At 64.5% G+C, this 57671-nt stretch carries 50 protein-coding genes (2 of these 50 cut by a window edge); 12 read left to right on the top strand and 38 right to left on the bottom strand.

Features of this window, described 5'->3' with window-relative positions; genetic code table 11:
• From FHW92_RS16450 to FHW92_RS16410, 9 genes are all read right to left on the bottom strand, one after another.
• A protein-coding gene (locus FHW92_RS16450) for an SDR family NAD(P)-dependent oxidoreductase (RefSeq protein ID WP_168604355.1) crosses the window boundary here: on the bottom strand, positions 1-451 show its 5' portion. 263 nt of this gene lie to the left of the window's left edge; 451 of the gene's 714 nt are visible here — the first part of the coding sequence; it begins with the start codon at positions 449-451; its stop codon lies beyond the left edge, outside the window.
• Positions 444-1664: an MFS transporter gene (locus tag FHW92_RS16445; RefSeq protein WP_168604354.1), complete on the bottom strand. Its 1221-nt coding sequence runs from the start codon at positions 1662-1664 to the stop codon at positions 444-446. The genes FHW92_RS16450 and FHW92_RS16445 overlap by 8 nt, the downstream gene beginning before the upstream one ends.
• Positions 1665-1792: 128 nt before the next feature.
• Entirely contained in the window at positions 1793-3010 is a 1218-nt protein-coding gene (locus tag FHW92_RS16440; RefSeq protein WP_168604353.1) for an MFS transporter, read from the bottom strand.
• Positions 3011-3031: 21 nt separating this feature from the next.
• The gene (locus FHW92_RS16435; RefSeq protein WP_168604352.1) at positions 3032-4906 is read right to left on the bottom strand and encodes a sugar phosphate isomerase/epimerase and 4-hydroxyphenylpyruvate domain-containing protein; all 1875 of its coding nucleotides are present in this window, start codon (positions 4904-4906) and stop codon (positions 3032-3034) included.
• Positions 4903-5784 (bottom strand): shikimate dehydrogenase, encoded by an 882-nt coding sequence (locus FHW92_RS16430; RefSeq protein ID WP_168604351.1) that lies wholly within the window; start codon positions 5782-5784, stop codon positions 4903-4905. The genes FHW92_RS16435 and FHW92_RS16430 overlap by 4 nt, the downstream gene beginning before the upstream one ends.
• A 148-nt stretch (positions 5785-5932) precedes the next feature.
• A complete protein-coding gene (gene speB, locus FHW92_RS16425) occupies positions 5933-6970 on the bottom strand; it encodes an agmatinase (protein ID WP_210428543.1) in 1038 nt (345 codons plus the stop codon).
• 102 nt (positions 6971-7072) lie between these two features.
• Positions 7073-7597: a helix-turn-helix domain-containing protein gene (locus tag FHW92_RS16420; protein WP_168604350.1), complete on the bottom strand. Its 525-nt coding sequence runs from the start codon at positions 7595-7597 to the stop codon at positions 7073-7075.
• 216 nt (positions 7598-7813) lie between these two features.
• The gene (locus FHW92_RS16415; RefSeq protein ID WP_349237698.1) at positions 7814-9334 is read right to left on the bottom strand and encodes a hypothetical protein; all 1521 of its coding nucleotides are present in this window, start codon (positions 9332-9334) and stop codon (positions 7814-7816) included.
• A 2-nt stretch (positions 9335-9336) separates the two neighbouring features.
• A complete protein-coding gene (locus tag FHW92_RS16410) occupies positions 9337-10776 on the bottom strand; it encodes a DUF4139 domain-containing protein (RefSeq protein WP_246870206.1) in 1440 nt (479 codons plus the stop codon).
• A 124-nt stretch (positions 10777-10900) separates the two neighbouring features.
• Here FHW92_RS16410 and FHW92_RS16405 point away from each other — a divergent pair, with 124 nt between their 5' ends.
• Together FHW92_RS16405 and FHW92_RS16400 are read left to right on the top strand one after the other, a co-directional pair.
• On the top strand, positions 10901-12061 hold the full coding sequence (locus FHW92_RS16405; protein WP_168604349.1) for a DUF2157 domain-containing protein: 1161 nt from the start codon (positions 10901-10903) through the stop codon (positions 12059-12061).
• A complete protein-coding gene (locus tag FHW92_RS16400; RefSeq protein WP_168604348.1) occupies positions 12061-12618 on the top strand; it encodes a GDYXXLXY domain-containing protein in 558 nt (185 codons plus the stop codon). The genes FHW92_RS16405 and FHW92_RS16400 overlap by 1 nt, the downstream gene beginning before the upstream one ends.
• A 21-nt stretch (positions 12619-12639) precedes the next feature.
• On the opposite strand, the gene FHW92_RS16395 is transcribed toward FHW92_RS16400, so the two are convergent.
• Positions 12640-13656 (bottom strand): winged helix DNA-binding protein, encoded by a 1017-nt coding sequence (locus FHW92_RS16395; RefSeq protein ID WP_168604347.1) that lies wholly within the window; start codon positions 13654-13656, stop codon positions 12640-12642.
• A gap of 214 nt (positions 13657-13870) precedes the next feature.
• Entirely contained in the window at positions 13871-15160 is a 1290-nt protein-coding gene (locus FHW92_RS16390) for an adenylosuccinate synthase (RefSeq protein ID WP_168604346.1), read from the bottom strand.
• A 311-nt stretch (positions 15161-15471) separates the two neighbouring features.
• On the opposite strand from FHW92_RS16390, the gene FHW92_RS16385 reads away from it, so the two are divergent.
• Complete coding sequence (locus FHW92_RS16385) at positions 15472-16308, top strand: alpha/beta hydrolase (protein ID WP_246870224.1); 837 nt, start codon at positions 15472-15474, stop codon at positions 16306-16308.
• Here FHW92_RS16385 and FHW92_RS16380 read toward each other — a convergent pair.
• Positions 16305-17048 (bottom strand): SDR family oxidoreductase, encoded by a 744-nt coding sequence (locus FHW92_RS16380; protein WP_168604345.1) that lies wholly within the window; start codon positions 17046-17048, stop codon positions 16305-16307. The genes FHW92_RS16385 and FHW92_RS16380 overlap by 4 nt on opposite strands.
• 87 nt (positions 17049-17135) lie before the next feature.
• Between FHW92_RS16380 and FHW92_RS16375 the strand changes: the two genes are divergently transcribed.
• On the top strand, positions 17136-17516 hold the full coding sequence (locus tag FHW92_RS16375; protein WP_168604344.1) for a helix-turn-helix domain-containing protein: 381 nt from the start codon (positions 17136-17138) through the stop codon (positions 17514-17516).
• Here FHW92_RS16375 and FHW92_RS16370 read toward each other — a convergent pair.
• The 3 genes from FHW92_RS16370 to FHW92_RS16360 all read right to left on the bottom strand — a co-directional run bounded on the left by FHW92_RS16370 (position 17513) and on the right by FHW92_RS16360 (position 21774).
• The gene (locus FHW92_RS16370; protein WP_168604343.1) at positions 17513-18631 is read right to left on the bottom strand and encodes an ATP phosphoribosyltransferase regulatory subunit; all 1119 of its coding nucleotides are present in this window, start codon (positions 18629-18631) and stop codon (positions 17513-17515) included. The two genes, FHW92_RS16375 and FHW92_RS16370, sit on opposite strands and share 4 nt — an antisense overlap.
• Positions 18632-18976: 345 nt before the next feature.
• On the bottom strand, positions 18977-20569 hold the full coding sequence (gene serA, locus FHW92_RS16365; RefSeq protein ID WP_168604342.1) for a phosphoglycerate dehydrogenase: 1593 nt from the start codon (positions 20567-20569) through the stop codon (positions 18977-18979).
• Positions 20570-20646: 77 nt separating this feature from the next.
• Positions 20647-21774, bottom strand: coding sequence for a phosphoserine transaminase (locus tag FHW92_RS16360; RefSeq protein WP_168604341.1), 1128 nt, complete (start codon positions 21772-21774; stop codon positions 20647-20649).
• A gap of 263 nt (positions 21775-22037) precedes the next feature.
• Here FHW92_RS16360 and FHW92_RS16355 point away from each other — a divergent pair, with 263 nt between their 5' ends.
• Together FHW92_RS16355 and FHW92_RS16350 are read left to right on the top strand one after the other, a co-directional pair.
• On the top strand, positions 22038-22715 hold the full coding sequence (locus FHW92_RS16355) for an extensin family protein (protein WP_168604340.1): 678 nt from the start codon (positions 22038-22040) through the stop codon (positions 22713-22715).
• An 83-nt stretch (positions 22716-22798) separates the two neighbouring features.
• Complete coding sequence (locus FHW92_RS16350; protein WP_168604339.1) at positions 22799-23644, top strand: creatininase family protein; 846 nt, start codon at positions 22799-22801, stop codon at positions 23642-23644.
• Between the two features lie 21 nt (positions 23645-23665).
• Here the strand turns inward: FHW92_RS16350 and FHW92_RS16345 are convergent, their stop codons facing one another.
• The 4 genes from FHW92_RS16345 to FHW92_RS16330 form a co-directional block, all read right to left on the bottom strand.
• Positions 23666-24415: a peptidase gene (locus FHW92_RS16345; RefSeq protein WP_168604338.1), complete on the bottom strand. Its 750-nt coding sequence runs from the start codon at positions 24413-24415 to the stop codon at positions 23666-23668.
• Positions 24416-24612: 197 nt separating this feature from the next.
• Complete coding sequence (locus FHW92_RS16340) at positions 24613-25431, bottom strand: transglutaminase family protein (RefSeq protein ID WP_168604337.1); 819 nt, start codon at positions 25429-25431, stop codon at positions 24613-24615.
• A gap of 15 nt (positions 25432-25446) precedes the next feature.
• Positions 25447-26382: an alpha-E domain-containing protein gene (locus tag FHW92_RS16335; RefSeq protein ID WP_168604336.1), complete on the bottom strand. Its 936-nt coding sequence runs from the start codon at positions 26380-26382 to the stop codon at positions 25447-25449.
• A 10-nt stretch (positions 26383-26392) separates the two neighbouring features.
• Complete coding sequence (locus tag FHW92_RS16330; RefSeq protein WP_168604335.1) at positions 26393-27829, bottom strand: circularly permuted type 2 ATP-grasp protein; 1437 nt, start codon at positions 27827-27829, stop codon at positions 26393-26395.
• Positions 27830-28059: 230 nt separating this feature from the next.
• On the opposite strand from FHW92_RS16330, the gene uvrB reads away from it, so the two are divergent.
• Positions 28060-30246 (top strand): excinuclease ABC subunit UvrB, encoded by a 2187-nt coding sequence (uvrB, locus tag FHW92_RS16325; RefSeq protein WP_168604334.1) that lies wholly within the window; start codon positions 28060-28062, stop codon positions 30244-30246.
• Between the two features lie 276 nt (positions 30247-30522).
• On the opposite strand, the gene FHW92_RS16320 is transcribed toward uvrB, so the two are convergent.
• Genes FHW92_RS16320 through tsaD form a run of 4 tightly spaced genes read right to left on the bottom strand, consistent with a single transcriptional unit; the run spans position 30523 to position 34748 of the window.
• Positions 30523-31074, bottom strand: coding sequence for a hypothetical protein (locus tag FHW92_RS16320; RefSeq protein ID WP_168604333.1), 552 nt, complete (start codon positions 31072-31074; stop codon positions 30523-30525).
• A gap of 25 nt (positions 31075-31099) precedes the next feature.
• Positions 31100-32686, bottom strand: a complete 1587-nt coding sequence (locus tag FHW92_RS16315; RefSeq protein ID WP_310013028.1) for a lipopolysaccharide biosynthesis protein — start codon at positions 32684-32686, stop codon at positions 31100-31102.
• The gene (locus FHW92_RS16310) at positions 32683-33717 is read right to left on the bottom strand and encodes an NAD(P)H-dependent glycerol-3-phosphate dehydrogenase (RefSeq protein WP_168604332.1); all 1035 of its coding nucleotides are present in this window, start codon (positions 33715-33717) and stop codon (positions 32683-32685) included. The genes FHW92_RS16315 and FHW92_RS16310 overlap by 4 nt, the downstream gene beginning before the upstream one ends.
• Positions 33714-34748, bottom strand: coding sequence for a tRNA (adenosine(37)-N6)-threonylcarbamoyltransferase complex transferase subunit TsaD (gene tsaD, locus FHW92_RS16305; RefSeq protein ID WP_168604331.1), 1035 nt, complete (start codon positions 34746-34748; stop codon positions 33714-33716). The genes FHW92_RS16310 and tsaD overlap by 4 nt, the downstream gene beginning before the upstream one ends.
• Positions 34749-34899: 151 nt before the next feature.
• On the opposite strand from tsaD, the gene hemC reads away from it, so the two are divergent.
• The 3 genes from hemC to FHW92_RS16290 are packed head-to-tail and all read left to right on the top strand — an operon-like array spanning position 34900 to position 37519.
• Positions 34900-35853: a hydroxymethylbilane synthase gene (hemC, locus tag FHW92_RS16300; protein ID WP_168604330.1), complete on the top strand. Its 954-nt coding sequence runs from the start codon at positions 34900-34902 to the stop codon at positions 35851-35853.
• Positions 35850-36596, top strand: coding sequence for a uroporphyrinogen-III synthase (locus FHW92_RS16295; RefSeq protein WP_168604329.1), 747 nt, complete (start codon positions 35850-35852; stop codon positions 36594-36596). Before hemC ends, FHW92_RS16295 begins: the two co-directional genes overlap by 4 nt.
• Entirely contained in the window at positions 36593-37519 is a 927-nt protein-coding gene (locus tag FHW92_RS16290) for a hypothetical protein (protein WP_168604328.1), read from the top strand. Before FHW92_RS16295 ends, FHW92_RS16290 begins: the two co-directional genes overlap by 4 nt.
• On the opposite strand, the gene FHW92_RS16285 is transcribed toward FHW92_RS16290, so the two are convergent.
• The gene (locus tag FHW92_RS16285) at positions 37516-38769 is read right to left on the bottom strand and encodes a UbiH/UbiF/VisC/COQ6 family ubiquinone biosynthesis hydroxylase (RefSeq protein ID WP_168604327.1); all 1254 of its coding nucleotides are present in this window, start codon (positions 38767-38769) and stop codon (positions 37516-37518) included. The genes FHW92_RS16290 and FHW92_RS16285 overlap by 4 nt on opposite strands.
• Positions 38770-38794: 25 nt before the next feature.
• On the bottom strand, positions 38795-40522 hold the full coding sequence (locus tag FHW92_RS16280; protein ID WP_349237697.1) for an alkaline phosphatase family protein: 1728 nt from the start codon (positions 40520-40522) through the stop codon (positions 38795-38797).
• A gap of 264 nt (positions 40523-40786) precedes the next feature.
• On the opposite strand from FHW92_RS16280, the gene FHW92_RS16275 reads away from it, so the two are divergent.
• Positions 40787-42742 carry a protein-disulfide reductase DsbD domain-containing protein gene (locus FHW92_RS16275; RefSeq protein ID WP_246870205.1) on the top strand — a complete coding sequence of 652 codons (1956 nt, stop codon included), beginning with the start codon at positions 40787-40789 and terminating at the stop codon, positions 42740-42742.
• A gap of 446 nt (positions 42743-43188) precedes the next feature.
• On the opposite strand, the gene FHW92_RS16270 is transcribed toward FHW92_RS16275, so the two are convergent.
• The 10 genes from FHW92_RS16270 to ccoN all read right to left on the bottom strand — a co-directional run bounded on the left by FHW92_RS16270 (position 43189) and on the right by ccoN (position 52657).
• The gene (locus tag FHW92_RS16270; protein WP_168604324.1) at positions 43189-44502 is read right to left on the bottom strand and encodes a radical SAM protein; all 1314 of its coding nucleotides are present in this window, start codon (positions 44500-44502) and stop codon (positions 43189-43191) included.
• A gap of 62 nt (positions 44503-44564) precedes the next feature.
• The gene (locus tag FHW92_RS16265) at positions 44565-44798 is read right to left on the bottom strand and encodes a hypothetical protein (protein ID WP_168604323.1); all 234 of its coding nucleotides are present in this window, start codon (positions 44796-44798) and stop codon (positions 44565-44567) included.
• Positions 44795-44968, bottom strand: a complete 174-nt coding sequence (ccoS, locus tag FHW92_RS16260; protein ID WP_168604322.1) for a cbb3-type cytochrome oxidase assembly protein CcoS — start codon at positions 44966-44968, stop codon at positions 44795-44797. The genes FHW92_RS16265 and ccoS overlap by 4 nt, the downstream gene beginning before the upstream one ends.
• Positions 44965-47112 carry a heavy metal translocating P-type ATPase gene (locus FHW92_RS16255; RefSeq protein ID WP_168604321.1) on the bottom strand — a complete coding sequence of 716 codons (2148 nt, stop codon included), beginning with the start codon at positions 47110-47112 and terminating at the stop codon, positions 44965-44967. The genes ccoS and FHW92_RS16255 overlap by 4 nt, the downstream gene beginning before the upstream one ends.
• 15 nt (positions 47113-47127) lie before the next feature.
• Positions 47128-47625: a FixH family protein gene (locus tag FHW92_RS16250; RefSeq protein ID WP_172249295.1), complete on the bottom strand. Its 498-nt coding sequence runs from the start codon at positions 47623-47625 to the stop codon at positions 47128-47130.
• Positions 47626-47648: 23 nt separating this feature from the next.
• Positions 47649-49097: a cytochrome c oxidase accessory protein CcoG gene (gene ccoG, locus FHW92_RS16245; protein WP_168604425.1), complete on the bottom strand. Its 1449-nt coding sequence runs from the start codon at positions 49095-49097 to the stop codon at positions 47649-47651.
• 11 nt (positions 49098-49108) lie between these two features.
• Complete coding sequence (gene ccoP, locus FHW92_RS16240; RefSeq protein ID WP_168604320.1) at positions 49109-50065, bottom strand: cytochrome-c oxidase, cbb3-type subunit III; 957 nt, start codon at positions 50063-50065, stop codon at positions 49109-49111.
• Positions 50052-50228, bottom strand: coding sequence for a cbb3-type cytochrome c oxidase subunit 3 (locus FHW92_RS16235; protein ID WP_168604319.1), 177 nt, complete (start codon positions 50226-50228; stop codon positions 50052-50054). Before FHW92_RS16235 ends, ccoP begins: the two co-directional genes overlap by 14 nt.
• Positions 50225-50986, bottom strand: a complete 762-nt coding sequence (gene ccoO / locus FHW92_RS16230) for a cytochrome-c oxidase, cbb3-type subunit II (protein ID WP_168604318.1) — start codon at positions 50984-50986, stop codon at positions 50225-50227. The genes FHW92_RS16235 and ccoO overlap by 4 nt, the downstream gene beginning before the upstream one ends.
• Before the next feature lie 12 nt (positions 50987-50998).
• Complete coding sequence (gene ccoN, locus FHW92_RS16225; protein WP_168604317.1) at positions 50999-52657, bottom strand: cytochrome-c oxidase, cbb3-type subunit I; 1659 nt, start codon at positions 52655-52657, stop codon at positions 50999-51001.
• A gap of 488 nt (positions 52658-53145) precedes the next feature.
• On the opposite strand from ccoN, the gene FHW92_RS16220 reads away from it, so the two are divergent.
• A complete protein-coding gene (locus tag FHW92_RS16220; protein ID WP_168604316.1) occupies positions 53146-53847 on the top strand; it encodes an OmpW family outer membrane protein in 702 nt (233 codons plus the stop codon).
• Positions 53848-54028: 181 nt separating this feature from the next.
• On the opposite strand, the gene FHW92_RS16215 is transcribed toward FHW92_RS16220, so the two are convergent.
• The 3 genes from FHW92_RS16215 to FHW92_RS16205 all read right to left on the bottom strand — a co-directional run.
• Entirely contained in the window at positions 54029-54727 is a 699-nt protein-coding gene (locus tag FHW92_RS16215; RefSeq protein WP_168604315.1) for a Crp/Fnr family transcriptional regulator, read from the bottom strand.
• Between the two features lie 356 nt (positions 54728-55083).
• The gene (locus FHW92_RS16210; RefSeq protein ID WP_168604314.1) at positions 55084-55857 is read right to left on the bottom strand and encodes a sigma-70 family RNA polymerase sigma factor; all 774 of its coding nucleotides are present in this window, start codon (positions 55855-55857) and stop codon (positions 55084-55086) included.
• Positions 55854-57671 carry the 3' portion of a flagellar biosynthesis protein FlhA gene (locus tag FHW92_RS16205; protein ID WP_168604313.1) on the bottom strand. It continues 318 nt past the right edge of the window, so the window shows 1818 of its 2136 coding nt (coding positions 319-2136); its start codon lies off the right edge, out of view — the gene reads right to left on this strand; the stop codon is at positions 55854-55856. The genes FHW92_RS16210 and FHW92_RS16205 overlap by 4 nt, the downstream gene beginning before the upstream one ends.

Below are 57671 nucleotides of genomic sequence, written 5' to 3'. Positions count from 1 at the left end.
TGGCCAGCACCCCGCCCTTGCCCGCGCAATGCGCCAGCGCGGCCGATCCTTCCAGAGCATGAGCCGCATTGGCGCTGGCGAAATTGACGATGCTGGCCCGCCCGCTGGCCTTCAGCAGGCCCCATGCCGCGCGCGTGGGCAGAAACACGATGTCGAGTTCACCCACCAATGTCCGCTTCCACTGGGCATAGGTCATCTCCTCGATCCAAGCGAAAGTGGCGAAAGCAGCGGCATTGAGCAGGATGTCCACCCGCCCATGCTCCGCGCCGATGGAGGCGAACAGATCAGCCACCGCGCCCTCATCGGTCAGATCGCAATCCCGATCCGCGCCCGCAATATCGACGCCGATGACTTTCGCCCCCTGCGCCCGGAAATGCTCGGCGCAGCCCACGCCAATGCCATTGCCCGCGCCGGTAACCACCGCCACCTTTCCCATCAAACGATCAGCCATGGAGCGCCACCTTCTGTGCTGCGTTCAACGCCTGCCCCTTACGCAGCGATCCGACCAGAGCGCCCATCGCCCCCACCAGCGCCGCGCCCGACAGCAGGCTGAACGCCCCCATCAGCCCGCCCGCATGGCTGCTGCCCAAGGTCACCACCACCGGACAGAGGAATTGCCCGATGGAAAAGGCCCCCGTCCACAGGCCCGCCGCACGCGCGCGAATGTCGAAAGGCAGCCCGTCCATCGCCCAGACCAGCAAGGTCGGCAACAGCACGCCAGCGCCCAATTGATTGATGAAACAGCCGATCAGGAAGGGCGTGGTTGACCCGGCCCGGCCCATCAGCAGGAAGCCCACCGTGAGAAAGGCAAACTCGCCCAGCAGCAGGTGCGCCACCCGCGCCCGCCCGATCCGCGAATAGATGAAGGTGCCGATCGGCACGCCAAGGCTGGCCACCGAGGTCAGGAAACCGATCCGGCCCGGATCGCTCACGCCCAGCAGGGCAATACCCCGCCCGGCCTGAATCTGGACCGTGTAGAACAGGACCGAGCCATAGATGGTGATGGCGATGATCCCGGCCATCCGGCTCCACGGGAACCCGCCCCAAGCGCCATGATGCGGAGCGTGGTCGGCCTCTTCCTCGGCGTCCGCCTCGGACGGTTCCCAGGTGAAGATCAGCACCAGCGCCAGCATGATCAGCGCGCAGCCATAGACCCAGAACGGCGCGCGCCAGCCAAAGCGGCCCAATTGCCCGCCGATGTTGAAGAACAGCAGCGCCGACATTGAGGCAAAAGCCGTTTGCCCCGCCAGCCATTTGTCGCGCGCGGCGCCCTTGAAATAATCGCCGATCATCGTCGTGGTCAGCACCATGATCAGCGCCTCGGCCACGCCGACGCCGATGCGGCTGATGATGATCACGGTCAGATCGGTCAGGAAAACCGGCGCAATGCCCACCGCCGCATAGGCCACCAACGCCCAGATCAGCAGGCGCCGCCGCCCGAACCGATCCCCCAGCATCCCCGCCACCGGCGAGAACAGCGCCACGCAGAGCGCCGGCACCGTCAGGATCATCGGCACCCAATATTCATGGCCCGCAATCCCGGAAAACTCGTTCAGCAATCCCGGCAGGATCGGCGCCAGCAGCACGATGGCCATGGTGGAGAGCGTTATCGGGATCAGCAGCGATAGGCCCGTCATGAAACCCGGCTGATGGTGGCCTGTCACCTGCGTCTTCTCCCGATGCGCGGCCTCGGCTTTTGAGGCCTATTTTCTCTTGTCCCTTGATTAGGCGCTTTGGCGCGAGGCTGCTATTTCAATCCGCCGATGGGCAGCTATCCATGGCGTGAATAGGATCACACGTCCTTGCTGACCCCGGCGGCCGAAATGGCGGCGATCAGCAGCGGGCCGCAGAACAGGGCAAAGATCGCCACCAGCGGCCAGTGCTGACCCAGCGCCCAGCCGCCCAGCAGCGGGCCGGTAAACGCCCCGATCCGGCCAATGCCAAAGGCCCAGCCGATGCCCGTGGCGCGCACCGCATCGGGATAGACCTGCGCGGCCAGCGGATAGAGCATGTTGAAGCCCCCCTGAAGCGTCACGCCCATCAGAAAGGCCGAGGCCAGCACGCCCCACAGCGGCATCGACACGCCGCCAAAGAACAGGAACACGCCCGCCGTTGCCGCCAGCAGGACGCTGCACAGGCGGCGCACGTCATAATGGGTGCCCGCAATGCTCATCGCCACGGTTCCGGCAAAGGCACCGAAATTATAGATCGCGCTGGCGATGATCGCCTGCGTCTGGGGCAGGCCCGCCTCGATCGAGAGTTTGGTGATCCAGCTGGTGATGAAATAGAGCGCCATGAAGCCACAGATCGTGGCCACCCACAGGCGGATCGAATTGGCGCGCCGCGCGCCACTGACCACTTCGCCGATGCTGGCCCGTTGCCCCGATGCGCCCGCGTCCAATCCGGCGGGCAGGATGGCAAGGATCACCGGCACCAGCAGCGCCGAAACCGCCGCCGTGCCCAGCAGGACGCAATGCCAGCCAAAGATCGGGAGCGCCCATGCGGTCATGAAGCCGGTGAACATCGCCCCGATGGGATAGCCAGCCTGAAGCACGCCCACGGCGAAATTGCGGTGCTTGCGCGGGGCCACGCGCGCGGCGATGGCCGAAATGCAGGCCAGCACCGTGCCGATGCCAGTGCCGATGAAGAAGCGCACAAAAGCCAGTTCCAGCACCGAATGGGTAAAGCTGGACACCGCCATGGCCGCCGCCATCAGCGCCATGGCCAGCGCCACCATCCGCCGCCGCCCGAACCGGTCGGCCATGGGCGCAAGGCCAAGCCCCCCCAGCGCCATGCCCGCAAGGCCGGCGCTGAAGACAATGGCGAATTGCCCGGACGAGACGCCCCATTCATTCTGCAGCGAGGGCGCAATAAAGGAGACGACCAGCAAATCCATCCCATCGGCCATGTTCAGCGCAAAACACAGCACGACAATGCCCATCGCCTTGCGGGTCCAGCGGTCATCCGCCGTATCGAGCGCCGTATCAGACGCAGCGGAGACAAAGGCCATTGAGGGTCTATCCTTGGGAGGTCAGAATTGGACGGGATCGCGGTGAGCGGCCTGCGCGTTCAGGCGGATTGAGGCATTGGTCGCGCCATAGGCGTCATAGCCACGCCGCTCCACCACCTCGAAAAAGATGCGCTTGGCCACGGCCCGGCTGTAGAACTGGAAATATTCGCCCGCATCATCGCGGTCATAAAGGATGTTGTGTTCGGCCAGCCGGGTCACCAACACAGGCTCAAGGCCAAAGCGGGCCTCGAGATCCTCGTAATAATTGGGGCCGATGGCCAGGAAGGGCAGGCCCGCCGCCTTGGCCCGCGCGGCCACGGCAAAGATATCGTCGCAGACAAAGGCGATATGCTGGACCCCGGCGCCGAAGTAATTATGCAGAAAGCGGGTCGAGAGCGCATTGGCCGCCATCGAGCCGTTGAGCGTGAAGCGCACCGGTTTGGCCGCGTTCCGGCTTTCCACCGCCTGCGAATAGACGATGCCCATGGGGTCGGAGATTTCGAGCTGGGGCGTTTTGGCAAAATCGAACAGCGCGGTGTAATAGAGCAGCCAGCTCAGCATTTCCTCATATTGCATCGTCTGGGCGATATGATCGACGCGGGTCAGGCCGGTGGTGCCGGGCGCAGTGCTGCCCGGAAATTCCTGCGCCCACATATCCGCATCGGTGGCCGCATCGACCAGATAGAAGAGCGAGCCCCCCACCCCGCGCACCGCCGGGATCTGCCATTCATCGGGGGCGACGCTTTGGCTGAAACGGGGAATGTCGAGCGCTTGGGCTCGCGCAATGGCGGCGGATTGATCGGGCACGGCAAGGCCGATCGCGCAGACCGAACCGCCATGCACCATGTCGAAACTATGCGCGAGACCTTCAGGCTCGGAATTGATGACAAGGTTGATCCCACCCTGCTGCCAGCGCTCGACCTGTTTGGAACGGTGGCGGCCGGTGCGTTCGAAACCCAGCGCCTTGAAAATACCGGTGAACTCCTCGGCCTCGGCATGGCTGGCGGCAAATTCGATGAATTCGACGCCCATGGGGGCGATGGCGGCGGGCATTTCGGGCGTCCGCCCCAGCGCGCGCAAGGCGCCGTCATGCAGCACTTTCAACCCGCGCAGACCATCGCGCGCGACCTGACTGGCCGACCCTGCGCGGAACCGGTCATTGAAGATTTCAAGGCTCCAATAACCGTCATAGCCGATGCGCAGCAATTGCGCGGCAAATTCATCCAGCGCAAAATCGCCCTGGCCGGGCATACAGCGGAAATGGCGGCTCCAGTTGAGCAGGTCCATTTGCAGGCGCGGCGCATCGGCCCATTGCACGATGAACACCTTGTCGGGCCGGATATCGCCGATGCTGGCGCTGGGGATATTGCGCGAGAGCGAGTGGAAACTGTCGAGCGTCAGGCCGAGCGCGGGATGATCGACATCGCGCACAAGGCTCCACGCATCGCGGTGATCGTTGACATGCGTGCCCCATGCCAGCGCCTCATAGGCGATGCGCTTACCATGCTCGCCCGCGATTCCCGCGATGCGGGAAAGGTCGGCAAGAAGCGTGTCGCGATCCCCCGCCGCATGGGGGGCGCAGTTCGAGCAGAGCAGGACCAGATCGGTGCCGAGATCCTCCATCACCGCGAATTTGCGGCGCATACGCTCCTCGGCCCGCGTGCGCTGGTCGACGGGCAGGCCCTCGTAATCGCGGAAAGGCTGGAGCATCGCCACATCCAGCCCCAGATCGCGGCACATCGCCCCGATCTCAACCGCCGATTGCGGCGCGCTGAGCAGATCGTTCTCGAAAATCTCGACCGCCTGATAGCCCGCCGCCGCAATTGCATTGAGCTTCTCGGCTAGCGTGCCGCTGATGGAGATGGTCGCGATGGAGGAGCGAAACGGGGAGGTCATGCAGCCTGTTCTCCTGCAATATCCGCCAACAGACGCGCCAGCATCCGCTCCCGATCAGGAGCGATGCCGGTGATGTGGCGGATGGCTTCGGCCGCCTGTCCTACCACCATGGACACACCATTGGCCACCCTTTGCCCCTGCGCACGGGCGGCGGCCAACAGCTCTGTTTCCAAGGGGAAATAGATGATGTCGGTCAGCCATTGATCGGCGCGCATCAAGGCCGGATCAAACGGCACGCCCGGCAATTTGGCCATGCCGACGGGCGTTGCATTGACCACGCCCGCACAAGGGGCAATCGCCGCGCCCACATCCTGGGCCAGGGTAAAGCGGCAGGCCGGAACCGCCTGCGAAAGGCTGTCGGCCAGCCGCGCGGCTCGCGCCGCCTCGGGGTCGAACAGCACCACCTCCCCCGCGCCCAGTTGAGCCAGTGCCAGCGCGGTCGCGCTGCCCGCGCCGCCGGTGCCGATCTGGGCCACGCGGGCTCCGGCAATCGAGCCGAAAGCGCGTTCGACCAGCCATGAGAAACCGATCCAGTCGGTGTTCTCGCCGCGCACCCGCCCATCGCGAAACACCAGTGTGTTGACCGCGCCCAGCACGCGCGCCTCATCGCTCAATTCATCGCAATGGGCGATCACCTGCTGCTTGAAGGGAAAGGTCACATTGCCCCCCGAATAGCCGACATCGCGCATCAGGCGCACCGCCCGCCCCAGATCCTCATCCTCCCAGCCCATCACGTCGAAATCGAACAGGCGATAGGTCAGCGGCAAACCCAGCGCCCGCGCCTCGGCCTCATGGATCGCGGGTGAGCGGCTGGCGCCGATGCCCCGCCCGATCAGGCCGACAGCATGAGAGGAAACCGGAGAGGAAGCATGGGTCATGAAGCAATATCTCGGCAAAGAAAGGCCGGGAGGGCATGAGGCGCCCTCCCGGCTGTCATTGTAGGGAATACCTACGCCATAGTCATGATTAGGCGGCGATCGCAACGTCCCTCCGGCAAGTTCATGCCATGGTTGCACTGCCCATCGCCTAGGCGCGCAGCGCAACCAGACAAAGCAGTTGAAACAGCATCTGCGCCCCGGCCTGCGCGGTGATTGTGCCGGGGTCATATTCGGGTGCGACCTCGACCACATCACCGCCGATGATGTCGATGCCCGCCAGCCCGCGCAGGATCGCAATCGCCTCGCGCGTGGAAAGCCCGCCCACCTCGGGCGTGCCGGTACCCGGCGCAAAGGCGGGGTCAAGCGCGTCCACGTCAAAGCTGACATAGGTCGGCCCGTCGCCCACCACCTCGCGCGCCTTGGCGATGACCCAGTCGATGCCGCGTTGCTGCACCTCCTCGGCATGGATCACGGTCATTCCGCTGGCATGCGAAAATTCCCAGAGATAGGTCGCCCCGCCGCGAATGCCGATCTGGACGCAGCGGCGCGGGTCCAGCACGCCCGCCAGCACCGCCTCGCGAAACGGTGCGCTATGGTGAAAGCGGGTGCCTTCGTAAATGCCGCCGGTGTCGCAATGGGCGTCTATCTGGACCATGCCCATCGGTCCGCTGCGCTCGGCCAGCCCCTTCATGATCGAGCCCGTGATCGAATGATCGCCCCCCACCGACAGCGGCACCGTCCGCGTGCGCGCGATCATGCGATAGGCCGCCTCGATATCGGCATGGCAAGCGGCCAGATCATAGCGGCTGTTCATCGGCACATCGCCCAGATCGGCCACGCGCAGCATGTTCATCGGCGCGATGCGCAAGGCATGCTCATAGGGCCCGATCCGGTCCACCGCCCGCAAGGCGCGCGGGCCATAGCGCGCGCCGGGCCGATTGGTCACGCCCAGATCCATCGGCACCCCGATCAGCGCCACATCCAGCCCGCGCAGCAATTCGTAATTCAGCCCGCCCGCCATATAGGGCGCGCCCAGCAGCGTCGAAGGATTGGCAAAGGGCCAATGGCGCTTGTCACCATCCTTGAAATTCAGCCCGGCCACTTCGCGGAAATGGGGGTCATGCATATCGGCGCCCCCGGCCCCCGCGTATAATCGGCGCAATTCATCCAGATCGAGCGGCATCATTGTTCACCCCTGCTTTTTATAATGCAAAGATGAGCGCGCCGCCGCCGAAGCGGCAATCGCGCAAATGGCGTATTACCTTATCAGGGCCGCGTATTACGCCGATCAGCCCAGCTTGCGCCCGGCCTGAATCTTTTGCAGCAATTCCAGCGCCATGCCCATTTCCGCCTCGGTCAGCACCCCGGCAAAGGCGTTCTCGATAGGCACCACCACCTTTTGCGCCTCGACCAGCGCGGTCTTGCCCGCTTCGGTGATGAACAGGCCCTGCGCACGCCGGTCGCTCTCGATGCTTTCCAGCACCAGCAGGTTCTTGCGCGTCAGGCTGGCGATCATCTGGTGGATGGTGGCGCGGCGCATGCGGAACAGGCGGGCAAGCTGGGATTGCGTAACGCCCGGATTGGCCTGAACCAGCCAGAGGATCGAGGTCTGCTTGGGCGTCAGGTCCATCAGCCGCAGCGCCGGATCAAGGTCGAACGAGAGCGCCGCATAGGCAATGCCCAGATTGAAGCCCAGCAGGCTTTCCAGTCCGGCCGTGTTGATGGCGCCCGCCAGCCCGTCGGTCTCGGGCGCGTCGGTTTCGGCAACGTCAATATCGTTCAGCCGGCGGCGAGGAGCGCGAGTGTCGAGCACGGCGGGGGAACCTTTCTGGGTGGTAGTGCCAATGACTGTATGGAATATATACAGATTGCACGCCAATGCCAATTTGTGCAGGTGCACGCAAGGCTTTGCGCCGGTTTTGCGCCTATTTTGCAGATGCAAAAGACGCACAAAGCCTTGCGGTTTGCGCGGAGTTTTCACCCAATTGGTCCGGTCAGGCCAAAAAGCCGATGCTTTTCAAAGCGTCTTTCAGCGCGGCAACTGCAATCGATAGCTTAGGCTGACCTTGCCCCCCGCCGGGATCGTCACCGCCCAAAGCGGATGCCCGTCCTGCCGCCCCAGCTTTGCCGAGGCGGAAATCACCCGTGCGCCATCGGGCAGCAATTGCTGCGATTCGAAATGCACCGGCCAGCGGTTGGCATTGCGCGCCGTGGCGGTGATCATTTCCACCCGATCATTGATCCGCCGCGTCCTGCTTTCCAGCCGCACCTGTGGCGAGGCACCGATCTCGACATTGACCGTCTCGCCCACGGCCTTGTCCTCCATCGCGCCCTCGCCCACCGGCAGCGCAGCCGCGCCCACCTGCTGCACCACCGCCATCCCGCCCGCAGGCAAGGCAAGCCCCAGCCCGTCGACCTTGCGATTGGCCATGCGCAGCCTGATGCGCGCCTGCTGGCTCTCGCCATCTTCGGCGCCCACATCGACATCGGCGCGGTGGATCAGGCCCAATTTTACCCGCCGCGCCGCCATCAGCGCCACCTGCTTTTGCGAATGAGCGGTCACATTGGTGGGCATCGGCACGCGATAGAGCCGCAGATCGCCCAGCACTTCCTCTTTCACCACCACCGGTGGGGCCATCCGTTTGTTCCCCGTGACCACCACATCGGCCATCATCGCTACCGCCGGCGCAGGGACCGGAGCCGACAGGATCGGCGGGGCCGCCATTTCCTGCATCACCGGCGAAAGCCGACAATGCAGCACCAGTTCCTGCGCCTCCTCCGGCTGCTCGCGGCTCTCCTCAAACTTCGGCTTGCCGCCCACCACGGCGGCCTGCGCCTGGGCAAATCCGGTGGTGTCGCCATTGGCCAGCGTGACCCAAGCTGTCATTTCCGCATTTTGCGCGCCGGGGGCCAGTTTGACGACATAATGCGCCTGCCAATCAAAGCCCCAGGCCAGATAGGTCAGCCGCACCCGCGCCTTTTGCGCCGAGGCCGCATGGGTGGCGATGGACAGCGTAGGCCGCGCATTCAGCCCTTCGGGCAGGCCATCATAGGCAATCGCATCCTTGAGGCCCCCGCAATTAGCGATCTCGAAACCGGCCTTGGTCTGAACGATCGCCGCGCCATCGGGGGCCGAACGGATGATCGCCTCCTCCTCGCGGATATGCCCCTTCGCGTCGGTGCGGCGCAGCGTCACCGGGCGGCCAAAGGCGCGGGCGTAGAGATTGCGCGGCGAGAGCAGCTCGGCATCGAGGTTCTTTTCCGAAACCCCCGCGCCCAGCCCTTCGACCAGCGCGGTTTCGGCCAGCATACCCGCCGCCACGCCCTCGAAGCGGATCGTGGCATCGCCCGCCGGGATCGCCACCTCGCGCTCCTCGGAAATCAGCGCATAACCGCCCAGCCATGCCGGATTGATCGCATCGGCCACGCCGCGATCGGGCGCGCGATAGATGGTCACGGCCACACGGACCGGGCCGGATGATGTCACCACCTGCTGCGCCGCTAGGGGCGCGGCGGCCATCAGGGCCGCGCCCAGCACAATCGGCCGCACGATCAATACCGCGCGTCGATCTGGGCGGTCAGATTGACCGAGCCTTGCGCAGGGATGGTGATCTTCCAGACCCGCTCATCGGCATTGCGCATCTCGCCCTTGGCGCTTTCGGCCGAAACGCGCGTGTCATGCCATCCGCGATCCAGCCCCGCCTGCACCACCTCGACCGTCACCGGCACCGCGCGCGCATTGGTCAGGCGATAGGCCATATGGGTGCGCCAATAGGTCTTGGGCGCGTCGACCGAAACGGTCTCGGCCTTGCCGTCGCGGGTGATGCGGTATTGGGCCACGCGCTCCCATTCGGCGCCGTCGATCTTCTCGCGCTTTTCCACGGTGGGCTGGATCTTCACATCAAACGCCTCGCCGGTTTTGAGCGCGAGGGTCGATCCCATCGGCGTGTGGCCGATATTGTCCTCGCCCACGAATTGCGGCGCGCCGGACGCATCGCGCATATAAACGCGCACCGTGCCCGCAGGCAGCGCATCGCCAAGGCCGCCCTCGCGCGCATTGGAAAAATTGATGACGCTGGCAAAGCTCTGCGCCTCGTCATTGGTGGCTGCCCAAGCGTTGCGATACCAATAGGACTTGGTCGCGCTGGCGCCCTTCACGTCCAGAAAGCTGACCTGTTTTTGCTGCGCCTGCGCCAGCGTGGTGGGATTGGCGATGGGGTAGAGGTAGAAATCGCCCACCTGTTCACGCGCCGCGGCCTGCGTGCCGACGATGCCCACGGGCCGGGCCGGGCGGAAACGGGGCTGCTCCGCGCCATCGCCCCCCCCACCATCGCCAACCGCGCCCGCCACCAGCAGCAATTTGGCCGCCGGATAGGTCGTGCCGCTGGTGTTGTTCAGCGTGACCCAGCCCTGCACATCCAGCTTGCCCGCCTTTTCGTCATACATGGCCACATAGTCGGCCTTCCAACTGAACCCGCGCGAGAGATAGGACAGCGTCACCGGCCTCCTGCCCCCCTGCGCCGCATCCAGCGTGACCGAAAGCGTGGGCCGTGCTTTCAGACCCTCCGGCAACTGGTCGAACACCAGCCGCGCATCCATATCACCCAGCACCTCGATCCGGTTGCCGATCTGGACCAGCGTGCCGTTATTATTGGCCAGGATCGTGCCGCGCTCGGTGGTTTCCACGCCCGTGGCGCGGTTGGTGCGGATGATCGTCACCGCCTGCCCCACGCCCTTGTCCACCAGCCTTTCCGGGCTGAGCAGATCGTAATCGAAATTTTGTTCGACCACGGCCGCGCCGGGCGCGGCAATCGTCACCGTCTCGGGCCGGATCTGGGCCGAAACATCGGCAAAATCGGTCAAGGCCCGCCCCTTGGGCAAATCCAGTTGCCGCACATCCTGAACCAGCGCCAGATCATTGTTATAAATCGTGATCGCCACCTGACCCTGCGCATTGACCGGGGCTGCATAGGCGCCCGACGCATAAGTCATCGCGCCCAACAACAAAGGCGCCCAATTTGCCGCCCGCCGCTTCATCATCGCAATGCCCCTTCTCGCCATAAACCTGTGTGCCAAGTTAGCTTGACCTTTACTGATGCCATAGCATGATGATTTTATGGCTGAACGCAAACTGAAGGCATGGGTGGCGGCGGGATTGATCGACGCGGCCGCCGCCGACCGCATCCGCGCATGGGAGGCGCAACACAGTCGCCCGGTCGCGCTCTGGGCGGTGGTGGGGCTGGCCGCGCTGTCGATAGGGCTTGGGATCATCTCTTTGGTGGCGGCCAATTGGGCCGCGATCCCGGGCGAGACGCGCCTTGCGCTCCATGCCGCGCTGATGGTCGGGTTGGCGGCGGCGCTCTGGGCGCTCCTGGCGCAGGGGGGCGATACGGCGCGGCGCTGGGCCGAGGTGGGGATTTTCGTCTTTGCCGCGCTGGGACTGGGCTTCATCGGCCATCTGGGGCAAGTCTATCAGACCAGTTCGCCGACATGGATGGCCATCGGCCTGTGGCTGGCGCTGTTTGCGCCGCTGCTGCTGGGCGGGGGTCAGGGCTGGCTATCGGCCGCGCTGCTGGCGGGAGGATGCATCGCGCTGCCCTGGATGCGTTTTGGCGATCCGGCGCTGGGCTTTTCCGGCGGTCAGGCCGGGCCGGGCGTGATCCGGGGCGCGATTGAATGCGCGCTTCCGGTGGCGCTGACGCCGCTATCGGCCTTGATGCTGGGCGGTTCTGCGCGCGGCGGCTTCTGGTTGCGGCTGGGCCAGATCGGCTTTGCCTATGCCATTGCGGCTGTCAGCCTGTTCGTGATCGCCTCGGGCTTTGGCGATTGGGGTCATGGCCATTGGGCGGGCGATCCGCAGGGCAATGTGGATACGGCGCTGGTGGCCGTCGCCGGGGTGCTGGGGCTGGCAGGGCTCGCGCTTTGGCAATCGGACCGCACGGTGCAGGGCGCGGCGGGCGCGGCGGTTTTTGCCATGCTGGCACTGGCCATGTTGGCGGCGGATCGGCTGAGCGGTCATGGTTTGGCGATGGGCCTGTTGTTCATGGTGCTGTGGGCCGGGCTGGCGGGGGCGGCGCTCCACGCGCGGGCGCGCTGGGCCTTTCAGATGGCGGTCGCGGTGGTTGCGCTGCGGCTGATCATTCTGGCGTTTGAAGAGGCGGGCGGATTGTTGGCCAGCGGCGTCGGGCTGATCCTTGGCGGGGTGCTGGTGCTGGGCGTGGCCTGGGGCGCACTGCGGATCTCGCGCCGGTTTGCCCCGGCGCGGGGAATCGCCTGATGCGTGGCCTGTTGCGGACATTGGCCATCATGCTGCCGCTGGCGGGCCTTGCCTACACTTGGCACGCCACGCGGCAATCGGCGGCGCAGGGCGTCGAATGGGATGTGGCCGTCACCGGCTATGATCCGCGCGACCTGCTACGCGGGCATTATATTCGCTTCACCTATGTCTGGCCTGATGACAGCCTGACAACACCGATACCGGGCTCCGTCACCGATGAAGCCTCCTCGGCAACCCGACTGTGCATCGAAGGCGAGGCCCCGGCCATCCGCCGCACGACACGGATGACCGATGAGGATCAGGCCGGGGATTGTCAGGGCATAGCCCGCACAGCAAACCCCGGCCCCCATCCCGGCCCGATGGCGCCGGGCCAAATCTCGAGCGTTCCGCGCGAAGGCCGCCTGTTCGTGCCGCAAAGCGAAGCGGCCGGGCTGGAACGCGCGCTGGCCGATCCGGCGCAGCAGGCGATCCTGCGCTTTCGCCTGAAGCCCGACGGGGAAATCATCCCGCTGCGCCTGAGCTTTCAACCCAAGCCGGCGGCCGGCGCGCAGCCTTGAGGCAGGGAGCGGATAGCCCCCTTACACCACGCCCACCCGGCCCGCCGAATTGCCAAGATCAGCAAAATAGCCCGCCATCGCATCGGCGGCCTTGTCGGTCAGGGTGATGAAGGCGCGGCGGCGATCCGATTCATCCTCGATCCGCTTGAGCAGCCCCGCCTCGGTCATCTGGCCGATCCAGCGCAGCGCAGTGGTGGGCGGCACGCTGGAAGCGATGCACAGGCTCGTGACCGACACTTTGGTCTTTTCTACATGAGCGGCGGTCAGGTCGAGCAGCATGTCCCATGCCGGATCGGCAAACAGATCGCCGTCAAAGAAACGCGCGCGCATCTGGCGCTGGCGGATCACGCGGCGGACCATGCGCGGATCGGGCATTTCCGGGCGCTGCTGGGCCACCTGCCGGTCGCCCGGGGCATCCTTGCGCGCAGGGTCAAAGCGGAAGGCCGAGGCGGCCTGAGCCGGGACGGTCTGGGCCGCCGCGCCGATGCCGGGGGTCAGCGTGTTCAGCCGCTCGCCGATCTGCGTGACCTGTTCGGTCAGGCGCAGCAGCACCATGCGATCCTCGTCCGACAATTCGCGCACGCGCTTCGCCGGCATCCGCGCCATCACCTGACCCAGCGCGATCAGGCGTTCGGCCCGGCTGGGATCAACCAGAATCTGCGGCCCGGACTGATCAAGGCAACCGAACACATCGTCAAGCGCATTCACACTGGTCGACACCACCAGCGCCGCGCCCGTCTGGCCCGCGCGCAGATCCAGCCGCGAAAGCGCCGCCATCACCTCGCCATCGACCACCGGGCAATCGAGCAGTACGACATCGCCCAGCGGCATCGCCTCGCCCGAGAGCAGGCGGGCAATCGGGCTGGCCTCGGCCAGGCGGAAACCGGCGCCCTCGGCATCCTCGCGCATCTGATCGCGCAGATAGGGCCGGTCGGCAAAGATCGAAACCTTAAGACGCAGGCCCGAAACATCATGGCCCGAGCCATAGGAGAAATCATCGGCGACATCCGAAAAACCGGCATAGGGCGCATTAAGCATGATATCCGACTCCGTCTTTCAAGTTCCCAGTAGGAATACCTAGAACCTAGAACAAAGCGGAACACCGTCAAGATCAAAAATGGAACATTTAGAAAACATCCAAGAACAGATCATCCGTTTTGGAGGCAATTGCCGCGCCCACCGCAAACGAAAAGGCCGCCCGGTCGCCCCATAAAGGCGGCCGGGCGGCCCAATCAAACCCTTGGAATCATTATCAATCGATAAAGGGATCGCGCACCAGAATCGTGTCCTCACGCTCGGGGCTGGTCGACACCAGCGCAACCGGCGTCTCGATCAATTCCTGCACGCGCTGGATGTACTTGATCGCCTGCGCGGGCAGATCGGCCCACGAACGCGCCCCGGCAGTCGTACCCTGCCAGCCATCCATTTCTTCGTAGATCGGCTCAACAGCGGCCTGATCGGCGGCGTGCGAAGGATAGTAATCCAAAACCTTGCCCCGCAGACGATAGCCGGTGCAGATCCGCACCTTGTCAAACCCGTCGAGAACGTCGAGCTTGGTCAGCGCAATGCCGGTTACGCCCGAAATGGCGCAGGATTGGCGCACCAGCACCGCGTCAAACCAGCCGCAGCGACGCTTGCGGCCCGTGACGGTGCCGAATTCATGGCCGCGCTCGCCCAGACGCTGGCCCACTTCGTCCTCCAGTTCGGTCGGGAACGGACCCGAGCCGACGCGAGTCGTATAGGCCTTCACAATGCCCAGCACGAAACCGGCCGAGGACGGACCCATGCCCGAGCCGCTGGCCGCCGTGCCCGACACCGTGTTCGAGCTGGTCACAAACGGATAGGTGCCATGATCCACGTCGAGCAGCACGCCCTGCGCGCCTTCGAACAGCACGCGGGCGCCAGCCTTCTTCACCGTGTTCAAACGCTTCCACACCGGCTCGGCAAATTGCAGCACGAAGGGCGCGATTTCCTTGAGCTCGGCGATCAACGCCTCGCGGTCCACCGCAGGCTGACCGAAACCGGCGCGCAGCGCGTCGTGGTGGGCGCAGAGGCGGTCAAGCTGGGCATCGAGCGAATCGAGATGCGCCAGATCGCACACACGGATCGCGCGGCGGCCAACCTTGTCCTCATAGGCCGGGCCGATGCCGCGACCGGTGGTGCCGATCTTGCCCGCGCCCGCCGCCGTTTCGCGCAGACCATCCAGATCGCGGTGCATCGGCAGGATCAGCGGGCAGTTTTCGGCAATCGCGAAATTTTCGCGGTTGATCACCACGCCCTGCGATTCCAGCTTCTCGATCTCGGCCTTGAGCGCCCAGGGGTCGAGCACCACGCCATTGCCGATGATCGAGAGCGTGCCGGTCACGATGCCGCTGGGCAGCAGCGAGAGCTTGTACACCTTTTCGCCCACGACCAGCGTGTGGCCCGCATTATGGCCGCCCTGAAAGCGCACCACCACATCGGCGCGGCTGGCCAGCCAGTCGACGATCTTGCCTTTGCCCTCGTCGCCCCACTGGGCGCCGACAACGGTCACATTTGCCATGGATAGAATCCCTCACCCTGCCAAGTAAATCCGGAAGCGCCCTTCGACAGGACTCGGCGCAGCGGATGGGACGATGGGGCGCGATTCCCGAAGGAAAGCCCCCGATTTCGACCGCGCCGTTAGCCAGACTGATGCGCGCCGTCAATGGCCTTGGCGCGCGCGATGGGTTATGGGGAAAAAAGCATCCCACAGAACAAGGATCCTGCCTCATGGCATCTTCCCTTCGCCGCATGATCGGCGGCCTGAGCATGATGGCCATGGTGGCCGTTTCGGTGCCCGCGCAATCGCAATTGCTGATGGGCGCGATGATGATGCGCCGCATGGCGCGCGCCGCGCACAAAGGGGCGCCCGCCCCGGCCGCCCCCGCGCATCAGACCATCGCCTATGGCGCCGATCCGATGCAGAATCTGGACTTTACCCCGCTCGCCGCGAGCGGAGGCAAGGCGCCGCTGGTGGTCTTTGTCCATGGCGGCGGGTGGACGCAGGGCAACAAGGACAATGCGACGGGCGGGTGGAAAGCTCCGCATTACATGTCGCTGGGCTATGCCTTTGCGTCCATCAACTATCGCCTTGTGCCGCAGGTGGGCGTCGAGGATGAGGCGGGCGATGTGGCGGCGGCTTTGGCGCGGCTGATCGCGGATGCGGATCGGCTGGGGATAGACCGGCACCGCATCGTGCTGATGGGCCATTCGGCGGGCGCGCATCTGGTGGCGCTGCTGGGCACGGATGAACGCTATCTGGCGCGGGTCGGCCTTTCGCAGGGGGATCTGGCGGGCGTCCTGCCGATTGACGGGGCGGCCTATGATGTCCCCTCGCAAATGGCCGCGGCGGGGGCCTATATGCTGGGGCGGTACAAGCAGGCCTTTGGCGATGATCCCGCCCGCCAGCGCTCTCTCTCGCCTTTGACTTATGCCGCAGCGCCCAATGCCTCGCGCTTTCTCTTCATCAATGTTCAGCGCGAGGATGGGCTGGCGCAGGCCAAAGCTCTGGCCGAGGCGCTGCGCCGCGCGGGGGCGCAGGTCGAGACGCAGAGCTTTGACGGGCGCGGGTTGCAGGGGCATGTCGAGATCAACCGTCGTCTGGGCGATCCCGACTATGCCGCAACGCCGGTGGTGGACCGCTGGTTAAAGGGCGTGTTCGGCGTTTAATGCGCGTTGATCATGGCGATGGTCTGGTCCAGCCGCCCCTCGATCTCGGCGCGGCGCAGGAATTGCACGCGCTCGACATTGATCTCGGCCGGGGTGGGGGTTTGCGCAAACAGGCCCATCACCTCGTCGATAAAGTCGGTCAGCGGCAGATAGCCCTCGCGCGTGGCCTGCCCCGGCGTCAGGTCGGTCTGCACGGCGGGCGGGGCCAGTTCGATCACCTCGACCCGCCCGGCCAGCAGCGCGCGCAGGGCCAGCGTATAGGAATGAAGCGCGGCCTTGGTGGCGTTATAGGTGGGCGTGGAGAGCAGCGGCACAAAGGCCAGCCCCGAGGTGACATTGACGATGGCCGGGTTGGCCTGCGTTTTCAGATGGTCGATCAAGGCATCGGTCATGCGGATCGGGCCAAGCAGGTTGGAAGTGATCATGCCTTCCGCATCGGACAGGTCGCGGGCGCCGGTCGCATCCTCGAAACGCATGATGCCAGCATTGTTGATAAGCACGTTGAGCGCGGGATAGGCCGCGATGATCGCCTGCGCGGCGCGGGCAATGTCGGCCGGATCGTCAATATTCAGCGCAAAGCCCGCCATGCCGGGATTGGCCGCGATGATCTCGTCGATCAGGGCCTGACGCCGTCCGGCGATGATGACCTGATTGCCTTGTGCATGAAACCTCTCGGCCAGGGCGCGCCCGATGCCCGAGGTGCCGCCGGTGATGAGGATGGTGTTGCCGCTGGTCTGCATGGAATGTCTCCTTTTGGGGTGCGACACTCCATTTACGCCTTCGCTCTCCCGATTGAAGAAGGCACCTGAAATATTTATACTTACCCGATGGAGAGTAACTATCCCCCAAGTGATCCGCGCGTTGATGCGCTCGTCAACGAATTGATCGGCCGTGTGGCCGACAAATGGACGCTGCTTATTCTGGAAGTGCTGGAGGAAGGCGGCGTTCTGCGCTTTACCCAGATCGGGCGCGCCGTGCCGGGCATCAGCCAGAAGATGCTGACGCAGACCCTGCGCGCGATGGAGCGCGACGGGCTGGTGACGCGCACCATCCACCCGGTCATCCCGCCGCGCGTCGATTATGAACTGACGCCGCTGGGCCATAGTCTGAGCGCCGCATTCTGCGGGGTCTGGCAATGGGCCGAAGCCCATCTGGAGGAGGTGGAAGGCGCGCGAAGCCGCTTCGACGCCCTCCTCAGCGCAGATTAAAGCGCGACCACCTCGCCGCCCTCAAGCCGGTGGGTGGCGCCCAAGGTTGCCGCATCGCAGGCATCGCCCAGCGCCGCCACCGTGCGCCAGCCCACTGCCCGCAGCCGCGCCGCCGCGCCCGTATCATGGCCCAGCGGCAGGAACAGCAGATCGCGCGGCGCCTCATGCGCGGCCAGCGCCGTAATCAACGGATCGGGATAGAGCGAGAAACCCACCGCCGGTTCGGCCGGTTCGCCCAGAATCGAATAGGACCCGCCACGCGCCACCGCGCCGCGCACCCCATCGGCAAAGATCTGGAAGCCAAACCAGCTCTGATATTCAAACCCATGCCGCTCGGTCGGGTCCAGCGTCATGCGCACACCGGCAGGCAGGCGCGCCGCAATCTGGCGCAGCGCGGCGATGCGCTCGTCGAGCACCTCGCCCAAAGCGAGCGCCTCAAGGCGGGCAATCGCGGCGTCCAGCGGCCCGGTGGCGTGGATCAGCGGCAGGTATGCCGCCCCGCCCTCGGTCACCAGCGCGCCCGCATCCTTGGCGTCCAGTTCGCGGCGGACAGCATCCAGTTGCGCAGACGTCAACGGCCAAGGGCCAGCGGCCAAGGCATCGACCAGACCCGGCATCGTGAAATCGACCGAAATTCCAGTGGCGCCTGCCGCCTGAAGCGCCTCGATGGCCACCGCCACCACCTCGCCCGCCGCCGCCGTGCCCGCATGGCCGATCAGCTCGGCGCCGATCTGCAAACGCTCACGCGTGGGGTCGAGGCCATCACCCTTGATCGCCGTCACCTGCCCGGCATAGGCCAGACGCAGCGGGCGCGGGGCATCCTTCAAACGCGTCACGGCAATACGACCCACCTGCGGCGTGATATCGCTGCGCAGCGCCATCATCCGCAGGGACGAGGGATCAATGAAGCGCACCATGCGCCGCGTCTCGATGCCCGCCATGCGACTGGCCAAGGAGCGCTCGAACTCAACCCCCGGCGGCTGAACCCGGTCATAGCCATGGCTGTCCAGCACATCCATGATCGCGCGCGTAATGCGCGTCGCGGCCGCCGTATCCTGCGGCAGTCGGTCTTCCAGGCCCTCGGGCAGCAAATCGCGGGTTTCGGTGTCCATCATGGGGCGGGCTTTAGCGGGGGTTTGGCATTTTAGGAAGGCAGAATAGATGCGAGGGACTCGTCCCTCGCGCTCCCATTACTGTCTGCGTTGCGGGTCGGGTTCGGCCAATGGGTGTCAGACGCGTCGTTGGAATTTCTAAAGCCTGCGGCGCATTTTCCGCAACTTCGCCGCGCCGCAGGCTTTCAAACCAATCGTGCGAACACCCCCGCCGAACCTTAGCGCAACCCCATAATGGGATTGCAAAGGGCCCCCGCCCTTTGCCCGCCGGAGGCAAATTCCCAAAGAAAAAGGGCGGAAGCCTCATCCGAGACCCCCGCCCTAATCCTTCAAACCCTAACGTTCAGATCAGAACGCCAGTGCCTTGGCACGCTTCACGCCGGGCAGTTTGCCTGCGGCTTCGAGCACGTCGCCGGCGACCGGGCTGTCGACCGAGAGCAGCAGGACCGCCTCGCCGCCGGCTTCGCGGCGACCGAGGTTGAACGTGCCGATGTTGATGCCGTTTTCGCCAAGGAGCGTACCGATGCGGCCGATGAAGCCGGGGGCGTCTTCGTTGACGATATACATCATGTCGCCGGTCAGTTCGGCTTCAACCTTGATGCCGAACAGTTCGACGAGGCGCGGTTCGGCGTTCGAGAACAGCGTACCGGCCACCGAGCGTTCGCCCGCTTCGGTCTTGACCGAGACGCGGATGAGCGTGTGGTAGTCACCGGTCTTTTCAGTCTTCACTTCGCGCACTTCAAGGCCGCGTTCCTTGGCGAGGAACGGAGCGTTGACCATGTTCACCGTGGCCGACTGAACGCGCAGGAAGCCGCAGAGAACAGCCGCTACGATGGGCTTGGCGTTGAGTTCGGTCGCCGCGCCTTCGGTGTGGATCGAGATGCGAGCCACGGCCGAGGGGGTGAGCTGGCCCACGAGGCTGCCCAGCTTTTCAGCCAAAGCCATGTAGGGACGCAGCTTGGGAGCTTCTTCAGCCGAGAGCGAAGGCACGTTGAGCGCATTGGTCACGCCGCCGGTGGTCAGGTATTCGCCAAGCTGTTCAGCAACCTGGAGCGCCACATTGACCTGAGCTTCGGTGGTCGAAGCGCCAAGGTGCGGGGTGCAGATGAAGTTCTTGGTGCCGAACAGCGGCGATTCCTTGGCCGGTTCGGTCTGGAACACGTCGAGAGCGGCGCCCGCAACATGGCCCGAATCCAGAGCGTCCTTGAGAGCCGCTTCGTCGATCAGGCCGCCACGGGCACAGTTGACGATGCGCACGCCCTTCTTGGTCTTGGCCAGATTCTCGCGGCTCAGGATGTTCTTGGTTTCAGCCGTCAGCGGGGTGTGCAGCGTGATGAAGTCAGCCTTGGCCAGCAGCGTGTCGAGGTCGGCCTTTTCCACGCCCATTTCCACGGCGCGCTCGGGCGTCAGGAACGGATCGTAAGCGACGACCTTCATGCGCAGACCCAGCGCGCGCGAAGCAACGATCGAACCGATGTTGCCCGCGCCGATCAGGCCGAGCGTCTTGCCGGTGACTTCCACGCCCATGAAGCCGTTCTTCGGCCACAGGCCCTTCTGGGTCTGCTCGTTGGCTTCGGGGATCTGGCGGGCCAGAGCGAAGATCATCGCGATGGCATGTTCGGCGGTGGTGATCGAATTGCCGAAAGGCGTGTTCATCACGACAACGCCCTTGGCGCTGGCATAGGGGATGTCCACGTTATCCACGCCGATACCGGCGCGGCCGATGACCTTCAGATTGGTGGCGGCGTCGAGCACTTCCTTGGTCACGCGGGTGCTCGAACGGATGGCCAGACCATCATAGTCGCCAATGCGGGCGATCAGCTGTTCGGGGGTTTCGCCGGTGATGACGTCCACATCGCAGCCCATTTCGGTGAAAATGCGGGCGGCGTTGGGGTCCATCTTGTCCGAAATAAGGACGCGGGGCTTGCGAGTCTCGGTCATGGGAATCGTATCCTCATGTGAATGGGGGAAAATGGCGGGGACGACTTGAGCGCGTCCCCGCAAAAAATCAGCTTGGTTTAGCCAGCCTTGACGGTGGCGTAGGCGTAATCCAGCCAGGGACCGAGGTCTTCGATATCCTCGACATTGACCGTGGCGCCGCACCAGATGCGAAGACCAGCAGGCGCATCGCGATAGCCCGCGATGTCATAGGCGGCATCCGCCTTTTCCAGCACAGCGGCAAACTTCTTGATGAAGTCAGCGTCCGCGCCTTCAACGCTCAGGCACACCGAGGTCTTCGAACGGGTCGCCTCGTCGGCGGCCAGATGCGAGAGCCACGAACGCTCTTCAACGATCTTGTTCAGCGCGGCGGCATTGGCGTCGCTGCGAGCCTGAAGACCCTTCAGACCGCCCAGATCCTTGGCCCATTCCAGCGCGAAAATCGCGTCTTCCACGGCCAGCATCGAGGGGGTGTTGATGGTTTCGCCCTTGAACACGCCTTCGGCCAGCTTGCCCTTCGACACAAGGCGGAACACCTTGGGCAGAGGCCATGCGGGGGTGTAGGTTTCAAGGCGTTCAACAGCGCGGGGGCCGAGGATCAGCACGCCATGGCCGCCTTCGCCGCCCAGAACCTTCTGCCAAGAGAAGGTGGCGACGTCGATCTTCGACCAGTCGATGTCGTAAGCGAACACCGCCGAGGTGGCGTCAGCGAAAGACAGACCTTCACGGTCGGCGGGGATGAAATCGGCGTTAGGAACGCGCGCGCCGCTGGTGGTGCCGTTCCAGGTGAACAGCACGTCATTGGTCCAGTCGATCGTGTTCAGATCGGGGATCTGGCCATAATCGGCGCGGATGATCGTGGGGTCCAGCTTGAGCTGCTTGGCAACGTCGGTGACCCAACCCTCACCGAACGATTCCCATGCAAGCGTGGTGACGGGCTTGGCGCCCAGCATGGTCCACATCGCCATTTCGAAAGCGCCCGTGTCCGAACCGGGCACGATGCCGATGCGGTGCGTTTCAGGGAGCTGGAGAATTTCGCGCATCAGATCGATGCAATAGGCCAAACGCGTCTTGCCGATCTTCGCGCGGTGCGAACGGCCCAGCGACTCGGTCGCGAGCTTGGCGAGATCGTAGACAGGCGGCTTGGCGCAGGGCCCCGACGAGAAAAAGGGGCGAGCCGGCTTCTTAGCCGGAACTTGGATAGTCATGTAGTCTCTCCTTACAGAGAGCACGCGCGGCGTTGGGACCGCGTGGCCCGCCGGCCGCTCTAGAGATCGGCGCGGAACAGTCAAGCAGACTTTTTTGCAACAGATGCGAAAATTTTCCATTGGCCGTGAAGAATTTCGCGCCAATCCGGCAAAAATGCGGCATTTTCCTGCGTAGGCGCCGCATACTTCAACCCGATGATAAACCTCGTTTTAACCACGCGCCATTACCTAGTATCCGGCCGCCACAGGGTTCATCACGCCATATGGAACAGCCCCCTCGTTCAACATTGCTGGTCGCGCTGGCGCTCTGCCTCACGCTGGGCGGATGCGGCGGGGCCATTCCCGACACGCCCCACCGCGCCCGGCCGCAAGCCACCATCGCCTATCAGCCCATCCGCCCGGACGAGGGGCAATGCCTGTCCGACCTTGGCGCCAAGGCTGCCGGTTTCACGCCCCTGCCCGACCAATATTACGGCGCGGGATGCGCGACCTTCAACGCGGTGCGTCTGGCCAGCCTGTCGGGCGACAGCCAATCCTTCAACATTTCCAATCTCGGCCCTGTCACCTGCCCGCTGGCCAACACCTTTGCCGGATGGGCGCGATTCGGGGTGGACCGCGCCGCCCGCGCGATTCTGGGCAGTCCGCTGGTGCGCATCGAAACCATGGGCAGCTACAGTTGTCGCAACGTGGCGGGCACCGACAAGCGCAGCGCTCATGCCACCGGCAATGCCATCGACGTGGCCGCCTTTGTACTGGCCGACGGGCGGCGAATCACCGTGCTGAACGGCTGGAATTCGCCCGATCCGGCCGAGCGCGAATTTCTGCGCACCGTTCATCAATCGGCCTGCCGCCGCTTTGGCACCACTTTGGGGCCTGATTTCAATGCCGCCCATCGCAATCATTTGCATGTGGACCTGATGAACAACGGCATCTGTCGTTAAACGGGACGGCCGTTAACCATCGTCCAGCTTGACAATGGGGTGCCTCCCTCCAATCTGAACCGCTGTTCGGGAGGGTTTGGGCCATGTTTCGTCAATCAATCGCCGTCCGCCGTTGGGCCTGCGCACTGGGTATGGTTGCTTTGGCGGCCCCTCTGTCGGCGGCCCCGCGCATCATCCCGCGTGCGCCCAGCGTCTGGCTCGATGACTATACCACCGCCGAGCTCAAGAGCCGAATAGACAAGGGTTGCCCGGTGGTTATCGTGTTCAGCGGCGGCACTGAAGAGACCGGCCCCTATCTGGCGCTGGGCAAACATGCCGCGCGCATCCGCGCCTATGGCGAGGCTATTGCCCGCAATGTGGGCGATGCGCTGATCGCGCCGGTGCTGCATTATGCGCCCAATCCGCCCTATATGACGCCCTTTCCCGGCACGATCAGCCTGCGCCCCGAGACATTTGCCGCCGTTAACGAAGATGTGGCCCGCAGCCTTATCAATGGCGGTTTCCGCCGGATCGCGCTGATGAGTGAACATGGCCCCAGCCAGAAGCCGCTGGCCGAAGTCGCGGCCCGCCTCAATGCCGAATTTGCCGACAAGGGCGCGCAGGTCTTCTACATTTCCGACGGTTATACCCGCGCCCGCCGCGAGATCGAGGCCGCCATCCGCGCCGAGGGCAAGGTGGGCGGCGGCCATGGCGGATTGTGGGATACATCCGAAACGCTGGCGGTCGATCCCTCGCTGGTGCGCCCTGGCCCCTATCTGCCCGGCACAATCGACAATGACGGCAACGGGCCAGTCAACGCATTGGGCTATTCGGGCGACCCCACCGGGGCCAACGCGCGCATCGGCCACGAATTTGGCGCGATGCGCGTGCGTCTGGCCAGCGCGGAATTGAGCGCGGCACTCAAATCCGCCGGAGCTTGCCGGAAATAACGCGCCTGCCGGAAATGAGGATCAACCCTGCGCGGCGTGAAACGGAAAGTCCGGCAACCCGTCAAGCGCAGCCTTGAGGCTGTCGCTCCAGCTGGCCGAGATCACGCGATACCACGAATCATTGGCCTCGATCCGGCGCTCATACTTGATGCCCAGATCGTCGCGCCCGATCACCACCAGATCCAGCGGCATACCCACCGACAGATTGGCCTTGAGCGTCGAATCGAAGCTGACCATCAGCAGCTTGACCGCATCCTCGAAGGCCATCTTGCGGTCATAGCCGCGCAGGATGATCGGGCGGCCATATTTTGTCTCGCCGATCTGGAAAAAGGGCGTGTCGAGCGTCGCCTCGATGAAATTGCCCTCGGGATAGATCATGAACAGACGCGGCTCCTGCCCCTCGATCTGTCCGGCCAGAATCAGCGTCGCGCCAAATTGCCCGGCCGCCTGCGGGCCGACATCGGCGTCGCGCTCGGCAATCGTCTCGCGCAGCGTCTTGCCCACGATGCCCGCCATCTGAAACATGGTCGAGGCCTCCAGCACGCAATTGTGCCGCTCGCTGGGCAGTTTGAACCGTTCCTCAATCTTGGAAACAACCGCCTGGGTTGTCGCCAGATTTCCGCTGGTCATCAGCGCCACGACCCGCTCGCCCGGCACTTCCCAGTGAAACAGTTTGCGGAAGGTGGAGATGTTGTCGACACCCGAATTGGTGCGGGTGTCGCTCATCAACACCAGCCCGGCATCCAGCATCATGCCAACACAGTAGGTCACTTTCTTCCCCTCGGGCGCCGGATACAGCGCGAAATGTAGCGCAAAACCCGCGCGAATCCTTAAAGTCGCGGTTGCACAAAATTAGACCTCCCCGTCAAGGGAAGATGGCCTTGATGGCCGACCCTATGGCAAAATGCCAAGCATCCCGTCACCGCTCCCCTGCGTAGGCTCCTATAGGCCGAATGCGCGCAAAGGGCTTACTGTTCCACCACCTGCTGCTGAGCCACCTGCACCGCCACGGACAGCACCGCCGCGCCCCCGCCCTGCGCCATGCTGGTGACAGGCGCGGCATCGCGGTAATCCGCGCCCACGGCCAGGCGCACATAGGTGTCATCCGGGCAGGTGTCATTGGCCGCATCAAAGCCCACCCAGCCCAGCCCCGGCACATGCACCTCGGCCCAGCCATGGCCCGCATCCTGATCCACGCGCCCCTCGATCACCAGATAGCCCGAGACATAGCGCGCAGGCAGGCCCATCAGGCGCGCAGCCGACATGAACACCTGCGCATGGTCCTGACACACGCCCTTGCCGGTGGCCAAAGCGGCCTCGGCCGTGGTGGCCGCACCGGTATGGCCCGCCTCATAGACCACCGCCTTGTTCACCGCCGCCATCAGATCATGCAGCACGGCAATCGTATTGCTGCCGTCATCGCTGAATTTCGCCGCCAGGGCGCGGATCTTCGGCCCCGGCTTGGTCAATTCGGTGGGATTGGCCAACCGCCAAAGCGGCATGAAGCCGGTATGCGTGCCCACCACGCCCGCCTTGTCATAGGTTTCGATCATCCCCTGCCCGGTGATCGTGATCTCGCCATTGCCCGTGCCCAGCGAGATCAGCGAGACGAGATTGCGGTTGTGATCCTCATACGAGCATTCAATCGCCCCGCCCTGAACCGACAATTGCCAGCCCAGCACCTTTTGCATCGCGCAATCGCGCGGGGTCAGGCGCAGGCGTTGCACCCCATGCCAGACCGGCTGGTCAAAGCGGTAATGCGTCTGGTGCTGGATCGAGATGCGCATAAGCTGGCTCCGGGCCTATTCGGTGAAACGGTAATCGGCGGCGATGGCATCGGCCACCAGACGGTTGGTGGCGAGGAATTCGGTGATAAATTCATGCAGGCCATGTTCGAAAATATCGGTGATCGTGGTCTTGCCCAGCCTGTCGCTGGCCTCTTTCTGCATCCGATAGGCGGCCGTTTCCTGATGATAATCGCGGCACAGCCATTCCATATTGCTGGTCAGTTTACGCAGGCAATAGGTCAGGCTGCGCGGGAAACGCCCGTCGAGGATGAGGAATTGCGCAATCCCCTTGGGATCAAGCGCGCCTGCATGAAGCCAGCGGAACGCCCGCTCGCCCGCGACGCTGCGCAGCACCATTTCCCATTGCGCATTGTCCAGCCGCGACCCCACCCAGGCGGCCGAGGGCAGCAGCACATGGTATTTCACGTCCAGAATGCGCGCCGTATTATCCGCCCGCTCCAGATGGGTGCCGATGCGGGCAAAGTTGAAAATGTCATTGCGCAGCATCGTGCCTTCCATCGCGCCGCGCACGCTGGTGGCCTGTCGGCGGATGACATCCAGCACATGGCCCAGATCGGCCTCCTTGACCGGCTTGGCCAGCAGCGACTGAAGCTGCATCCAGCTTTCATTGGTCACTTCCCAGACCTCGCGGGTGATGGCGGTGCGCACCATGCGCGCGTTCGTGCGCGCGGCCTCCATCATGGACAGCACACTGCCCGAATTGCCCGCCCCGCGCAGCAGCCAATTGGTGATGGCAGGCCCCGACATATCGCCGGTATAGCCATCATCCATGCCCAGCGTGACCAGCACGGAGCGCCATTCATCACTGGCCACCGTATTGCCGCGCGTCAATGCCATGCGAAAACCGGCGTCGAGCAAGCGCGCGGTGTTCTCGGCACGCTCCAAATAGCGCGCCATCCAGAAAATGCCCCAGGCGGAACGTCCCAACATATCCTATCCCTTATTCCGCCAGAACCCAGCTGTCCTTGGTGCCCCCGCCCTGCGACGAATTGACCACCAGCGAGCCTTTCTTGAGCGCCACGCGGGTCAGGCCGCCCGGCGTGATGTTGATGCCATGGGGCGAAACCAGCACGAAGGGCCGCAGATCGACATGGCGCGGGGCCAGACCCGCCTTGGTAAAGATCGGCACGGTGGAGAGCGAAAGCGTGGGCTGGGCGATGTAATTGTCCGGGTTGGCGCGCAGCTTCTTTTCAAAGGCGGCGATTTCTCCCTTGCTGCTGGTCGGCCCGATCAACATGCCATAACCGCCGCTGCCATGCACCTCCTTCACCACCAGTTCGGGCAGGTGATCGAGCACATAGGCCAAAGCGTCCGCCTCGCTGCACCGCCATGTCGGCACATTCTTCAGGATCGGTTTTTCGCCGGTATAAAACTCGACGATCTCGGGCATGAAGGAATAGATCGCCTTGTCGTCCGCTATGCCGGTGCCGGGCGCATTGGCGATGGTGATGCCTCCGCTGCGATAGACATCCATGATGCCCGCCACGCCCAGCATCGAATCGGGATTATAGGTCAGCGGATCGAGGAAATTATCGTCCACCCGGCGATAAAGCACGTCGATCGCCCGCCAACCCCGCGTCGTGCGCATACAGACCCGGCCATCGACCACCCGCAGATCTGCCGCCTCGACCAGTTCGGCGCCCATCTGATCGGCAAGGAAAGCGTGTTCGTAATAGGCCGAATTGTAGATGCCCGGCGTCAGCACCGCCAGCACCGGCCGGTCGCTCCCTTGCGCGGCGGGCGGGGCGCAGGCGGCCAGCGAACGGGCCAGCGCGCGCGGATAATCCGACACCGGCTGCACCGCGACCTTGGTGAACAGGTCGGGGAACATCGCCATCATCGTCTCGCGGTTCTCCAGCATATAGGAGACGCCCGAAGGCGTGCGCGCATTATCCTCCAGCACCATGAAATCATCAGGCCCGGTGCGTACAAGGTCTATGCCCACGATATGGGTGTAAACCCCGCCCGGCGGCGTAAAGCCCACCATTTCGGGCAGAAAAGCCTCATTCTGGGCCAGCAGGCGTTCGGGCAGCTTGCCCGCCTTCACAATCTCGCGCTTGTGATAAAGATCGTGGAGGAAAGCGTTGAGCGCGCGCACCCGCTGGTCAATCCCGCGCGACAGTTTCTTCCATTCATCCGCCGTGATGATGCGGGGGATCATGTCAAAGGGGATCAGGCGTTCCTGCCCGGCATCCTCGCCATAGACATTGAAGGTGATGCCGGTGCGGCGAAACACATCCTCGGCATTCTTGCCCTGTTTCTCCAGCCACTTGGGACTTTGGGCTTCGTACCACTCGCGATAGCCGGCATAGGCGGGACGCACATTCCCCTCGGCATCGAGCATCTCGTCATAAGACGAGATCGTGGTGGATGGCATAGAACACCCCTTGAATACTGTCCGGCTCGAACACCCACGGCCGGTTATCTGGGCTCAAGCTGCAACAAACTTCTGCCATTGCCAAGCGCCTTGCTGCGTATGCGAAAGAAAAAATAGCGGTGTATAGACAAGCGCCGATTTGCCTTTAAAGTCCGCCGCGCCGCGTCCTTGTTCGCCTCTTGCGCGGCCGCGCCCTTGCAGAACGCATCGCGAACGCCCATAGATGGATCATGGCTGAACTCATCATCCGCCGGGGCCTTTCCGAACCCGATACCGATGGCACCTTTGTCCCTCATCGCCCTGCCCGCCCGCCCAAGGCCGAAGGCAGCCCACCCCTGCGTATCGTCAGCGATTACACGCCCAGCGGCGACCAGCCCACGGCCATCGCTGAACTGGTGCAGGGCATCGAGAGCGGGGATAAAACACAGGTTTTGCTGGGCGTTACGGGCTCGGGCAAGACCTTCACCATGGCGCAGGTCATTCAGGCGACGCAGCGCCCCGCGCTGATCCTGGCGCCCAACAAAATTCTGGCCGCGCAATTGTATGGCGAGATGAAGAGCTTCTTCCCCGACAATGCGGTGGAATATTTCGTCTCCTATTACGATTACTATCAGCCCGAAGCCTATGTCGCGCGTTCGGACACCTATATCGAAAAGGAATCCAGCGTTAACGAGGCTATCGACCGGATGCGCCACTCGGCCACGCGCGCGCTGCTCGAACGCGAGGATGTGATCATCGTCGCCTCGGTGTCCTGCCTTTACGGCATCGGCTCGGTGGAAACCTATGCCGCGATGATCTTTGACCTGAAGGTCGGAGAATCGCAGGATCAGGGCGAGATCATCCGCAAGCTGGTTGCGATGCAGTATAAGCGCAACGAGGTGGCCTTTGCGCGCGGCACATTCCGCGTGCGCGGCGACAATCTGGAAATCTTCCCCAGCCACTATGAGGACATCGCCTGGCGCATCAGCTTTTTCGGCGATGAGGTCGAGGCGATCAGCGAATTCGACCCCCTGACCGGCAAGGCCGGGGCCAAGCTGGACAAGATCCGCGTTTACGCCAACAGCCACCACGTCACCCCCGGCCCGACGATGAAGCAGGCGATGGAGGCGATCCGTTTCGAACTGCAGGTGCGGCTGGAAGAGCTGAACGCGGAAGGCAAATTGCTGGAGGCGCAAAGGCTGGAACAGCGTACCAATTTCGACCTGGAGATGATCGCGGCCACGGGTTCGTGCGCAGGCGTCGAAAATTACTCGCGCTTCCTCTCCGGCCGTCTGCCGGGCGAACCGCCGCCGACCTTGTTTGAATATCTGCCCGACAATGCCCTGCTGTTCGTCGATGAAAGCCACCAGACCGTGCCCCAGATCAGCGCGATGGCCCGAGGCGACCATCGGCGCAAGATCACGCTGGCCGAATATGGCTTTCGCTTGCCCAGTTGTATCGACAACCGCCCGCTGCGCTTCAACGAATGGGATGCGATGCGGCCCCAGACGGTGGCGGTTTCAGCCACGCCCGGATCCTGGGAGATGGAGGAATCAGGCGGCACCTTTGCCGAACAGGTGATCCGCCCCACCGGCCTGATCGATCCTCCGGTCGAAATACGCCCGGTTGAGGATCAGGTGCAGGATTGCATCGAGGAATGCCGCAAGACCGCCGCCAACGGCTACCGCACTCTGGTCACGACCCTGACCAAACGCATGGCCGAGGATCTGACCGAATTCATGCATGAGGCGGGCGTGCGGGTCCGCTATATGCACTCCGATGTGGAAACGCTCGAACGTATCGAACTGATCCGCGACCTGCGCCTTGGGGTCTATGATGTGCTCATCGGCATCAACCTGCTGCGCGAAGGGCTCGACATTCCCGAATGCGGGCTGGTGTGCATCCTCGACGCGGACAAGGAAGGCTTCCTGCGCTCGGAAACCTCGCTGGTGCAGACCATCGGCCGCGCGGCGCGCAATGTCGATGGCCGCGTGATCCTCTATGCCGACCGCATGACCGGCAGCATGGAACGCGCCATCGCCGAAACCGACCGCCGCCGCGCCAAGCAACAGGCCTATAACGAGGCCCACGGCATCACGCCCCAGACCATCAAGCGCAACATCCACGACATCGTCGCCGACACCGCCTCGCGCGATGGCGTGCTGGTCGATATCGAGGATGACGGCGTCAACAACCTCGTCGGCCACAATCTGCGCGCCTATATCGAAGACCTTGAAAAGCGGATGCGCACCGCCGCTGCCGATCTCGAATTCGAGGAAGCAGGCCGGTTGCGCGACGAAATCCGACGTTTGGAGGCGACCGAGCTTGGTCTGCCCGAGGGTGAGCGTAAGGCCCCCATCGTCGGGCGCTCGAATGAGGGCAAGCCGGGGACGCGCAAGACGCGGTTTGGCAAGCAGCAGAAGAAGTGGGGGAAGTAGGGGGCTAACAGATGCCTCCGGCGGGCAAAGGGCGGGGGCCCTTTGCAATCCCTTTATTGTCGGCGTGGCGCTAGGGGTTCGGCCTTGGGTGTCGGACGCGATGTTTTCATTGGAAAGCCTCCGGCGCCGATCAGCGCAACGCCCAACCGCCGGAGGCTATAATTGCCTGCGGCGCTGCCCTCATGAGCAACGCCGCCAACCAAGCACAACATAGACACTATCGGGATTGTTAAGGGCCCCCGCCCTTAACCCGCCGGAGGCATCAAACCCAAAACCTCACAACTTCCCAAACTTCGCCTCATACCCCGCCACATCCCCGGCGGCGAGGAACTGCGCCTGCGCCACCCATTGATCCCGCGTGGCGCGCCCGGCAAAGGTCCCCAACTGCGCATCAATCGCCACAATATCAGCCTCGCTCCACCCTGCAATCTGGGCAAAGCTGACCACGCCCAGCTCGGCAAGGCGCGATTTCAGCTTCGGTCCCAGCCCCTTGATGCGGGTCAGATCGTCGCTCTGGGTGGCGGCCTCCTGCGCGGCCACGGCTTCGGCCAGTTCGCCAAAAGCGTCCGGCTCGACCTCGGCCTCGACCTTGACCGCCACATCGGCCACCGGCTCCACCGGCCGCAGCGACACTTTCGAGGCGGCGCTGGGCGCGTTGATAAGCGCGGAATTGCGCTGTGCGGGCCCTACGCCCTCGTCCATGGCATCGGGAGCGCGGTGGCGTTCGCGCGTCGCCTTGCCCCGGCGCAGCAGCAGGCCCGCCAACAGCGCCAGCAGAACCAGCGCGCCGGCAAGGACCAGAGGATAGGACTGGAACAACTCAACCATCAAAACGCCTCACAACATCAATCGATTACGCGGTCGGTTCGCCCTTCTGGCGGCGAAACAGCAAGCGGTCGGCCGGGCCAAAGCCCAGCCTCCAGATGACGAGACAATAAAGCCCCAGAATCGCGGGAATGCCCAGAGCAATCTGCGCCCATTCCGGCAGAAACCGCACCACCGCCCAGCCCAGCGCGCCCGCCGCCACCGCCGCCACAAACAGCGACCAGCGCAGCGTCTCGACCTTATAGCCCAGATGCCATTGCAGCAGCCGCGACTTGACCAGACTGGCGATGGAGAGCGTGACCATCAGCGCGCCCGCCGCCGAGGCCGCCTGATCCATCTCGTCGAAGTAAAATCCGCCCGAAATCAGCATGCCCGCCAGCGTGAAGATCGCCTGCAGCCCGATAGTGGCCAGCGAAAGCCAGAGATTGCGCAAGGGCGCGATATAGATCAGCGCCGCCTCGCTGACGACCGCAGGCGCCGCGCAGACCTCGGCGCCCAGCAAAAACGCCAGCGCCAGCATCCCGCCGGTGAATTGCGGCCCGACCAGCCCCAGCACCCCGTCGCCCGGAATGCCCAGCGCCAGCGCGATGCCCGCCTGCGCCGCCGTAATCCAGAAGCCGACCTGACACACCTGCTTGGCAATCGCTTCCAGATTGCCTTCCTTCAGATTGCGGGTGATGACCGGGCCAAGGATCGGCTCGAAACTTGTTTTCAGCTTTTGCGGCAGGCTGGCCACCTGCTGCGCCACATAATAGACGCCGACCGAGGTGGGCGTGGCAAACATGCCCAGGATGGCGATGTCGATGCGCCGCGTACCCCATTCCACCGCATCGGCCACGGCCAGCGGCATGGTGTTGAGCGCGAGCCGCCCGATCCGCAGCGGATGCGGCGTCCAGTCCAGCGGCAGACCATAGGAGCGCAGCAGCGGCAGCGCCGCCGAGAGCATCGCGGCCGACACCGAAACCACATAGGACAGCGTCAACCCGCTGGCGCCCAGATGGGTCCACCAGCCATGCGTGCCGCCCCATTTGCCCGCCGCCCAGAACACGCCCGCCGCGATGGAAAGCGTCCATGGCTCGATCACCGAACGCGCACGCACCGTGGCGCCCACGTCAAAGCGATAGGCCAGCGCCGCCAGCGCAATATCGGTCAGTGCCGTCGGTGCAATGGCCAGCACCAGCCAGCGGTCCCAAGCGGAAAACTCGCCCGAGGGGAACATCGGCCAGGGAAAGAGGAAAAGCCCCACCGTCACCGGCACCGCGATCAGCACCGTCAGCACCACGCCATCGGCAATCACATGGGCCGCATCGCGATCGTCATCGGACAATCTTTGCGCGATCCCGCGCTTTTGCCCCAGAGTGCAGAGCTGCGAGGCCAGTTCGATCACCACCAGCGCCGAGGCAAACCGCCCCAGCGCATCGGCGCCATACAGCCGCCCGGCGATGAACAGAAACGGCAGACGCGCGGCCAGACGCAGCAGGAAACCAAAGAAATTGGTCCGCCCACCCTTGGCCAGCGTGTTGAGATCGCGATTGACCACTTCGTCCAGCGCGGCGCCGGACGCGGCACCCGGGGCGGCCGCATCGGTCAGGGGAAGGGCAACAGGTTGACTCAAGCAAAACTCCCGTGCGCCGGGGTATCATCCCCCGGCTCGGATGGATCGGCCAGTTCGGCCTTCAAAGGCCTTGCCAACAGATCCGACACCACCGCCCCCGCCGGTGCTTTCCCCGTAAGCAACCGGCAGACGGCATCAACAATCGGCATGGCGATCCCGGCCCGATGGGCCAGATCCGCCAGAACCGGAGCAGTGTGCGCGCCCTCCGCAACACTGGATTTCCCCGACAATGCCTGTGCAGCGCTCTGCCCTTGGCCCAGCGCCTTGCCAAGTGAATAATTGCGACTGGCCGTGCTGGCGCAGGTCAGGATGAGATCACCCAGCCCGCACAGGCCCGAAAGCGTTTCGGCCCGCGCGCCCCGCGCCACCCCAAAACGCAGCATTTCGGCATAGCCGCGCGCGATCAGCGCCGCGCGCGCATTCTCGCCCAGCTCCAGACCTTCCACCACACCGCAAGCAATCGCCAACACGTTCTTCACCGCCCCGCCGATCTCGGCGCCCACCACATCGGGCGAGTAATACGGGCGGAAAGCTGCACGGGCGATGACTGGCGAGAGGCGCCGCCATTGTTCCTCGCCGCCCGAACAGGCCAGCGTGATGGCGGTGGGCAATCCCATCGCCACTTCGCGGGCAAAGGTCGGGCCCGACAGGACGGCGATCTGCGCCGAGGGGTGAGCCGCAGCGGCCACATCGGCCATCAATCGCCCGGTGCCTGCCTCGATCCCCTTAGAGCAAAGCACCAGATCGCGCGGGGCATCAGGCAGCCCCGCCAGCACGCCGCCCATGAATTGCGCCGGGCAAACCACCAGAATCGTCGAGAGACCGGCCAGTTCGCCCATATCGCAGGTGGCGCGCACAGGCGCGGCGATGGTCACGCCGGGCAGATAGGTCGCATTGGCCCGGCGCGTGTTGATTTCCTCGACCAGCGCAGCCTCGCGCGCCCACAGGATCACAGGCGTGCCATCGCCGGCCACCATTTGCGCCAGAGCGGTGCCCCAGGCGCCGGCACCAATCACGCCAACGGCACTCACGCCTTCACCCCCGCCCCGCGCGCGGGCGCGGCATCGGGATCCAGCGGCCAGCGCGGCCTTGCGGCAAAATCGAGCGGATCGTTGATGCCAAGTGCGAAACGTTCAACGCCTGCCCATGCGATCATCGCGGCATTATCGGTGCAAAGTTTGAGCGGTGGCGCAACAAAGCGCAAGCCCGCCCCCGCCGCCAGCCCTTCGAGCGCGGCGCGCACCGCCTTGTTGGCCGCAACGCCCCCCGCCACGACCAGCGCGGTCACATCGCCCGCCGCCGCCATCGCGCGCTTCGTGCGGTCCACCACGCAGTCCAGAGCAGCCTGCTGAAAACTGGCGGCCAGATCGGCCTTGGAATATTGACCCGTCTCATAGGCGCGCAACACCGCGCTTTTCAGGCCCGCAAAGGAGAAATGCGGTTCTGCCCCGCCCAGCAGCGGACGCGGCAGAGGCACCGCGCGCGGATCGCCCTCCAGCGCCAGCCTTTCCACCGCAGGCCCGCCCGGATAGCCCAGACCCAGCACCTTGGCGGTCTTGTCAAATGCCTCGCCCAGCGCGTCGTCGATGGTGGTGGCAAGGCGGGTGTAATCGCCCGCGCCATTGACGCGCAGCAACTGGCAATGCCCCCCGCTGACCAGCAGCAGCAGATAGGGATAGGCAAGCTCGGCATCGGCCAGACGCGGCGAAAGCGCGTGCCCTTCGAGATGGTTGATCGCCAGCAGCGGCTTGTCCGCCGCCATCGCCAGCGCCTTGGCCGTGACCAGCCCGACCATCACCCCGCCGATCAACCCCGGCCCGGCCGTGGCCGCGATCGCATCGACATCATCCAGCCCCAGCCCGGCGTCCGCCAGCGTCGCCTCGACCATCGGGGCCAGCCTTTCGGCATGGGCGCGCGCGGCGATTTCGGGCACCACGCCGCCATAGGGGCGATGCTCTTCGTCCTGACTGGCGATGCGCTGGGCCAGAATCACCCGGCCATCGGTGACCAGCGCCACCGCGGTTTCATCGCAGGATGATTCGATACCCAGAATAATCTTCAAGGGTTTGGCCACCCGTCCTCATGCGTCTGCGCCTTGGCGCAACCTGAACCTTGCGTGCGTGTCGTACTTTATCACAACACGCGCCCGCGCACCCTGACATTGCGCGTTCTGTGCTTCCCCTTAGCGAGATTGCAGTTTAGCACAACCCACCATGCCTGAATCACCAGAAACCCAAATCCGCATTTTGCGCCTTGGCACCCGTGCCTCCCCCCTCGCCATGGCCCAGGCCCATGAGACCCGCGCCCGGCTTTGCGCCGCTCATGGCTGGGACGAAAGCGCGGTGGAAATCGTGCCCGTCACGGCCAGCGGGGACAAGGTGCTCGACCGCCCACTGGCCGATATTGGCGGAAAAGCCTTGTGGACCAAGGAGCTGGACCTGTGGCTGCACGAAGGCGTGATCGACTTTGCGGTCCACAGCCTGAAAGATGTGGAAACCATCCGCCCTGACTGGCTGACCATCGCGGCGATTCTCCCGCGAGAGGATGTGCGCGATTGTCTGGTCGGCGCACAGAGCATCGCGGCCCTGCCCCATGGGGCGCGGCTGGGCACCAGCGCGCCGCGCCGCGCGGCGCAGGCGTTGAATTTGCGGCCCGATCTGAAAATCGTGCCCTTTCGCGGCAATGTCGCGACGCGCCTTGGCAAACTGGCGGCGGGGGAAGCCGATGCCACCTTGCTGGCCATGGCGGGCCTCAACCGGCTGGATCAGGGGGATGCGGGCACGCCGCTGGAGGCTGACGTCTGGCTGCCCGCGCCGGGCCAGGGGGCCATCGCCATCGAATGCCGCAGCGACGATGCCGCCACGCGCGCGTTGCTGGCCGCGATTGACGATGCCGACAGCCGCATCGCCGTGCTGGCCGAACGCGCCTTGCTGGCAGGGCTCGGCGGAACATGCCATTCGGCCATCGCCGTGCGCACCGTTCAGCAATCCGGCATCTGGCATCTGCTAGCCAGCCTGTTCAGCCCCAATGGCGCGGACCGAATCGACGGACAGACTGCTTTTGCCCCGCTCGACCATGGCCCGATTGCCGCTCTGGCCGCCGATCTCCTGTCACGGGCGCCTGATACGATTGCCATGCATTTTTCCGGAGCCGTTACGCCCTCATGAATCCCCCCATCGTGATCCTGCGCCCCGAACCGGGCGCCAGCGCATCGTTGCAGGCAGCGGTGGCGTTGGGGCTGGATGCTTATGCCTTTCCCCTGTTCATCACGGCGGCGCGCGAATGGGATGCGCCCGCGCCCGATGCCTTCGATGCGCTGCTGCTGGGCAGCGCCAATGCGCTGCGCCATGGCGGCGAGGGTCTGGATGCCTATGCGGGCAAACCGGCCTATTGCGTGGGCGATGTCACGACGCAGGCGGCCATGTCGCGCGGGCTGGCGGTGGCGGGGCAGGGCTGCGGCGGGCTTCAGGATGTGCTGGACAAGGTTTCGGGCCATACCCGCCTGCTGCGCCTGTCGGGCGAGGAGCGGGTGGCGCTCTGCCCTCCCCCCGGCGTGACGGTGGAAGAGCGGGTGGTCTATGCCAGCCTGCCCGCGCCCATGCCGGTGGAGCTGGCGCGGCTGATGGGGGTGGCGGCGCTGCCGGGCCTCATCGTGATGCTGCATTCGGGCGCGGCTGCGCGCCATTTTATGGCCGAATGCGCCCGACTGGGCCTGTCTCGGTCGCGGATCGTCGCCATCACCATCGGGCCGCGCGTCGCGCAAATCTGCGACGAAACGGGGGGCTGGCGCGATGTGTTGACCGCATCGGAGCCCAGCGATGCCGCCATGCTGGCATTGGCGCGGCAAACGTGCCAGACTGAAACGGGTTTGCATGGCACTGGTTTAGATGGGGGTCTGGCCGGACAATGAATGAGGAATATCCCAATCAGCCACGCGCCGCCAAGCGGGCGGGCTGCGCCGGGCGGGCGGTCGCTTTTGCGCTGGTTTTTGCGCTGGGCGCGGGGGTGACGGGCTTTGCCGGGTGGCAAATGGGCTGGATGCATCATGGCATCATGCCGATGATGACCCCCAATGCCCCGGCCATCAATCCGCTGGACGAGGCGCAGATGAATGCGCGCATCGTCGCGCTCGATCAAAAGCTGCGCGCGATTGAAACGCAGGCCGCGCTGGCCAGCGGTCAGGCCGGGCGGGCCGAGGCGCTGCTGGTCTCCATCGCCACCCGCCGCGCCATCGAGCGGGGCACGCCGCTGGGCTATCTGGAGGGGCAATTGCGCATCCGCTTTGGCGAGGCGCTGCCGCAGGTGGTCAATGGCGTGATCGCCTTTGGCCGCGCGCCCATCACGCAGGACCGGCTTTCCGCGCAACTCGATGTTCTGGCCCCGCAATTGACCGGGCCGGAGGAAAAGCAAAGCACATGGGCCAAGGTCCAGCGCGATCTGTCGGGCCTGTTCGTGCTGCACAGCGAGACACGCCCCGCCGCGCCCGATCCCAAGGTGCGGCTCGATCATGCGCGCCTGTGCCTGCGCGAGGGGCGGATCGAGGATGCGATTGCGGATGTGCGCCTGTTGCCGGGGGCCAAGGCCGCGCAGGGCTGGATTGCGGACGCACAGCGCTATGCCGCCGCGATGCATGCCCTCGATGCGCTCGACACTTCGGCGCTGCTCGAACCCAAGGGCCTGCGCGATGGTCAGGGACGGCTGATCGAACAGGCCAGCCCGCTGGCCGGGCCTGCGCAGGTTCCTGCGACGCAGGCCAGCGGAGCGCCGGTTGCCGGGGTTCAGGCGGCGGCAACGCCGTCTCCGGCCCCCGCGCCCTCGCCGGTCAAGCCTTAACGCAGCAGATTGGGCAATTGGCCTGAAAGGCCGCGCGCCTCGTTCATGAAGAAGGTTTTCAGGCTTGGCATCCGCTGCACCGCACCCATGCCAAGCCGCCGAACCGCACTTGCCGTCCGCCCCGGCACGCCGAACAGGCGCACGATGCCGTCCATCACGCTCATCGTCGTGAAATTGTCCAGCGCGCGCCAGTTTTCATAACGCTTCAAAACCTGCGCATCGCCCGGCTCCAGCCCAAGGCGCATGCTTTCGGCCAGCACCTCGACCAAGGCCCCCACATCGCGCAGGCCAAGGTTGAGCCCCTGCCCCGCAATCGGGTGCATCCCATGCGCCGCATCGCCCACCAGCGCCAGGCGGTCGCCCACGATGCGCGTGGCGTTCTGATAGGTCAGCGGATAGGCCATGCGCTTTGCAATCAGCTCGATCCCGCCGAACATGCCCTGCATCCGCTTTTCGATCTCGGCCACAAAGGTACCGTCCGACAGCGCCTTGACCCCGGCGGCATCCTTGGAAGGCACGGTCCAGACCAGCGCGCTGCGATGCACGCGGCCCGAAGCGGTGGGCTGCTTCAGGTCCAGCAAGGGCAGTAGCGCAAAAGGCCCCGCCGAATAGAAAATTTCCCAGGCCACATTGTCATGCGGCTTGTCATGGGCCAGCGCGGTGACGATCGCGGTATGGTGATAATCCCATGCGACAAGGCCGATGCCGTCCTCTTCGCGGGTTGGGCTGCGGCGCCCCTCGGCCCCGATCAGCAGATTACCCGGCAGGACGCGGCCATCGGACAAGGCGGCCGACACCCCATGCGGCCCGCGCTCGCGCTTCACCACATCGGCCTTGGTATGCCATGCGATATTGGGCTCATGGCGCGCGGCCTCGAACAAGGCGAGGCGGATGTCGCGATTGGAATACATCCGGCCCAGCGTGCCTTCATTGGCCTTGGGGCGGAAATCAATGCGGCCCGGCTTGTGCTGGTCGGTCACGGCAATTGCGTCGATCGGACATCCCAGCGGGGCCAGCACATCGCCAAGGCCGATATTGGCAAACAGGTTCCAGCTTGCCGCGCTGATCGCCGAGGCGCGCCCATCGACGCCCTCGGCGGTCAGATCGGCGGGGTCCTCACGCTCGACGACATGCGAGGTGATGCCCCGTTTCGCCGCGGCAAGGGCCAGCGTCATGCCGACAAGGCCGCCCCCCAGAATAACCAGATCTTTGGACGGCAAGACGCTAGCGGAGTCGGGATGGCTGTTCATGCCATCCCGCTACGCCTGTTATGCCTCAGCGGCAAGTGTCCGCAGGGCCACCGTCAACATCAAGACAGCGCCCGTCGAACGCGCCCTCGGGCACTTTCAGCCCGATCAGTGCGGCCAGAGTGGGCGCAATATCAACGGTTTCGACCGGCTGGGGCTGCTCCATGCCCTTCATGCCCTTGCGCCAGAAGATCATCGGCACGCGGCGGTCATAGTCCCAGATGCTGCCATGGGTGGTGACATAGCCCGGCCCGGCCTTGGGCATGGCGATGATCGCGCGCTTCAGGGCCGCATAGACCTGACCCGAACGGGTGGGGTCAAACGAGGCGCGGGCGCGCTGGATCAGGCTCCAGTCCTGCGGATGGCCATGGGGATAGGGGGTCGCGGCAATCTCATCGGCGGTAAAGACGGCCTCGACCTGCGGATGAGCCTTCAGACGCGCCACCAGCTTCTCGCTGACCTTGGCGCGTTCTTCGGGCGTCAGCTGCGGGCTGATCCAGTAATCGCCGCCCACGCCGTCCGAGCAGACCACATTGCCCGCCACATCCGGCCCCGGATTGCACGAAGGCAGCGGCTTGGTGATGCCCAGCTCTGCGGCAATCGCGCGGCCCAGCACCTCGCCGCTCAGCGCAGCATCGCCGCGCCCGGCCTCGGGCACGCCCTGTTCGCGCAGGCGTTCGGGCAGGTCGATCCCGCCATGGTCGGCAGAAAGCATCACGGCATAATCCACGCCCGATGCATCCAGCTTGGCAAAGAAAGCGCCCAGTTTCTGGTCCAGCTCATGCTGCTGGATGCACATTTCGAGCCCTTCCGTGCCATAGGCATGGCCGACATAATCATTGGCCGAAAGGCTGACCGAGAGAATGTCGGGAGCGGTTCCCTTGCCCAGCTTCATCGAAGTGAGCAGCGAGGCGGCCAGATCAAGCGTTGCGGCATCGGCGCGCGGGGAAACGCGCAGTTGATCGGCAGGCTTCACCTTGCCCTTGGGGTCCAGCACGAAGCGGCCCGTGCCCACCGTAACCGATCCGGCCTGAACCGCGCGGTCGCGCGCGGCGCACCATGCCGGAACCGCCATCGCGGGCGCACCCTTGGCCAGCAGAGCCTTGAGGCCATCGTTGAGCTTCAACACTTCGGGCGGCAGAGGCGCGCCGACAAAGCTGGTATAGGCCCCGCGATCATACCAGAAGGCCGCGTCAATCTGATGCCCGCCCATCATCACCACGGCGCGATCCTTGGTGGACACCGCCACATTGCGGCTGGCGGGCCACTGCTTCTTGGCCCACTCGCCAAGCGTGGGCACCTTGAGATGCACCGAGGACACGAAGGGCTTGGAGGTCGAGCTTTCGGGCTTGCTCTCATCCTCGACGCAGTAAACCTTCTTTTCCGCGCGCGGGGTGGACAGATCGACCCAGGTGTTCGCGATGATCCCGGTGCGCGCCGGATGGGCGCCGGTCATCAGCGTCGAATGGCCGGGGCAGGTTTCGGTGGCCGCGTGGCTCTGGAAACCGGCGGGGAACACCGCGCCCTTCAGCAAGCGGGCAAGGCCGCCGGTGTAATGTTCGCGATATTCGGCAAACAGATCGGCGCTGAACTGGTCCACCGAAATGGCGACGATCAGCTTGGGCGCGGCCGGTTTGACCTCAGTCTGGGGCGCATCGGCGGCGGGGGCCTCCTTGGCCATGGCCGGGGCGGCGACCAGACAAAGCGCCAATGCGGCAAGACACGACTTATGAGAAATGGCAATGGATCGGGCCACGGGGCTTTCCTTGCAAAATGTTTCGATCGGCGGCAGGGGTAGGTGATGGCGCGTGGGCGCGATTTTCGCAAGTGCGAGAACCACCTTTGCCCCCAAGCCGATCTGCCTGCCCCCCGACGGAGAAGACGATTGATGACCGCCCCCGCCTTGCATCGCCATGTTGCGCCTTTATGGCAAGGCATCCTGTTATGCTTGGCGATTTTGGGATTTTGCGCGCCATTGCGGGCGGCTGATGCGCCGGGCGCAAACCATATTGCCGCGCAATTGATCGCTGAACATGGCGTCGCGCCGGGCGGCACGGTGACGCTGGCGGTGCATTTCACGCCGGAAAAGACCTATCACGGATACTGGCAGAATCCCGGCGATGCAGGCCTTGGCACGGTTTTGACATGGACGGGGCCGGGCAAGGCGGGCGCGCCCTCCTATCCGGTGCCCGAAACCCTGCTGATTTCCGGGCTGATGAACCATGTCTATCAATCCGATTTCGCGCTGCTGGTGCCCTATACGGTGCCTGCGGACGCAAAAGCGGGCAGCGAAATTCCGTTGAAACTCAAGGCCGACTGGCTGGCCTGCACCGATACGATGTGCGTGCCCGAATCGGGCGAGATGAGCGCAGTGCTGAAGGTGACAGTGCCGGGGGCCGAGGGGCCTTCCGATCCGCGCTTTGATGCATGGCGCGCGAAATTGCCCGCGCCTTTGGGCGCAGCGGCGCATTGGGCGATTGCGGGCGATACTTTGCGCCTCGCCATCCCCTTCCCCGCCAGCGGCAAGGTGGAAAATCCGCATTTCTTCGCCGCGTCGGAAAACGCCGTCGCCTATGCCGCGCCGCAGAGCTTCTCGCGCAAGGGCGACATGCTGATCGTCACGCTGAAACGCGCGGGCCAAGGGGCGTTGAAGGATCTGTCAGGCGTGCTGCGCCTGAACAGCGCGGGCGATGGGGTTGAGGTGTCGGCCACGCAGGGCGCCGTGCCCGCCGATGGCGAACCTATCGCCACGGGCGAGAGCAAGGGGCCGGAATTGCCCGCGCTGCCTTGGCTGATCCTTGCCGCGCTGGCGGGAGGGCTGTTGCTCAACATCATGCCCTGCGTGTTCCCGATCCTCTCCTTGAAGGCGCTCTCGCTGGCCCGCGCGGGCGAATCGCAGGCCGAGGCCCGCGTCGAGGGGATCTTCTATTCCGCAGGCGTAATTGTGGCCTGCTCGCTGCTGGGCGCGCTGCTGCTCTCGCTGCGCGCGGCAGGGCAACAGGTCGGCTGGGCGTTTCAGTTGCAGGAGCCGGGCGTTGTCGCCGCGCTGCTGATGCTGGCCGTGGCGATCACGGCCAATCTGCTGGGTCTGTTTGAATTTTCGGTGCCGGGTTTTGCCTCGCATGGCGCTGGTTCCTCACGCTCGGCATTTGCCACCGGCCTGCTCGCGGCCTTTGTCGCCACGCCCTGCACCGGCCCCTTCATGGCCAGCGCGATGGGCGCGGCGCTGCTGCTGCCGGTTCCGGCGGCGATGCTGCTGTTCGCCTCGCTGGGCCTTGGCATTGCGTTGCCGTTTCTGGCGATTGCCTTTGTGCCTGCGCTGCGCCGCGCGCTGCCGCGTCCGGGGGCATGGATGAACTGGTTCCGCCGCGCGATGGCGGTGCCGATGGGGCTGACGGCGCTGGGCCTGCTGTGGCTGGCTTCGCGGCTGGGCGGTAATGGCTTTGCGGGCTTCTGCCTCGTGCTAGCCATCGTGCTGATCGCGGTGCTGGCCATGCTGGGCGATGGACAGCGCAAGGGGCTGGGCCGGGGCGTCAAGGCGCTGGGCCTGATCGCGGCGGGCGCGGTCGCGGCGGCGATCATCATGCCGCGCACGATCCAGCACCCCGGCGATGAAGGCGCCGACCTGCTGGGCGCGCAGGCCTTCAGCGAGGCCGCCCTGGGCGCCGCGCTGGGCAGCGGACAGCCCGCCTTCGTCTATTTCACCGCCGACTGGTGCCTGACCTGCAAGGTCAACGAACGCGTCGCCATCGAGCGCGAGGAAACCCGCGAAGCCTTCGCCAAAGCGGGCGTCAAAGTTTTCAAGGGCGACTGGACCCGCCGCGATCCGGCGATCACGCGATACCTGACTGCCCATGGCGCGGCCGGTGTGCCGCTCTACGTCTGGTATCCCAAGGGCGCGAAACAACCCAGCCAGTTGCCTCAGGTCCTCGGCCCCGAAACTCTGGCCGAACTGGCGCGCGGCACAAAATCGTAAGGCAGGGCAGATTGCCCATCGTCTTTTGACAACGATCAAGGTGGGGAGCGGCGGCTTTCGCTAATCAAACCTCAAGACCGGCGAGGTTTCATTTGAAATCTCCCCAGACTTTAAGGCTTTCTCCCCACCTTGGGCGGTTTCCTTTATGGATGCCGCCCATCTTTTTGTTCGGCGTTGGGGGATTTATGCCTCCGGCGGGCAAAGGGACTTGTCCCTTTGCAATCCCGTTACTGGGGTGGGTGAGGCTGGCGATGGAGTGTGTTGTGCCATGGGTGCAAGTAGCCTGCGGCGCGGCTGCGTAGCGCGTATCGGCGCCGCAGGCTTTAAATTCCAAACCCCGCACCCGACAACCAAAGGCCGAATCCATAGCGCCACGATGATAATATCGGGATTGTTAAGGGCCCCCGCCCTTAACCCGCCGGAGGCAAAACCCCTAAAAACCCCAATCAAACCGCCGAAGAAAACTTCTTCCCCGAATCCACCCGATAGGGATCGAACAGCGCCGCAATTGTGCGCGCATAGGGCAACCCGCCCGGCAGGATCGCCAGACGCCCGCCCTCCAGCCGCGCCAGCCCCCGTTCGATGAAGGGCGCAAGAGAACCGCGCAAAGCCGCCGCCAGTTCGCCGCCGATGTCCGCCTCGCCTTGACACAGCAGCGCCTCGATGATCGCGCCGCGCTTTTGGTCGTCGGCGCTGCGACGGATGCCGCCAACGCCCGTCAGCCGGTCCTGCGAGAGGAGCATGCGATAGCGCCCCGCGTTCTTCTCATTCTGGATGATCCGGTCGGGGAAGCAGGAAATGGCCGAAGCCCCTAGCCCGATCAGAACCGGCGCTGTATCCTCGGTAAAGCCCTGAAAATTGCGATGGAGCCGCCCCGCGACTGTCGCCTGCGCAATGGCATCACCGGGCAGCGCGAAATGGTCGAAACCCACCGGCTGATAGCCCGCATCGACAAGGTAATCATGCCCGCGCGCGGCCATCATGAAACGCTCATCCTGACCCGGCAGGTTCTGCGCGTCGATCCGGCGCTGGCGCGGCAGCATGTGCGGCACATGGGCATAGCCAAAGAGCGCGATGCGATCCGCGCCCAGTTCGCAGACGCGCGACAGGCTCTCCTCCACCATGTCCCAATCCTGACCCGGCAGGCCATACATCAGGTCATAGTTGAGCGAATTGACACCTGCCCCGCGCAGCATGGTGGTGGCGCGCTCGATCATCTCGCTCGGCTGGATGCGACCGATCGCGGCCTGCAACGTAGGCGAAAAGGTCTGCACACCGAGGCTCGCCCGCGTGATGCCGACGAAACTCAGCACATCGCCCCAATCCTGCGTCAGCGTGCGCGGATCGAGTTCGATCGACCAGACGGGATTGTCCAGGCTGAAATGCACGGTGATCGCATCGACCAGCCGGACGAAATCGGTCGGGCTGATCGCATTGGGGCTGCCCCCGCCAAAGGCGATGCGGCGCACCTTGATCCGCCCGTCTAGCCGCGGCCCGACAATCGCGATCTCCCGCGTCAGCGCGTCCAGATAGGAAGCCAACCGCTGCCTCTTGCCCGAGGCCCCGGTGTTGCACCCGCAATACCAGCAGATCTGCTCGCAATAGGGAATGTGGATATAGAGCGAGACCTCGCCCACCGTGGCGCGCAACGCTTCATCCAGCGCATCCGCGCCAATGGCAGGCGTGAACTCCGCTGCGGTCGGATAGCTGGTGTAACGCGGCACAGGCCGTTCCAGCAGTTCAGGATGATAAGGCCACATGGGGATGGTAATGCCCGCGCACCGGGCCGTTTTCTTTGCGCGCGATCAAGCGTGCGAAACTTTCAGCAGCACTTCTTTCCCGTGCGCTTGCGCTCGCCACCATGGCATCCCTTGACGCAGCAGCCGGGGGTCTGCTTGCCGGGAACATCCTGCGGCCCCACCGGCACGGAGATACTGCGCGTCACCCCGTCGCCCGAACAGATCGCGGCGACAATCGCCCCCTTCGCCGCCGCCGGGGCCACATTGAACACCGCCGGCGCCATTGCGATCAGCGCAAAGAGCGAAATCCGCCTCATCCGCGCTTCCCCTTCGTTTCCACGGGCAATTCCTCGTCATCGATCAGGATGCGCGCGGCGGCCCCATCCAGATCCTCAAACTGGCCATTGCGCAGCGACCAGAAGAAGGCCGCCAGCCCGGTCAGCCCCATCAGCAAGGCCACAGGGATCAGAAAAGCCAGTCCGGTCATCCTCTTGGCTCCCTTGCCGCCATCGCCAGACGCAGCGAATTGCCGATCACGATCAGCGAAGAGGTGGACATCGCCACCGCCGCGATCAATGGCGTAACCAGCCCCGCCATCGCCATTGGCACGGCCAGCACATTATAGCCAATCGCCAGCACGAAATTCTGCCGCACCACGCGCATCGTCGCGCGCGAAGTCGCCATGGCGCGCGGGATCGCCAACAGCGAATCGGAGAGGAACACAAAGTCCGCCGCCTGCCGCCCGACATCGCTGGCCGTGCCCGGCGCGATGGAGGCATGGGCGGCGGCCAGGGCGGGGCCATCGTTCAGCCCATCGCCCGCCATCAGCACATGATGCCCCGCGCCCTGCAAACGCTGGATCGCCTCCAGCTTGTCGGAGGGGCTGGCGTGGCCTTGCGCGGTCATATGCGTGGCGCGGGCCACCTCGGCCACGGCGGCCATGGCATCGCCCGACAGGATCGAAGGCTCGACCCCCATGGCGCGCATCCAGCCCAGCGCCTGATTGGCATCGGGGCGCAGGCGGTCGGCAAACAGGATCAGCCGCACCGGCATACCTTCGATATCCAGCGCGCTGGCCATACTTCCATTGGTGCCGGCGGTCGCCCCATCCGGGCGGCGCAGCGCCACCGGGCCGCCATGCCACAGCGCATGAATGCCCTGCCCCGCCACTTCCTCGACCTGTGTCAGCTCCGCCGCCGTCACGCCCCGCGCGCCCAGCGCCTCGACCAACGCACGGCTGAGCGGATGGCGCGAATGGCTGGCCAGCGCGAGGGCGACCTGCGCGGCCTGCGCGGGCAGAGCATCCAAAGCCTGCGGATCGGGCGTCGGGCGCCCCAGCGTCAGCGTGCCGGTCTTGTCCAAAAGTGCGCGGTCGATACGGGCCATGCGCTCCATCGCGCTGCCGTCCTTGACCATGATCCCGCGCCGCATCAGCGCGCCCGCGGCCACCACCTGCGCCACCGGCACGGCCAGTCCCAGCGCGCAGGGGCAGGTGATAATCAGCACGGCAATCGCGATCTTGAGGCTTTCATAGGCCCCCGCGCCCGCCACCATCCATCCGATAAATGTCAGCGCGGCCAGCGTATGCACGGCGGGCGCGTAAAGGCGGCTTGCCCGGTCGGCAATGCGGACATAGGCGCTGCGATGCTGGCCCGCCGCCTCCATCGTGCGCGCGATTTCGGCAAGGGTCGTGTCCGAACCCGCCGCCGTCACGCGCACATCGACCGGCGCGTCCATATTCAACATGCCCGCATGGACGCTATCGCCCTGCGCCACCGGCACAGCCGCGCTCTCACCGGTCAACAGGCTGCGGTCGAAACGGCTCGCGCCGCTCACGATCTCGCCATCGGCGGCCAGACGCTCACCCGAGGCCACGCGCATAACCATGCCGGGCAGCAGATCGCGCGCAGGAACCCAATCGATGGCTCCCTTGGCCACGACCATCGCGCCGGGTGCGGCCTGACGCAGCAGCGCATCCACTCCGGCCCGCGCCCGGTCGCGCATCATCGCGTCCAGCACTCGGCCCGCCAGCAGAAAAAGCAGCAGCATCAGCGTGCCGTCAAACCATGCTTCGGCGCCATGGTTGAGCGTTTCATAGAGGCTCAGCCCGGTCGCCAGGATCACGCCGATGGAGATCGGCACATCCATATTGGTGCGCCCATGTTTGAGCGCCCCCCATGCCGAGGCAAAGAACACCCGCCCCGCATAGAGAATCGCGGGAATGCCGATAGCAGCCGAGAGCAGATGGAACAGATCGCGCGTCGAACCTTCGGCCCCCGACCAGATGCTGACCGATAGCAGCATGACATTCATGCAGGCAAAACCGGCCACCGCCAGCGGCGCCAGCAAGGGTTTCACCGCCGAGGGCGGCGGGGCCAGATCCTCGACGCGAGGCTGGCTGGGGAAACCGATGGCGACCAGCGCGCCCACCAGATCGGGCACGCCCAGCGCTGCGTCATGCGCCACATTGACCTGCCGCGCGGTCAGATTGACCCGCGCCGATTGCACGCCGGGCAAAGCGCCCAGCGCCCGCTCGACCTTGCCCATGCAACTGGCGCAATGCATGCCCGGGACCACCAGCGTGGTGGTCTCGATGCTCTCGCTTTGGGTCAGGGGCGGGGCGCTGGCCATCTCATGCGTCCTTGGTCAGAGCATCTGCTGCAGGCGAACAGCGTGATGGCCGGCGGCATCATCGCCGTCCAGCTTCAGCCGCAGGCGCCAGCGGCCTTCGGGCAGCGGATCGATCGAGATCCAGCGCCCATCGCCCGCCTTGCGGAAGGAGACGGTGCGGTCGGCTTCCTGGCCCAGCGGGTGCCATGCCTCGCCGCCCAGCACGGCGTTTTGCGGGCGGGCCTCACCGATCAGCGAGACCGCGACGCGGCCATCGGCCTGACGCACCGCGCCCACTTGCCAGCCCAGCGCCTTTTCCTTCGCCGCCTCGTCCAGCCATGTGTTGTAATGCTGGCTGGCGACATAGGAATTATCGACCACCACGCCGCTGAAACTGCGACTGGCAAGGGTGGCCATATAGACGTTGACGACGATCACGATGCCGAAAAAAGCCACCAGGATCATGGTCATATGCCATCCGGTGAACCGGAAAGCGCGGCGTGCGGCAGGAGCAGGCGTCACAGGAGCAGTCATGGCGGGGGTACTCCTCTTAAGGTTCAGTCGTGGTCTTCATCGGGCGCGTCAAAGCGCGTTGCATAGCTCACCTCGCCGCCGTCCTGATCCAGCGCGCGAAGAGTAAAGCTGAGCTTGCCCTCATGCGTTCCGACCGGCGCCGTCACATAGATCCTTAGCGGAGCGGTGGTGTCGGCGGGAATGATCCGCGTCAAATCGCGCGCGGCCATCTCCTTTGCCATGTCCTCGCTCCACATTTTCGCGCCTGCGGGGCCATCCAGCGTCAATTGCATCTTGCGCGGGCGACCTTCCATGTTCTTCCAGCGCACCGCATAGGCATTGCGGATCTCGCCCGAGGACAGGATCATGTAGGGCGGGTTGCGATCCTTGCTGACCGCGATGGACAGGTGCTGGCGTGTGCCCAGCGCGAAGAGCAGAGCCGCGCCGATGGCCGACCAGATGCCCAGATAGATCAGCGTGCGCGCATGCCAGATCAGTTTCCAATGCGGCGTTGCGGGCAAGCCCTGCCGCTCGCGGGCCGAGTCCTCCAGCGTCACATAGTCGATCAACCCACGCGGGCGGCCGGTCTTTTCCATCACCCCGTCGCAGGCATCAATGCACAAAGCGCAGGTGATGCAGCCGATCTGGGGCCCTTCGCGGATGTCGATGCCGGTGGGGCAAACCGCTGCGCAAAGCCCGCAGTCGATGCAATCGCCCAGCGGCGCACCGGTCGGGCTCTTCTTGCCGCGCGGTTCGCCGCGCCAGTCCTTATAGGTCACCAGCAGCGATTTCTCGTCCAGCATCGCCGACTGAATGCGCGGCCAGGGGCACATATAGATGCACACCTGTTCGCGCATGAAGCCGCCGAACCACATCGTCGTGCAGGTCAGCACGAAGACGGTGGAATAGGCGATGGAGGGCGCCTGAAGCGTGACGAATTCACGCGCCAGCGTGGGCGCATCGGCGAAATAGAAGATCCATGCGCCGCCCGTCGAAATGGAAATGAGCAGATAGATGCTCCATTTCCCCAGCCGCCGCGCGATCTTGGCCGGGCCCCACGGGGCCTTGGCCAGCTTCATCTGCGCATTGCGGTCGCCGTCGATCAGGCGGTCGACATGCTGAAACAGGTCGGTCCACACCGTTTGCGGACAGGCATAGCCGCACCATGCGCGCCCCACCGCCGATGTGACCAGAAACAGGCCGATCCCGGCCATGATGAGCAGGCCCGCGACGAAGTAGAACTCCTGCGGCCAGATCTCGATCGCAAACATATAGAAGCGGCGGTGTTCAAGATCGATCAGCACCGCCTGATCGGGGGAATAGGGCCCGCGGTGCCAGCGCAGCCACGGGGTAATGTAATAGACGGCGAGGCAGAAGGTCATCACCGCCCATTTCAGGCGCCGGAAACGGCCGTCCACCGCACGCGGGTGGACGGCCTGAGTTTCCGCATGGAGCCGCTTAGGAGGCTGTCTGGTCAGCCCTTTGGGGTCCATGTTGGTCATAGTTATTGTCCTGTGCTCGCAGCGGTTTCCGCCGCAGGGGCCGCCGGAGCGGCAAAGGCTTCACCACCGCCAAGGCTGTGGACATAAGCCGCCAGCATCTTGATCGTGGCCGGGCTGAGGCGATTGCCCCAGGCAGGCATCACGCCGGCATGGGCATTGGTCACCGTTTCGGTAATCGCGGTGCGGCTGCCGCCATAGAGCCAGACCTTGTCGGTCAGGTTCGGCGCGCCGAACATGCGGTTGCCCTTGCCGTCGGCCCCGTGGCAGGCCACGCAATTGGCCGCAAACAGGGCCGCGCCGCGCTGAGCCGAGGCATTGCCCGGTTCCTGGCCCGAGATCTGGCGGACATAGCTGACCACGTCCTGCACATCGGCGGGTTTCAGGATGCCGTCGCGGCCAAAGCTGGGCATCATGCTGGTGCGGGTGGCATCATCGCCGGGCTGGCGGATGCCATGTTCCAGCGTGGTCTGGATGTCGGTCAGCGTGCCGCCCCACAGCCAGTCATCGTCATTCAGGTTGGGATAGCCGATGGAACCGGCCGCGCCCGAACCGTGGCAGGGAACGCAGTTGACCTTGAAGGCCGCCTTGCCGCCCGCAACCGCCTTGGCCAGCAGTTCCGGATTCTTGGGCAGGTCTTCGATGGGCGTGGCGTCGAGCGCTGCCAGAACCGGCGCGCGGGCCGCCTTGGCCGCATCCATTTCCGAGGCGAGCTGGCCACGGCTGGTCCAGCCGAAGGTGCCGTGGCTGCCTTCCTTGATGCCCGGAATGGCCGGATAGACCACGCAATAGCCGATCGCGAAAACGATGCAGGCATAGAACGTGTAGAGCCACCAGGTGGGCAGCGGGGTGTTCAGTTCCTCGATGCCATCCCATTCATGGCCCATGGTGGCGGTGCCGGTCGGCTCGTCCACGCGCGGGCCGCCGTGCTCCTTGGCATGTTCATTCTCAGGTGCGGACATGATCGTCCTCCTCGAAAATCATGGTGGCGGCCTCGTCGCTGTTCTTCCGCCCGCCGGGGCGGAAGGGCCAAGCGCAAAGCACCACAAAGCTGATCGTCATGGCCAGCAGCCCCCAGCTGTCGGCGAACTGGCGCAGGGCCTGATAGGTTTCGGTCTGGTTCACCGTCCCTTCTCCTTGGCCAGAGCTTCCTGCGCGGCGGCGCTTTCGGTATCCACAAAGGTGCCCAGCACCTGCAGATAGGCGATCAGCGCGTCCATTTCGGTCAGCTTTTTCGGATTGCCGTCAAAATCGCGGGCCTGCGCCTTGGGATAGCGCTTGAGCAGGTCGGTGTTGTCGGCATCGGGGTTGGCCTGGTTGATCAGGTCGTCCTTGGCCTTGGCGATATCGTCCTTGGTATAGGGCACGCCGGTGATCGACAGGGCCTTCACCTCGGCGGCGATATCGGGCTTCTTCAGCTCGTTCTTTGCCAGAAAGGCATAGTTGGGCATGATCGATTCAGGCACAACGCTGCGCGGCGCGGTCAGATGCTGGACATGCCAAGCGTCGGAATATTTGCCGCCCACGCGGGCCAGATCCGGCCCGGTGCGTTCCGAGCCCCACTGGAACGGGTGGTCATACATCGATTCGGCGGCAAGGCTGTAATGGCCATAGCGTTCGGTCTCGTCGCGGAACGGACGGATCATCTGGCTGTGGCACAGATAACAGCCCTCGCGGACATAGATGTCGCGCCCGGCCTGTTCGAGCGGGGTGTAGGGGCGAACGCCCTTCACCTTCTCGATGGTGTTGTCGATCCAGAACAGCGGCGCGATTTCCACGATGCCGCCCACCAGAACCACCAGCAGCGACAGGACGCCGAGCAGCGTGATGTTCTTTTCAATGGCGCCATGCCAATGGAACGGTTGCTTCTCTTGGGTAGCCATGATCGGTCCCCCTTATTCGGCAGGCTGAGCGACGAGAGGCACGTCGTTCGCCTTGTTCTGGTCGATGTTATACAGCGGCGCTTCGGCGCGCAGCGGGCTGCCCGCGATGGTCTTCCAGACGTTGATGACCATGAAGGCCGCGCCCGAGAGATAAAGCACACCGCCCAGCCCACGCAGCACATACATCGGATGGATGGCAGGCAGCACGTCGGCAAAGCTGTTGAGCAGATAGCCGTCGGCGCCATATTCACGCCACATCAGACCCTGCGTGATCCCGGCCACCCACATCGAGGCCGCATAGAACACGATACCGATCGTGGCGGTCCAGAAGTGCCAGTTGACCATGCGCAGCGAATAGAGCTGCGTGCGGTTCCACAGGCGCGGCGTCAGGTAATAGATCGCGCCAAAGGTGACCATGCCGTTCCAGCCCAGAGCGCCGGAGTGAACGTGGCCGATGGTCCAGTTGGTGTAGTGCGACAGCGAGTTGACGCTTTTCACCGACATCATCGGGCCTTCGAACGTGGACATGCCGTAGAAGGCAAGGCTCATCACGAACATGCGCAGCACCGGATCGGTACGCAGCTTGTCCCATGCGCCGTTCAGCGTCATCAGACCGTTGATCATGCCGCCCCAGCTGGGCATCCACAGCATCACCGAGAACACCATGCCCAGCGTCTGCGCCCAGTCGGGCAGCGCGGTATAGTGCAGGTGGTGGGGACCGGCCCAGATATAGAGGAAGATCAGCGCCCAGAAGTGGATGATCGACAGGCGATAGGAGTAAACCGGACGCTGGGCCTGCTTGGGCACGAAATAATACATCATGCCAAGGAAGCCCGCGGTCAGGAAGAAGCCCACCGCATTATGGCCATACCACCATTGCACCAGCGCGCCCTGAACGCCCGCGAACCAGCTGATCGACTGGCTGCCCAGGAAGCTGACGGGAACGGCCAGATTGTTGACCAGGTGCAGCATCGCCACGGTGATGATGAAGGACAGATAGAACCAGTTGGCAACATAGATATGCGGTTCGCTGCGCTTCATGATCGTGCCGCCATAGACGACCAGATACGACACCCAGACCACCGTCAGCCACAGGTCGACATACCATTCCGGCTCGGCATATTCCTTGGCCTGCGTGACGCCCAGCAGGTATCCGGTGGCCGCCAGCACGATGAAGAGCTGATAACCCCAGAACACGAAACGGGCGAGGCCGGGGAAGGCCAGCCTCGCCCGGCAAGTGCGCTGGACCACGTAAAACGACGTGGCGATCAGCGCGTTGCCTCCGAAAGCGAAGATGACCGCAGAAGTGTGCAGCGGGCGCATGCGGCCAAAATTGAACCAGGGTTCAAGGTTGATCTGCGGATAGGCCAGCTGAAAAGCGATGACGACGCCGACCAGAAAACCGGCGACGCCCCAGAACACCGTGGCGATCACGCCCCAGCGGATCACATCGTCGTCATACTTTGATGCGTCCCCGGTGGGGGCGGCCAGCCCACGGCTCACCCGTTGATAGTCGGGCGAACGAATGGCGAAGATCAGACCGACAAGGCAGGCGACAGCCACCGTCGCTGCCTGGATGGCAAAGGCGGTGTCATGCGCGGCCACGCTGGCCATGATAGATAGAAGCAGAAGCACCAGCCAGATGCCTGCTCGCGAGACTAGGGTAACCATGAGCCTTCCCTCTCAGGTTTGTGGAAGCCTCGCCTATGGGCGGGGCCAGACCGGATCACATTGATTCCCGTCAAAAGCGCGGGCGCGCGGGGGAATTCATTTTCAGAATATCCTAAAATGGAAAATTTATGAAGCGATGCAGATAGTTAATTGGTCCAATTGTGCGTCTGCGATAAGGCGTTTATCCGCCCGGCGGCCGTTCTGCGCCCCCTTGCGCGCAAGTTGATGGATTTTTGCCGATTCGCGCAGGGGGCGGCCAGAACGCGATATTGGCGCCGACCGAATTGTCGCAGCATAAAAAATCAGGCTTATTAATATTGGTCTCTGTAGAGACCCGATTTGCCGCAGTTGCAGCATGAATTGAGCAGGATCAACTCGGCCCTTGTCCGCGATCAATGCCCGATGCCAAGTACAGGCCCAAAGACACATCCAACGCCGCGCAAGAACGGCTCGCACAGGGCGGGCTCGGCGGCGAAAGATGAGGGACTATGCGCAATTTCACCAAGGCTGCGGCCGCCCTGACCGCTCTTGCCGCCGCCACCATGATGGCCGGCGCGGCCCATGCCGAAGGCAAGGCCGACGGCAAGATCCAGTTCAAGGTGCTGGCCACCGCCGTTCTGCCGGATGGCGCGGTGAAGCAGGTCAAGACCGACGTTCTGGGCTTGGTGCCTGCCGCTGTGGGCAACACCGTGGCCAGCGACAATGTGACCCCCACCGTGTCGATCGAATATTTCTTTACGCCCAATATCTCGGTGGAAACCATCGCGGGCGTGACGGCGCACCACGTGTCGGCCTCGGCGGGCGCGCTTAAGGGCACCGAGCTGATCAGCAAGATCCACATCGTTCCGGCCACGCTGACCGCCAAGTATCACCTGCCGCTGGGCCACGGCATCAAGCCCTATATCGGCGCCGGTCCCGCCCTGTTCATCGTGCTGGCCGACGAGCCCAGCGCCGCGCTCAAGGCCGCGCTGCCCGCCGTCACCCGCACCAAGCTGAGCAGCGAATTCGGCGTGGCGCTTCAGGGCGGTATCGATATCGCGCTGGGCAAGGGCTATGGCCTGTCCTTCGACGCCAAGAAATACTGGGTCGGCACCGATGCCACCGTCTATGCCGGTTCGACCCGTGCCCTGGTGACCCGCAACAAGCTTGACCCGTGGGTGCTGAGCGCGGGCGTGTCCTACCGCTTCTAAGGGCTGCTCTGCCCGCCGTGGTCCTTGCGTCTGATCTTCTGGCTCTGGATCAGGCGCAATCGGCGGGCAGTCAGACAGGTCCGCCACACAGGCGACCGGACGGGTGAAATGTGGGAAGGCATGTTTCACCCGTCAAACCGGCCCCGCACAAACGGCAGGGGCCTGACAGGCAAAAGCGCGATCAGCCCGCTTCGGCGGTCAGCGCAAAACGATCGGTGATGATCACCTCGCGGCGCGAAGGCAGATCGATGATCCCCTCGCCGCGCAAACGGGTAAACTGGCGGCTGACGGTCTCGATGGTCAGGCCCAGCACGTCGGCGATCTGCTGGCGGCTGAATGGCAGGACAAAGCGGTTCGCCTTACCCTCGTCGCCCGGCTCGCACGTGGCCGGGGCCAGACGGTCCGACAATTCGAGCAGGAAGCTCGCCACCTTCTCACTGGCAGACTTGCGGCCCAGCAGCAGCATCCAGCGCCGCGTGCGGTCCAGTTCGGTCAGCGTGCGTTGCAGCAGCTTGTGCTCAAGGCCGGGATGTTCACGCGCGAAATTATCAAAGTCGCCCCGCGAAAACACGCAGACCCGCGCGTCGGTCAGCGCCGTCACGCCATGGTTGGTCGTGCCGCCAAAGGGACGCCCAATAAAATCGCTGGGATAAACCACGCCCACGATCTGCTCGCGGCCGTCCTCGGTCCCGGTCGAGAGCTTGAGCACGCCCTCGATCACATTGGCGACCAGCACCGAATCCTCGCCTTCCCAGATCAGCGATTCGCCGGCCACAAGGCTGCGCCGCCGCCCAATCCCGTTGAGCGAGTTGATTTCATCCTTATCCAGGGCCGAACAGATCGCCCGGTTACGGACTACGCATTGATCGCAAGAAGACATGTATGCGTATCTAACAGCCTTGCCCCCTTCGGGCAATGCTGCACTTTGGTGGAGTATGGGTTGGGGACGTTTTATTTTAGGGGATTTAGAAAGTGTAAAGTTGCCTCCGGCGGGCAAAGGGCGGGGGCCCTTTGCAATCCCGATACTGTATGCGTGGCGTATCAGGTTTGGCCTTTTTGTGCCGAACGTGGCGTTAAAATGATAAAGCCTGCGGCGCGAACAGGGATGACCTTATCGCGCCGCAGGCTTTCAAACATAGCCCCAAACACCACCTCACCAATTGGCCGCCCAAAAAATGGGATTGCAAAGGGCCCCCGCCCTTTGCCCGCCGGAGGCACCCTAAAACCTTATAAAATCTACAAAATATCCGCCACATCCTGCAACGTATGGCGCAATTTCTCGATCGCCTGCGCCTTCAACTGATGCACGCGCGGGATGGACACCGAGAGCACCTCGGCAATTTCGGCAAGGTTGAGTTCCTCAACGAAATAGAGCTGGATCACCATCTGAAGCCTCTCGGGCAGCTCGGCGATGGCGCCTGCCACGCTCTGGCGCAATTCCTCGTCGGCCAGCAGCGCGAGGCTATCAGGCGCATCGTCGGCAAAGGCCATGTTGCTGTCGGAATAGGCATCGTCGATAGCCTCGAAACGTAGCGGTTCTGAGGAATTGCGCAAGGCCTCAAGCTCGCCCAGAGTGATGCCCAGCGCGCCGGACAATTCCACATCATAGGGTTCGCGCCCCAGTTTCCCGGTCAATTCCTGTGTCTTTTCGCGCATAAGCCGCCGCCGCTCAACCGCCCCGCGCGACAGGGGAACATGGCGGCGGATCAGATCGACCATCGCCCCCCTCACTCGCATCTTGGCATAGGCGGCAAAGCCGTCCTCGGTCGGCCCCTGATGGCGCTGGGCGCATTCGGTCAGGGCGACAAGGCCCGCCTGCATCAGATCCTCGACCTCTATGCCATCGCGGCCCGAGGACTGGAGATGCCAGGCAAGGCGCCGCACCATCGGCATAAAGCGGCGGACACGGTCGGCAATATCGCCGCCATAGGCCCTAGCCGCGCCGCCATAGGCGCGCGCCGCATTGCCTGCCGGCCGGGGTTTTGCGAAAGACTGGGGATCATGTTTCATGCGGCCATACTTTCAGAGGTCTGGCTGGAAGGATCGAAATCGGGCGAAGGCAGGCCCAGCGCTTGCGGGGCCGACGCGCCGATGACCGCGATCACCTCGACAGGCTGGGTTTCGGGCAATTCGGCAATCGACATCACCACGCATCCGGGCGCGCGCAGCCGCAGCAGCGCGGCCAGCGGGCGACGCAGGCGCGGCTGGACGATCAGGGCGACGGTCGCCCCGGTGCCGCGCTCGGCCACGATGGCGCTGGCCTGCTCGCCAATGTTGCGGGCAAGGTCGGGTTCGATGACAGGCTGGCCGCTGATCGGATCGACCAGGCCGCCCGCGATCATCGCCTCCAGCCCGGCGTCCAGCGTGACCACGGGCAGGCGTTCGCGCGGCGAACAGATCCGCCCGACGATCAGCCCGCCCAGATCCGCCCGCACCAGATCGACGATGCGGTCATGGTCCTGCGTCTGCTGCACCGCCTGCGAAATCGAGGAAAGGATCGGCAGCGGATGGGCCACCGAAATGCCGTCCTCCAGCAGATTGCGGAACAGGCGCGTCAGAGCCGCCAGCCCCAGCGGCGAAGGATAGACCGTTTCCACCAGCCCCGCCGCGCGGGTCTTGATCGCCTCGATCAGCGTTTTGACCTCATCCGGCCCCATCAGCATATGCGCGCGCTCGGACAGGAGCTGGTTCAACTGCGTGGCGATGATCGTGGAGGCGTCAACGGTCAGGAACCCCTCGGCAATCGCCAGATCGCGCGAGGCCGGGTCGATCCACCATGCCGGACAGCCAAAGGTGGGATCGGTGGTCTGTTCGCCCTGAAGGCGGGCATGGGGGTTGGCCTCACTGGCATCAATCGCCATCACCTTTTCGGGCCGCAACGTCGCCCCGCCCAGCGGCACGCCGCCCAGCAGGATGCGGTAATCATTGGGCGCGATCTCCAGCGAATCGCGCACCCGGAATTGCGGCACAATAAAGCCGAAGCTCTGCGACAATTGCTTGCGCACGCCCGTCACCCGGCTGACCAGCGGCGACCCGCGCCGTTCATCGACCAGTTGCACAAGGCCATAGCCCAGCTCGATGGTGACAAGCGTATGGTCGGACACGTCCTCCAGCTCGATGCGGGTCGGGTCGGCCTTGGCGACAGGCGCAGGGGCGGCCTCGGCAATCTTGCTCCTGGCCTCACGCTCGCGCAGCTTTTTCCAGAGGAAGAAAGCAAGACCCGCCGCGGGCAGGAACACCGTCTGGGGCATGGCGGGGATCATGCCGATCGCCCCCAGAATGCCCGCCACCGGCAGCCATGTGCGTGAATCGGCAAATTGCCCGCCGATCTGTCCGGCAAGGTCGCGACTATCGGTGACGCGCGTGACGATCACGGCGGCGGCGATGGAGAGCAAAAGCGCAGGCACCTGCGCCACCAGCGCGTCGCCGATGGAAAGGCTGATATAGCGGCTCGCCGCATCGCTGGCCGACAGGCCATGGGTAATCATGCCAAGGCAAAAACCGGCGATGATATTGACGCCAAGGATCAGCAGAGCGGCAATCGCATCGCCCTTCACGAATTTGCTGGCGCCATCCATCGAGCCGTAGAAATCGGCCTCGGTGGTGATTTCCCGGCGGCGGCTGCGGGCCTCATCGGCGGTGATCAGACCGCCCGCTAGATCGGCATCAATCGCCATCTGCTTGCCCGGCATCGCGTCCAGCGTGAAGCGGGCCGAGACTTCCGACACGCGCCCCGCGCCCTTGGTGATGACCACCATGTTGATGATCATCAGGATCATGAACACAAACAGGCCGACCGCGAAATTGCCGCCGATCAGGAAAGC

The sequence above is a fragment of the Novosphingobium sp. SG707 genome, from assembly GCF_012275515.1.
In the GTDB taxonomy this organism is placed as follows: Bacteria; Pseudomonadota; Alphaproteobacteria; order Sphingomonadales; family Sphingomonadaceae; genus Novosphingobium.
Note: the sequence above shows the minus strand (reverse complement) of the source record. Positions and strands in the feature narration are given on the sequence as shown.

What these genes read in the sequence shown, in the direction of transcription:
- hemC (WP_168604330.1), top strand. Translation starts at nt 34,900, where the DNA reads ATGCCTGAATCACCAGAAACCCAAATCCGCATTTTGCGCCTTGGCACC.
- FHW92_RS16395 (WP_168604347.1), bottom strand. Translation starts at nt 13,656, where the DNA reads ATGCTTAATGCGCCCTATGCCGGTTTTTCGGATGTCGCCGATGATTTC.
- FHW92_RS16340 (WP_168604337.1), bottom strand. Translation starts at nt 25,431, where the DNA reads ATGCGCATCTCGATCCAGCACCAGACGCATTACCGCTTTGACCAGCCG.
- FHW92_RS16330 (WP_168604335.1), bottom strand. Translation starts at nt 27,829, where the DNA reads ATGCCATCCACCACGATCTCGTCTTATGACGAGATGCTCGATGCCGAG.
- ccoN (WP_168604317.1), bottom strand. Translation starts at nt 52,657, where the DNA reads ATGGTTACCCTAGTCTCGCGAGCAGGCATCTGGCTGGTGCTTCTGCTT.
- FHW92_RS16355 (WP_168604340.1), top strand. Translation starts at nt 22,038, where the DNA reads ATGGAACAGCCCCCTCGTTCAACATTGCTGGTCGCGCTGGCGCTCTGC.
- FHW92_RS16320 (WP_168604333.1), bottom strand. Translation starts at nt 31,074, where the DNA reads ATGGTTGAGTTGTTCCAGTCCTATCCTCTGGTCCTTGCCGGCGCGCTG.
- FHW92_RS16370 (WP_168604343.1), bottom strand. Translation starts at nt 18,631, where the DNA reads ATGATGGACACCGAAACCCGCGATTTGCTGCCCGAGGGCCTGGAAGAC.
- FHW92_RS16215 (WP_168604315.1), bottom strand. Translation starts at nt 54,727, where the DNA reads ATGTCTTCTTGCGATCAATGCGTAGTCCGTAACCGGGCGATCTGTTCG.
- FHW92_RS16350 (WP_168604339.1), top strand. Translation starts at nt 22,799, where the DNA reads ATGTTTCGTCAATCAATCGCCGTCCGCCGTTGGGCCTGCGCACTGGGT.
- ccoS (WP_168604322.1), bottom strand. Translation starts at nt 44,968, where the DNA reads ATGACCGGACTGGCTTTTCTGATCCCTGTGGCCTTGCTGATGGGGCTG.
- FHW92_RS16385 (WP_246870224.1), top strand. Translation starts at nt 15,472, where the DNA reads ATGCGCCGCATGGCGCGCGCCGCGCACAAAGGGGCGCCCGCCCCGGCC.
- FHW92_RS16430 (WP_168604351.1), bottom strand. Translation starts at nt 5,784, where the DNA reads ATGACCCATGCTTCCTCTCCGGTTTCCTCTCATGCTGTCGGCCTGATC.
- FHW92_RS16270 (WP_168604324.1), bottom strand. Translation starts at nt 44,502, where the DNA reads ATGTGGCCTTATCATCCTGAACTGCTGGAACGGCCTGTGCCGCGTTAC.
- FHW92_RS16435 (WP_168604352.1), bottom strand. Translation starts at nt 4,906, where the DNA reads ATGACCTCCCCGTTTCGCTCCTCCATCGCGACCATCTCCATCAGCGGC.
- FHW92_RS16410 (WP_246870206.1), bottom strand. Translation starts at nt 10,776, where the DNA reads ATGACTTATGCGTCGGGCGCCTATGCAGCCCCGGTCAATGCGCAGGGT.
- ccoG (WP_168604425.1), bottom strand. Translation starts at nt 49,097, where the DNA reads ATGGACCCCAAAGGGCTGACCAGACAGCCTCCTAAGCGGCTCCATGCG.
- FHW92_RS16440 (WP_168604353.1), bottom strand. Translation starts at nt 3,010, where the DNA reads ATGGCCTTTGTCTCCGCTGCGTCTGATACGGCGCTCGATACGGCGGAT.
- speB (WP_210428543.1), bottom strand. Translation starts at nt 6,970, where the DNA reads ATGATGCCGCTCGATCTGGATGAATTGCGCCGATTATACGCGGGGGCC.
- ccoP (WP_168604320.1), bottom strand. Translation starts at nt 50,065, where the DNA reads ATGTCCGCACCTGAGAATGAACATGCCAAGGAGCACGGCGGCCCGCGC.
- FHW92_RS16255 (WP_168604321.1), bottom strand. Translation starts at nt 47,112, where the DNA reads ATGGCCAGCGCCCCGCCCCTGACCCAAAGCGAGAGCATCGAGACCACC.
- ccoO (WP_168604318.1), bottom strand. Translation starts at nt 50,986, where the DNA reads ATGGCTACCCAAGAGAAGCAACCGTTCCATTGGCATGGCGCCATTGAA.
- FHW92_RS16375 (WP_168604344.1), top strand. Translation starts at nt 17,136, where the DNA reads ATGGAGAGTAACTATCCCCCAAGTGATCCGCGCGTTGATGCGCTCGTC.
- FHW92_RS16265 (WP_168604323.1), bottom strand. Translation starts at nt 44,798, where the DNA reads ATGAGGCGGATTTCGCTCTTTGCGCTGATCGCAATGGCGCCGGCGGTG.
- FHW92_RS16390 (WP_168604346.1), bottom strand. Translation starts at nt 15,160, where the DNA reads ATGGCAAATGTGACCGTTGTCGGCGCCCAGTGGGGCGACGAGGGCAAA.
- FHW92_RS16210 (WP_168604314.1), bottom strand. Translation starts at nt 55,857, where the DNA reads ATGAAACATGATCCCCAGTCTTTCGCAAAACCCCGGCCGGCAGGCAAT.
- FHW92_RS16400 (WP_168604348.1), top strand. Translation starts at nt 12,061, where the DNA reads ATGCGTGGCCTGTTGCGGACATTGGCCATCATGCTGCCGCTGGCGGGC.
- FHW92_RS16285 (WP_168604327.1), bottom strand. Translation starts at nt 38,769, where the DNA reads ATGAACAGCCATCCCGACTCCGCTAGCGTCTTGCCGTCCAAAGATCTG.
- uvrB (WP_168604334.1), top strand. Translation starts at nt 28,060, where the DNA reads ATGGCTGAACTCATCATCCGCCGGGGCCTTTCCGAACCCGATACCGAT.
- FHW92_RS16380 (WP_168604345.1), bottom strand. Translation starts at nt 17,048, where the DNA reads ATGCAGACCAGCGGCAACACCATCCTCATCACCGGCGGCACCTCGGGC.
- serA (WP_168604342.1), bottom strand. Translation starts at nt 20,569, where the DNA reads ATGACCGAGACTCGCAAGCCCCGCGTCCTTATTTCGGACAAGATGGAC.
- FHW92_RS16405 (WP_168604349.1), top strand. Translation starts at nt 10,901, where the DNA reads ATGGCTGAACGCAAACTGAAGGCATGGGTGGCGGCGGGATTGATCGAC.
- FHW92_RS16250 (WP_172249295.1), bottom strand. Translation starts at nt 47,625, where the DNA reads ATGACTGCTCCTGTGACGCCTGCTCCTGCCGCACGCCGCGCTTTCCGG.
- FHW92_RS16295 (WP_168604329.1), top strand. Translation starts at nt 35,850, where the DNA reads ATGAATCCCCCCATCGTGATCCTGCGCCCCGAACCGGGCGCCAGCGCA.
- FHW92_RS16360 (WP_168604341.1), bottom strand. Translation starts at nt 21,774, where the DNA reads ATGACTATCCAAGTTCCGGCTAAGAAGCCGGCTCGCCCCTTTTTCTCG.
- FHW92_RS16220 (WP_168604316.1), top strand. Translation starts at nt 53,146, where the DNA reads ATGCGCAATTTCACCAAGGCTGCGGCCGCCCTGACCGCTCTTGCCGCC.
- FHW92_RS16335 (WP_168604336.1), bottom strand. Translation starts at nt 26,382, where the DNA reads ATGTTGGGACGTTCCGCCTGGGGCATTTTCTGGATGGCGCGCTATTTG.
- FHW92_RS16290 (WP_168604328.1), top strand. Translation starts at nt 36,593, where the DNA reads ATGAATGAGGAATATCCCAATCAGCCACGCGCCGCCAAGCGGGCGGGC.